This window comes from Devosia sp. (assembly GCF_965229025.1).
In the GTDB taxonomy this organism is placed as follows: Bacteria; Pseudomonadota; Alphaproteobacteria; order Rhizobiales; family Devosiaceae; genus Devosia_A.
Genome location: NZ_OZ245853.1, coordinates 3,907,401 through 3,959,480, shown reverse-complemented (window position 1 = coordinate 3,959,480; position 52,080 = coordinate 3,907,401). Strand labels below are relative to the sequence as shown.

Here is a 52,080-nt window from a genome sequence, read left to right as displayed (position 1 = left end):
CGAAGCCTTCTCCAGCTGGCGCAATGCCCCGGCCGATGCGGCGGCGATTGCCGACCGCAGCGCCACGCGGGCTGGGCTCGGCGTCGCCTATCAGGCGAACTCGGCCAACGGCGTCTACTGGGTGCTGCTGCTTGCCCCCTGACGTCGAAACACTTGACTGCCGCTGGCTGCGCTGCCCGCTGCCGGTGCTGAAGATGGAAAAGCGCCTCGCGGCCCTCGCCGCGGGCGCGCATCTCCTGGTGCTGGCCACCGACCCGATGGCGAAGATCGACATCCCACTTTATTGCACCCAGCATGGGCACACGTGCGTGGTGACGGTGGATGGCGATGTGATGCGGTTTGGGATCGTCAGGGGTTGAGGGCTGCCCTCAGCGCCTCCCGCAAAGGCCCCCTCACCCGGCCTTCGGCCGACCTCTCCCCCGGAGGGAGAGGTAACGAGGTGGCGCGATCGTGCCTCAGCTCACCTCTCCCTTTGGGGGAGAGGTCGGACCGAAGGGCCGGGTGAGGGGGCCTTCCCCTTTGCGCAAGAGAAGAAAGCTCTCAATCCGCCAGTGCAACTGCCGCAGGGGCGTAGGTCGGGCGGGGGCGGGGCATGTCGATGTCGTCGACGACCACGCCCAGATCGGTCGCCGTGTAGGTGACGCCTTCGATCTTGTCGTTGAGATAGCTCGGCTGGCCCTTGAGCCCCATCGGGAACGCCTTGATGCGTTCGGCGACATAGGCCTTGGCCTTCTTGCCGCAGATATTTGGCTTCATGTCGACCGGCTCGCTGTCGATATTGGACAATGTCACGACGCTCTTGCCGGTGCCGGCAAAGGCGCCCGAGAGCCCGCGCAGGAACATTTCGGCGGTGAGCTCATTGCGCTCGCGCGCCGAAGACCCGCCCAGCACCACTGCCAGCAGCGAGCGGCCGTCGCGCTCGACAGTGGCGACGATATTGAGCCCGGACGAGCAGATGTAACCGGTCTTCATGCCGGTGGTGCCAGCAAAATGTTCAAGGAGGCCATTGTTGGATTCAAGGCTCTTGCCGCCCAGGAGCACCGCTTCTGTGCCGAACATCGGCAGGTATTCGGGGAAATCGCGCCGGATATAGAGTGCCAGCATCGCGAGATCGCGCGCCGAGGTCACCTGCCCGGCTGCATGGAGACCGTTGGGATCGACATAGTGCGTGGCGGTGAGGCCCATGGCCTTCGCCATCTCGTTCATTTCGGCAACGAACTTGTCGTCCGAGCCCGAGACCGTTTCGGCGACCGCAATCGCGACGTCGTTGGCGGATTTGACCACCATGATGTAGAGCGCGTCGCGCATCGACACGGCCGCGCCGATTTCGAGACCTGACTTGGCCGGCGCCTGGTTCCAGGCATTGCGGCTGATCTTGACCGGGGTGTCGAGCGTAACGCGGCCCGCCTTGATCGCGGCAAAGGCGACATAGGCCGTCATCATCTTGGTGAGCGAGGCCGGATGCCACGGAACGCCCGCGTCCTCCGCATGCAGAACTTCGCCGCTCACCGCATCGACGAGGAGCTTGGGGATCGCGAGGGCCGGACTGGCCAAGGCGACCGAGACGGCAATGAGGGTGAGGACCGTGGCGATAAACCGCCGGGCGTACTGCGCGAGCAAGGCGCCTCCGGGATATGCTGCAGGATTGGGCCCGAGGCTTCTAGCAACCACAGGCCGAATGCTCAAGACATGCAACGCCGCAGTACCGGGCCCTTGACGCGCTTGTGACTTATCAGTCGGTATCGCTCCCAGCAGCAAGGCCCCCTCACCCGGCCTGCGGCCGACCTCTCCCCCGAAGGGAGAGGTGAGCTGTGGCAAGATCGCGCCGCCTCACCACCTCTCCCTCTGGGGGAGAGGTCGGCCCGAAGGGCCGGGTGAGGGGGCCTTCTTTTTGCGTCTCAGACCGGCAGCAGCAGGCGCGTCGTGCGGGTGATCTCGGCTGAAAGGCCGGGATCGGCGGCGTGGCGGGCGGCGCGGATGGTGAAGCTGCCCGGCTCAACCACCCAGTGCTTCGCCTTCTCGCCGAAGAACGCAAAGCAGCGGTCATCAAGGCTGAGGCTGACGCGGCGGCTTTCGCCGGGATTGAGCGCAACCTTGGCAAACCCCTTCAGTTCCTGCTTCGGGCGCGGCACCGAGGCCTCTGGGTCGGAGACGTAGATCTGCACCACATCCGAGCCCTTGCGGGCGCCGGTATTGGTGAGCGTCACCGCCACTTCGACCACCCCATCGCTCTCGAAGCGGCTGGCGTCCACCGCGAGATCGGAGAGCGCAAAGCTGGTGTAGCTGAGCCCGAAGCCGAACGGGAACAGCGGGGTGATACCGTGCCGATCGTAGTGGCGGTAGCCGATGAACACACCCTCTTCGTAACGCACTTTGCCGCTGAGACCAGGATAGACCTCGCGGTCCTGCGACTGGGTGGGGTTGTCGGCGAGCCGTGCCGGGAAAGTTTGTGGCAGTCGGCCGCCGGGTTCTGAGCGTCCGGTCAGCACATCGGCAATGGCATTGCCCGCCTCCTGGCCCGGATACCAGGCTTCGAGAACCGCCGCGACCTGGTCGAGCCAAGGCATTTCCACCGGCCCGCCGGTCTGGAGGATGACGATGGTACGCGGGTTGACGGCGGCAACGGCGGCGATCAGTTCGTCCTGCCGGCCGGGGAGCTTCATGTCGAGAAGATCACTGCCCTCGGTGTCCCACTCGCCATTACGGCCGACAAACAGCAATGCCGTCTCGGCACCGCGTGCCAGTTCGACCGCTTCGGCAATCGCGTCGTCGCCAAGCGGCAGCGCGATGCCGGCGGCAAAGGCAGCGAGACCCAGTGTCGCAAAGGCCTTGGTGGCGAACTCGATCACCACCTCATGGGGGCGGCCGGCTTCGAGCTGGATGGTGCCGACGACTTCGTCGCAGCCTTCTTCGAAGAAGGTGTGCCCCTTCTGCCAGTTGCTCCACGCATCGGCGACGAGGACGCCATCGACAAACACCCGGCCAAAGCCGGCGCTGTAAATGCCCACTTCGTGCAGCCCGCTCTTTTCGGGGGTAAACGTGCCGGTGAGGCGCGCGGAGAAATTGAGCGGATCGACAGTGCCATCGGCAATGCGCCCGATCCAGAAGGCCTGCGCCTCGCTCTGCGTGTCGGTGTGGGCGGCCGGGCCCGAGAGGTCGGTCGAGGCGAAATAGTCGACCGTGAACTTACCCTTCAGCAGCGCGCGGAAGCGGTTGTTGGTCACGCCCTCGGCGTAGCTCAGGCGTTCCGTGCCGAGCATCCACTTCAGCCCGTCCCACGGGGTAACCCGGTAGTGCGGATTGAGCTGCGCGCTACCGCCGCCCATGATCTGTGCCGTCTTGGCATTGGGGCCGATCACCGCGATGCGGCCCTGGCCGGTGAGCGGCAACACGCCGTCGTTCTTGAGGAGCACCGTGCCTTCGGCCCCGGCGCGACGGATCAGCGTGCGATGGCGCGGCTGGTCATCGGCACGTTCGGCGCGGATGAGGAGGTCGTCCAGTGCGTTGACCCGCTGCATCAGGCGCAGGATGTTGAGCGTGCGGGTGCGCACCATGTCACGCGACACCTCGCCGGCTTCGACGGCGGCAACGAGTTTGGCGCCGCGATCGCGCGTCGGGCCCGGCATTTCGAGGTCGAGCCCGGCGTTCACCGTGGGGGCGGTGGAGTGCGAGCCGAACCAGTCGGACATGACGATCCCGGTATAGTTCCACTCGCGCCGCAGCACCTGCGTGAGGAGCCACTCGTTCTCTGAGGTGAAGGTGCCGTTGAGCTTGTTGTACGAGCTCATGATGCCCCAGGTCTGGGCTTTCTTGACCGCCCATTCGAACGGCACAAGGTAGAGTTCGCGCAGCGCGCGCTCATCGATTTCGGAGCTGATCGTCGTCCGCTCGATCTCGGATTCATTGCCGACGAAGTGCTTGATGGTGGCTGAAATGCCGTGTGACTGGAGCCCAAGAATATACTGGGTGGCGAGCGTGGCGGTGAGGATCGGATCCTCGGAATAGCACTCGAAATTGCGGCCATTGCTGACCGAGCGATGGAGGTTCACCGTCGGCGCGAGGCTGACATGGGCGCCCTTGGACTTGACCTCTTCGGCCAGCGCCGCCCCGACTTCGCGGGTGAGCTCTGCATTCCATGTGGCGCCGAGCGCAATGCCCACCGGGAAGGCCGCGGACTTGACCCCGCCGATCAGCGAGCCGCCACCCCGCGCGCCATTGGGACCGTCGGTGACGCGGAGCTTGCCCACGCCGAGGCGCGGGATCATCGGCAGCGACCAGAAATCCTCGCCCGAGAGCAGGCTGACCTGCTCCTCGAGGGTCATCTGGTCGACCAGCGTTTCGATGCGATTGGTCACTTTGCACTCCTCCGGCAGCGGGCCAAGGCCTCCTCGTACAAACAACCGAAGCAAAAGAAAACGGCTCCTTCGCGATGAAGGAGCCGTTTCACCGCGATTTGGAGGTCATCAACCGCGCGGCGAAATCGGCGCCTTGCGCCAGCGGCCCCAGGCAACGAACAGGGCAAGGGCGAGGAGAACGATGTTGATCGGCAGGGTCTGTCCGGTTTCGCCCAGCGACGCATGGGTGCCGATGGCAAGGATCTGGATCACGGCAAAGCCGAGCGTCGCGAGCGGCGTCAGCCACGGCAGGATGCGGGTCAACGCCGGGAGGATCACGCCGATGGCGCCCAGCACTTCGACCGTACCGATAAAGGTGACCAGCAGCGGCGAGGTAACGGTGACCCAGTGCATCATATTGCCCAACTGGTCGAGCGGCGTCGTCAGCTTCATGAAGCCCGCCATGCCGAAAGCCAGCGCCAAGAGTGCCTGCGCGACCCAAAGGCCAATGCTCCACCAGTTTCGGCCGGTGGCGCCGTTGGTTACGTCAGTCATTTCGGGGCTCCATTTTTACCCTAGGCACAATCAGTAACTGAAACTATATTCGTGCCTTAGGAACCCTCGCAAGGAGGCACAAAAATGAAACCGATCCCCGGACGCAGCGAAACCTGCAATGCCATGGGCGACATCCTCAATCGCATCGGCGACAAGTGGAGCGTCATGATCGTGGGGTACTTGAAGGTGCGCACGATGCGCTTCAACGAGCTGCGCCACACCATTGGCGGCATCAGCCAGCGCATGCTGACGCTGACACTGCGCAACCTCGAGCGCGATGGGCTGGTGACCCGCACGGTCTACCCGGAAATTCCGCCGCGCGTCGAATATCAGCTGACCCAGTTGGGCCAGACACTGACCGAACCGCTGGACGCGTTGTGGAACTGGGCGGCGGCGCACCAGCACGAGGTGCGCGACGCGCGCTTCAATTATGATGCGGTGCACCAGGACACCCCGGACCCGATCCCGGCGGAACGCCGCTACGCCGGCGCTGAGCGCTGAAGATCGGCTTTATGTGCCGTTCCGGATCACTCCGGAACGGCAAGTTCGGTTGCGGCGGTTCTAGACCAGCGCCTCGATCTCTTTCTTGCGCCAGAAGCCGTAATAGTAGGCTCCCTGGAAGGTCATCAGCGCGGTGAAGCTGAGGCAATAACCGACCCAGACGCCCTGAAGCCCCCAGATCTGGCTGAGGATCAGCGCCGCCGGCACTTCGACCAGCGCGATGGCGGCGAGCGAGAGCCCCATCGGTATCCACACATCGCCCGAGGCGCGCATCACGGCCGAAAAGATCGAGCCGTAGCCAAATATGATGCAGCTCCAGAGCACGATGTGCAGAAGCGTTTCGGTGAGATCGACCACCGCCGGTTCGGTGATGAAAAAGCGCACAAGGTTCTGTGAAAAGAGGTACGCAATCAGCACCAGCGCGCCGGTGACGATGGTGTTGAGGATCAGCGCCGTCTGCGTGACCTTTTCGACGTCCGCCATGCGGCGCGCTCCGATGGCCTGCGCAGCAAAGATCGAGGCGGCAATACCCACCGACATGGCGGGGAACTGCACATAACTCATCACCTGGTTGACCGCCCCATAGGCGGCGGTCGCATCGGCGCCGAAGCGGTTGACGATGCCGACGATGACAATCGCCGAGATCGACGACACCACCATCGAGACACCGGCCGGAATGCCGAGCTTCACAACCAGTTTCAGCACCGGCCAGTTGATCCGGAGATTGCGCAGCAGCGCTCCGTCGATCGCCATCGCGCTCTTTCTGAGCTTCAGCACCACACCCAGAAAGCCGATGACGATGACAAAGCCGATGATGTTGGAAACTGGCCCCCCGATGATCCCAAGCGCCGGCAGGCCGAACCAGCCTTCGATGAGCGCCGGTGTGACCAAGAGGCTGACGACGATCGACAGCACGAGGCCGAGCAGCGGGGTGATCGTGTCACCCACGCCGCGCAGCATCGAGGTCATCAACAGGAAGATGAAAAACACCGGCATGCCGATCAGCGCCACGCGGCCATTGGCCGTGGCAAGCTCTATGATTTCAGCCGGCGCATTGAGCAGCATCATGATCTCGCGCGTGAAGAGGCCGCCGAAGACCGCAACAAAGAGGCCCATCAGGAGGCCAACGGTCAGCGAGGTGCCGGTTACCTCCTTGATCTTTTCGATATTCTTGGCGCCCCAGGCCTGCCCGATCAGGATCGCTGACCCCGAGGCGAGCCCGATGATGAACGAGATCAGAAAGATCAGGATGGGAAAGAACACCGCGGCCGCGGCAAGCGCCTTGGTGCCCAGCATCTGGCCGATATAGACGTTGTTGATGGTGCCCGAGAGCGACTGCAGGATGTTGCTGAGCATGAGCGGCAGCAAAAACAGGGAGAACCGCTGCCAGAGCGGCCGGCTGGAATTGAACATTTCAAAAGACTCCGAAACCCGATGACAAATGTGTCGTCGCGACAGCCCCAACGAGGCCAGTCTCCCGATAGGTCGGGAATTCTGGTCGGGCCACTTCACATCCGCGATGGGATGCCGGCGGGTCGGAGCACGGGGAGTTCAGAACGCACAGGTGCAGCGTCTAAACCTGAGGGCACTAAGCGTCAACAGGGGTGAGTGCAGCCGAGGGTTGCTGTCTTCCATCACAGGAAACGATGACCCGGATCAGCAAAACGCATCACGAAATCGCGCTGACTTGCGCTAGAAACCCATATGACCGAGCTGACCAATCCCTCCATTTCGAGTTCCCGCGCCCAGTTCCTGCTCGGCATGCGCATGTTCACGCCGGTAGCGATCTCGATTGCCGCCTATGGCCTCGTCTGGGGTGTGCTGGCGGGACAGGCCGGCATGAGCGTTCTGGAAGTGGCGCTGATGAGCGGGCTGGTGTTTGCGGGAGCGAGCCAGTTCGTAGCGCTCGACATGTGGCACCCCGGTAGCCTCCCCATCGTTTCGATTGTCATCGCCACTGCTATCGTCAACCTCCGCGTGCTGCTGATGTCGGCAACGCTGCGGCCGGTGGTGGGCCACCTTCACCTGCCAAGGGCACTGGCGGCGATGTTCTTTGTCTCTGACGAGCAATGGGCCATGACCATGGTCGAGGTCGGAAAGGGCAAGGGCAGTGTCGGGTTCCTGCTCGGCACCGGTGTGCTGTCCTGGATCAGCTGGGCGGGATCGACCCTCATTGGTCGCCTTGCCGGGGCCTTCATCAAAGATCCGACGCGCTACGGGCTTGATTTCGCCTTCACCGCCACCTTCCTCGTGCTGCTGCTCGGCATGTGGAAGGGCAAGGCCGATATCGTGCCGTGGGCGGTGGCCGCGGCGAGCGCGATTCTCACCGCCAAGCTGGTGCCCGGAAACTGGTACATCATCGTCGGCGGGTTGCTGGGCAGCCTTGCGGGCGCGCTCGTGGAAATGCGGAGGGCGCGCCATGTCGCTTGAGGCGCTGATCACTATCCTCGGCATGGCGGTCGTGACCTATGCCATCCGCGCCGGAGGCCTGCTGCTTGCCAACCGGTTGCCGACCACTGGGTTCGTCGCCGCCTGGTTGCGCCACCTGCCCGGTGCTGTGCTCGCGGCGCTGGTGGCGCCCGCAATTCTCAAAGGCGGACCGGCCGAGTGGCTGGCCGCTGCCGCGACGGCGCTGATCTATGCGCTGACCAAGAACCTCTTTGGAGCGATGGTGGGTGGCGTCGTCGCAGTGTTCCTGCTGCGCCAGCTGTTCTGAACATTTGTAAGAAAATCTGCATCAGCGGTTAGGGAGCCAGAAAAGCTTTGAGGTCATGATGTCCCGATGAGCATCAGTGCACTCTCTATCGGCATATCGGGTATGCAGGCAGCTGAAGCCCGGCTGAACGCGGCTTCGAGCAACATCGCCAATGTCCGGACGGCCGGCAGTCTGGACCCCAATGCTGGTCCCGCGCCGTACCAGCCCATCGACGCGGTCAGCGTCGATATCGGCAGCGGACTATCCGGCGTGATGACCTCGTATCAGCCGCGGAACAGCAAGCCGGTCGCCGTGTCCGACCCGGACTCCGGCTATGCCGATGCCAATGGCATGGTTGGCATGCCCGATATCGACATCGCCTCGGAAATGGTTTCGGCATTGATGGCACGGTACGAGTTCGCCGCTTCGGCCAAGATGGTCGGCATCGCCTCGGACATGCAAAAGACCGCTACCGATATCCTCGCCTGAGCGGCGCGTGCTCCGCTTACATTCAGCAATCTTCAGCTAGGCGTCAGTCCCACATCGTAGGCACAGGGCGCTCCGACCAGTGCGATCCCGCACCGGCGGGACTTTCGGCTGACACACGGAACGGCCGAGCTGAAGAGGAACTGAGACATGCTGCAATCGCGTATGAAAACGCTCGTGCTGGCCGTTACTCTGTCGTTTTTCGGGTTTGTAGCTCCGGTATTGGCCGCCGGTGCCACCATAAACGTCTCACTGGCCGATGCCGGCGCTGAAGCCGAACTCGGAACCGATATGGGCATGACCATGAAGGGCGACATGAAAATGGCCGTCATGCACGTCATCCCCGACAAGACTGAGGTGCCGGCTGGGGAAGTGACATTCAAGGTCACCAACAATTCCAAGGATATCGTGCACGAGATGCTGGTGGTGAAGGTGGCCGACGCGACCAAGCCGCTGCCCTATATCGATGGCGATAGCCGCGTCGATGAAGATGCGGCCGGCCACCTCGGCGAAGTCTCCGAGCTCGATCCCGGCGCCTCTGGGGCCCTCACGCTGACCCTCGACCCCGGCACCTACATGTTGTTCTGCAATATCCCCGGACACTACATGGCCGGGATGTGGACCCTTGTTACCGTGAAATGAGTTTTGGTGCCGCCATCCACTATGGACGGCGGCACCACATGGATATTCGCTCGCACAAGCCCTATCTTCGATCTGGTCCGGATCGCCGTTGATTGCCGGACAAGCTCGGAGCCGACATGCGCACGCTTACTGGACTGTTCGACACTTATCCGCGCGCTCTCGCCGCAGTGCAGGCCTTGCACCGGGCCGGCATCGACCAAACCCGCATCAGCCTTGTTGCAAACAGCACCGATGACGTCGTCGAACAAGTGGTGGAACACGAGGCGGCCACCGGCGCTGAAATCGGCGCTGGACTTGGCGCCGCGAGCGGCCTGCTTGCCGGGCTTGGCATTGTCGCCATCCCCGGGCTCGGACCGGTTGTCGCGGGCGGCTGGCTGATCGCCACCGCTTTTGGCTCAATCGCAGGTGCCGGCGTCGGTGCAGCGGCCGCATCACTGGTGGGCCGGCTCACCCACCATGGCATCGACGAAGACCATGCCAAGGCCATTACCGAGCATGTGAAAGCCGGCGGCGCGGTGGTCTCGGCCCGGGTCGATGCCAAGCACGAGATCGTAGCGCGCGCCATTCTCGATGGGGAAAGCGATGAAGAGATCGCCTCGGAGCGCGAAGCTGCGATCACCGAAGCACGCGAAGGCGAAGCCGCACCGGATGACCCGAGTTTACTACCGCCGGTGATCTGAGGAAAGCTCGCCGTCTGGTGCGGGTGGTCGGACTTGAACCGACACTCCTTTCGGAACCGGATTTTGAGTCCGGCGCGTCTACCATTTCACCACACCCGCAAAGACGTTGGCGCGGCCACGAGATACGGCAAATCGGCGCGTCGCGTCAACTTGAGAACTGAACAACGCAGAGCACCACCCGCGTCGGCCCTCTGGACGGGCACCACCGCCCGTCGCACACTACGCAACGAGTGCAGGAGGAACCGATGGCTGGCATGATACGACTGGGAACCGCCGGCTGGGTGTTTGAACCCTGGCGGCAGAGCTTTTACCCAAAGGGCCTGCCGCAAAAGCAGGAACTGAGTTACGCCGCAACGCGGCTGGGCAATATCGAGATCAACGCCACCTTCTATAGCCACCAGAAAGCTGCAAGCTTTGCCAACTGGGCGGGCCAGACGCCGGAAAACTTCGTGTTCACGGTCAAGGGCCACCAGCTGGTGACCCATCTCAAAAAGCTCAAGGACGTCGAAATCCCGCTCGCCAACTTCTTCGCCTCGGGCGTGATGGCTCTCGGGTCGCGGTTAGGCGCCTGCTGCTGGCAGCTGCCCAGCAACCTCGGCTATGACGAGGCGAGGCTCGAAGCGTTCCTTTCGCTGCTGCCCAAGACACCCGAAGCGCTGGTGGCGTTGGCCAGCAAGGCCGACGACCGGCTGAAGGAAACGCCTTTTCTCGATGCGACCGGCATCAGTCGGGTGCGCCACGCCATCGAGGTGCGAAACACCGCTTTTGCCACCCCCGGTTTCGTCGCCCAACTGCGCCGCCACAACGTGGCGCTGGTGGTGGCCGACACCGCCGACTGGCCCTATCTCGACCAGACCGCCGACTTTGCCTACCTGCGACTGCAGGGCGCACCGGGCAAGGAAAGCTATTCGGCCGAGGAGCGCGACGTGCGCGCCGGCTGGCTCAAGGCTTTGGCAGACGGCGTTGCGCCCGATGGCCCCTACCTTACGACCCCCGAGACCACGCCACCGCCGCGCGACGTGCATGGCTTCTTCGTTTCGACCGACAAGGAGCATGCGCCCGACAATGCCCGTGCGGTGATGGCGACCCTGCGGCTGGTCGGGCCTGGTGAGAGCTGACGATCTGTTGAGTGGGCGTGACATTGACTTGCGGTGACGGGACGCCAATAACCGCGCCAGATTGCCCACCGGACCAGCCTCTTGGAGTTATCAATGACCAGCACCGCCGCTGAAAGCCCGATCCGGGGCTTCACCGCCGATCGCAGCCGCGTGCTGGTGACCATCGCGTTCGTGCTCGGCCTCGCCACCATTGCAGGCGCCTGGGGTTCCCAACTGTTCGGTGGGCTGGTGCCGTGCGAGCTCTGCCTCGAACAGCGCCAGGCCTATTACTGGGGCCTGCCGGTTCTGGCGGCGATCCTGCTGCTGTGGCACCGCATCCCCCGGCTGGTGTGGCTGATGGCCATGGTCATCGGCGTCGCCATCTTCATCTGGAGCACCTATATGGCCGGCTACCACGCCGGCGTGGAACTGGGCCTCTGGAAGGGCCCGACCGCCTGCACCGGCACCGGCGTCGAGGTCAGCTTTTCCGACCTCCAGCACATCAACGAGGCCAAGGTCATCCCCTGCGACAAGGTGCAGTTCCGCCTCTTCGGCATCACGCTCGCCGGTTACAACACGCTGATCTCGGTGGGGATCGTCGCGCTGCTCGGCGCCGCGGTGGCGCTTCGCGGGCGGAAGGCGGCTTAGTCTCCAGGAAAGAGCAGCTTCTGGTAGTCGCGTGCCGAATGTAGGATGCGCGCTATGCTGACCACGCTTTCATCGACAGTATAGAAGATCAGGTACGCGCCGTAGATCGCTCGCCGGAGACCCTCTTCCGGGCGCCCAGGCACCAGCGGGTTGCGCTGGGCTGACTCGCCAAGCGACAGGCAGGCCGACCGTAACTCCCCAGCAAAGCTGATCGCCCGCCGCGGGTTGTCCACCTAGATGAAATGGGCGATTTCCCGCAGATCAGCAATTGCGCGCCTGGAAAACGCGACGCGCATTATTCTGCAGCGTCCACTGCAGAATGCAACTCCGCCTCAAGCTCGTCGAAGACCTCATCAAGCGGACGCACCCGCCCAGCCTTGATGTCGTCGAGGCCCTCGTCGAGCACGACCCAGAGTTTGGCCAAGGCCGCCTCGCGCTCCTGCACCAGGCGCACGCCTTCGCGCAGCACTTCGCTTTTGGAATTGTAGCGGCCGTTCTTGACGAGGTCGTTGACAACCGCTTCGAGGTTTTCGCCCAGATCTGCACTGATGGCCATTGGGGCCTCCGTCCGATGCACTGCATCCAATAATAGTTATTGGTAGCCGCTTCGTCCAGCGCTGACGCTTAGGGCTCGAGTTCGATGTCCCAGTAGAGATAATCGAGCCAGCTCTGGTGCAGGTGGTTGGGCGGGAAGGCCCGGCCATTGTTGTGCAGGTCATGGACGCTGGGCTGGAACGGCTCCTGCATCGGGAACATCTTGATTTCCCGCGGCAGCCGGTTGGCCTTCTTGAGATTGCACGGCGCACACGCCGCAACAACGTTTTCCCACGTCGTACGGCCGCCCTTAGAGCGCGGGATTACGTGATCGAAGGTCAGATCGTCGCGCGAGCCGCAATACTGGCACTGGAAGCGATCGCGCAGGAACACGTTGAAGCGGGTAAAGGCCGGATGCCGCGCCGGACGGACATAGTCCTTTAGCGAAACCACGCTGGGCGCCAGCATCTCGAAGTTCGGGCTCTTGATCACCCGGTCGTAGTTCGAGACAACGTTGACCCGATCCAGGCAGATCGCCTTGACGGCATCCTGCCAGGACCACAAAGACAGCGGATAGTAGCTGAGAGGCCTGAAATCGGCGTTCAGCACTAACGCGGGACAGTTCTCAAGCGACACATGTATTGTCACTTGGCGCCCCCCAAACAGGAATCGCAGACAGTCATGATGAGGGATACTCTATGCTGACTGTGACACCCCTGTGAAGCGGCTTCGCATTTCGCCTTTTGTCGCGGACTGACGTCCCTCAGACCTGCTGGGCCAGCATGAAGCTCGTGGCAAAATCGAGCCCGTCGGGCGCGATGCCGTGTGCCACGCCCTTCGAGATGTGGAGTCCCACATCGAACCCCTTGGCGGCCAGTACCTCCGCCGCATCGCGGCTCAGTTGCGGATCGACCACCTGGTCGAGATCGCCGTGAATGATGGCAACCGGCGGCCGCGCAAAATCCTCGGTCTCAAACCCATCGGCGGGAACGAAAGCGCCGGAAAAGCTCACGATACCGGCAAGGGCCTTGTCCATCGAGGTGCCGACATGGAGCGCCATCATCGCCCCTTGCGAAAAGCCGACGAGGAACGTGTCGGCGGCGCTGAGCCCGGTCTGCGTACAGAGGTCGGCGAGAAAATCCTTGATCACCGGTGCGGCAGTACGGGCGCCTTCGATGCGGCCGGCAATGCGATCGACCGAGAGCGGAAACCACTCGAAGCCATAGGGGTTCTGCCCGCATGGGCGCGGCCCGTTCGGCGCAACGAACAGCGCGTCCGGGAAGGTCGGACCCCAGTGTCGGCCGAGATCGATCAGGTCACTGCCATCGGCGCCATAGCCATGCAGCAGCACGATGATGGATTTGGGAACGCCGCCGCTGGCGGGGGCCAGCATCGGGCCGGAGAGTTTAGCCATCAGACGAGAAGTCCTTCCTTGTTCCGGACCGCGCGATAATAGCGCCAGAACAGCAGCGCTGCGGTCGACCGGTGCGGCGACCATTGGTGCGCCATGGCAATCAGGTTCTTGATCTGCGGCTTGTCGTCAAGCCCGAAGGCCCAGCCCACCGCCCGCTGCAGCGCAATATCGCCCGCCGGAAACACATCCGGGTGGGCGGCCGAGAACATCAGGTAAATCTCCGCCGTCCACGGCCCGACGCCCTTGAGCTTGCAGAGTTCAGCGATCGCTTCCTCGGCAGGCAGGCTGACAAGATGATCGAGATCGAGGCGGCGTTCGACCAGCGCCTCGGCAATGCCGCGCACGGTGTGGTACTTGCCGCCGGAAAAGCCGACGCTCCGCACCTGCGCCTCGCTGAGCCCGAGATAGGTTTCAGGCGACAGCGCCCCCTCCAGCCTTTCGAACCGCCCCCAGATCGCCGCCGCGCTTTCGACCGACAACTGCTGGCCGCAGATGATCTTCGCAAGCCCGGCAAAGCCCGGCTCGGAGCGGCGGGTTTCGAACGACCCTGCGCGTTCGGCGACAACCGCGAGACGAGGGTCGCGGACGATGAGCTGGCCGAGATGCCATTGCAGGGCCTCGGCGGAATCGAGCAGCCCTGTCATCGCCGGGGCGCTCTGGTGTAGGATATCGTCATGACTTCGCCTCAGCTTCGTTTCGCGCCGAGCCCCAATGGGCGGCTGCATCTGGGTCACGCCTATTCCGCGCTGTTCACCGCCGATGGCGCGGCGCGCTTGGGTGGCCGGTTTCTGCTGCGCATCGAAGACATTGACCTTGCCCGATGCAAGCCGGAATTCACCGAGGCGATCCTTGAGGACCTGAAATGGCTCGGGCTCAGCTGGCCCGAACCGGTGATGCGGCAATCAGAGCGGTTCGCGCTCTATGCAGGCTTCGGCGCGCGGTTGAAGGGCATGAATCTGCTCTATCCGTGCTTTTGTTCACGCTCGGAAATTGCAGCAGCGGCGCAGGGCACCGACCCTGATGGCGCGCCGCTCTATCCCGGCACCTGCAGTCACCTGACGGACGCCGCGGTGCGGGAGCGGCTGGATCAGGGCCAACTCCCGCAGTGGCGGTTGAACTCGGAGGCTGCCATTGCCTTTGCCGGCCTCCTCTCCTACCGGCAGGCGCAACCGACACCGGAGCAGCCCGATGTCGAAATTGCCGCCCGGCCCGAGCGCTGGGGCGATGTGGTGCTGCAGCGCAGGGACACGCCGACCTCGTATCACCTGAGCGTCGTGGTGGACGACGAGGCGCAGGGGATCACCCATGTGACCCGCGGCCGCGACATGGAAGCCGCCACCGATATCCATGTGCTGCTGCAAGCGCTGCTGGAGTTCAGCACTCCGGTCTACACGTTCCACGAGCTGCTGCTCGACGACGAGGGCAGAAAACTCGCTAAGTCGCGGGGGTCACAGTCGATTGCGGACCTCAGGGCTGAGGCGTGGACGGCGGAGGGGGTGCGGGGGCGGCTGGGATTCTAGCGCCGGATGCAAAGGCCCCCTCACCCGGCCCTGCGGGCCGACCTCTCCCCCAAGGGAGAGGTAAGCGGGGGCACGATCTTGCCACCTCATCACCTCTCCCTTTGGGGGAGAGGTCGCCGCGGAGCGGCGGGTGAGGGGGCCTTTGTCGGGTACTCTTTGACGCAAGTTACGCCGCGAGCTTCTTTTCCGCAAAGAACGGATCAACCGTTTCGGCAATCGCGGTGCTGAACGGCGTCGCGAAATCGGGGCCGAGGATGGTCTCGAGGCGGGCGTCCTTGAGTTCCATGGCGTTATCCCAGAGGTACCCCATCTTCGCGATCTCGCGCATCACCGGGTCGAACAGCCCGATGGCGCCGAGGAGAATGCGCGGGAACATCGAAACCTTAAGCTTGACCGGCGCTGCCGCCACCACCGCATTGGCGAGGACCTCCGGGGTGACGAACGTGCCGTGGAAATGGAAGGTGTCGAACGCGGCCAGTTCCTTCCGGTGCCAGGCGAGCTTTTCGAAGGCGCGAGCGAGGTCGGGGAGATAGGCCCAGGCGTGGGCGATGCCGCGCGTTCCCATCATCGCAAACTTGCCCTTGGCCGCTTCGCGCAGCATCACCAGGTCGAACCAGTCACCCTGGCTCTCGGGCCCAAAGAAGTCGCCGGCGCGGAGGATGATCGCCTGGATGTGACCCTTGCTTGCCGCGGCCCGGTACAGGGCCTCGGTGCGCTGACGGATTTCGCCACGCGGCGTTTCCGGACGCTGCTTCAGGTCCGGCGTGACGGCCCGGTCGGCGGCGGCATAGTTGTAGATATTGCCCGGAAACAGCAGCGTCTTGCCCGATGTGCCGAGCGCCTCGATGACGCGGGCGTTTTGCGCCTCCATGCGGCCGTTGTCCCACTTGTCGTAAGGCAGGTTCAGAGCATTGACGACAACATCGATACTGCCGATGGCCGCTCGCAGGTCGTCTAGGCTGTCGGCATCGCCCTTGACGAAGCGCACGCCCTCAACTGGATGCCGGTTCGACCGGCCCATGCCGGAGACCTCCCAGCCAGCGCTGACGAACGCTTTTCCGATGTGATGGCCGACATGGCCGTTGATGCCCAGAACGATGACCTGACCGCGTGACATTGCTGTGCTCCGTTGTTGATGCCCTCAATATCGGCCCTAACTTCGCGTTTAGGAATTGCGCAATCGCGGAGCTTTGCCATACAAAAATGAATAGGCAGGCGGAGGCTCAAGGATGTCCGAACCCGATTGGTCGCTGTGGCGGAGCTTTGGCGCGGTGGTGGAGCATGGCTCGCTCTCGGGCGCAGCACGGGCGCTTGGCCTGAGCCAGCCGACGCTCGGCCGCCACATCGAGGCACTTGAGCAGGCGCTGGGTGTGAGCCTGTTCGAGCGCACGCTGACCGGGCTCAAGGCGACCGACACTGCGCTTCGGCTTTACGAGCCGGTGCTCAGCGCCCAGCGCGCTCTGGCCGAGGCGGCGCTGATGGCCGAGGGAGCGCATTCGGCGCTGACGGGTTCAGTGCGGATCACCTCGAGCACGGTGATGTGCGCCTATGTATTGCCGCCGATCCTCTATGATGTGCGCCAGGCCTTCCCGCAGATCGCCATCGAACTGGTGCCCACCGACGCGGTGGAGAACCTGCTGCTGCGGGAGGCCGATATCGCGGTGCGCATGTTCCGCCCCACCCAGCTCGAACTGATCACCAGGCACCTCGGCGACCTGCCGGTCTGCGCCTGCGCCCACCAGCGCTATCTTGCGGCGCGCGGGACGCCGCAGCGTCCCGAAGAATTGGCGGGGCATGACCTCATCGGCTTTGATCGTTCCGATCTATTGATCGGCACCGCACGTAAGATGGGTTTCAGCCTCAACCGATCAGACTTCATGATCCGAACGGATAGTCAGGTGAACATGTGGGAACTGACAAAGGCCGGGCTCGGCATTGGTTTTGCCCAGCAGAAGCTCGTCGAAGCCACCCCGGGCATGGTGCGACTCCTCGCCGGTTTCGCGCCGCCTCCACTCGAAGTATGGCTCACCACGCATCGGGAGCTGTTCACCAGCCGGCGCATTCGTGCCATTTATGACCGCTTGGGCGAGGGACTCACGCGCTACCTCGCAGGAAACCAGAAATGAACATCACAGCCATCGTCACCATCATCGCGCTCGCGGTCGTCGCCATCATCCTGTTCATGGGGTTGTGGAACATGTTCAAGGGCGGCGACAGCAACCGCAGCCAGATGCTGATGCGCGCCCGGGTGATCGCTCAGGCCGTCGCCATCGTGGTGATCCTCGGCGCGATGTTCTTTTTCGGCCGCGGCAACGGCGGCTGACCTCTGGCGGCGCGCCGGTTCACCGGCTAGCTTCCGCCCCCTGGATTCGAGGTATCATGGTCAAGCTCAACAAAATTTACACCCGCACCGGCGACGACGGCACCACCGGGCTGGTGCGGGGTCCAAGGCGGAAGAAATTCGACCTCCGCGTCGAGTGCTTCGGCACCGTCGACGAGGCAAACTCCTGTATCGGGCTGGCACGCGTCCACACCACCTCTATGCCCAAGCTCGATCGCCTGCTCGCCCACATCCAGAACGACCTGTTTGACCTCGGCTCGGATCTCGCAACGCCCGGCCCCGATCCCGAAGGCGAGCCCCGTTCGCTGCGGATCACCGCCTCGCAGGCTGACTGGCTTGAACAGCAGATGGACATTTACAACGAAGGGCTGCAGCCGCTGACCAGCTTTGTTTTGCCCGGCGGCTCGCCGCTCGCTGCTGCGCTGCATCTGGCGCGCACAGTCACCCGCCGCGCCGAACGGCTGGTGGTCGAACTGATGGAAAACGAACCCGACGTCAGCAAGGCCGTGCTGGTCTACCTCAACCGCCTCTCCGACCTCTGCTTCATCATGGCGCGGGTTGCCAATGCCAATGGCGCCAATGACGTGTTGTGGTCACCGGGCATGTTTGCCGCCGACAGCCAGCGCTAACCCCGCATGTTCCTGCCGCTGCACGACAGCAATCCCGTCCGGCACATCAGGTTTCCCTATGTGACCTACGGGCTGATCGCGCTCAACATAGTCGTGTTCGTGATCCAGCTGGCCCATGGCAGCGGTCGGAGCTTTGACGAGTTCGCCATCACCTTTGCGGCGGTGCCGGTGTATTTCCTCAACCCGCTGGCGCCCGACCGCCTGCCGGGCCTGCCCGACGAGTTGACGCTGTTAACCTACGCGTTCTTCCACGCCGACTGGCTGCACGTCTTGTCCAACATGCTGTTCCTGTGGGTGTTTGGCGACAATATCGAGGACGCGCTGGGACACGTGAAGTTCATCGCATTCTACCTCGCCTGCGCCGCCCTTTCAGCGCTCGTGTTCTTTGCCTTCGCCGGCGCGCAGGGCGGCTGGCTGATTGGTGCGTCTGGCGCAGTGGCAGGCGTTATGGGCGCCTATATCGTGCTCTACCCGCATGCCCGGGTGTTCGTGCTGTTCCAGATCGTCATCCCCATCCCATTGCCGGTTCCGGCGCTGTGGATGCTGGGGGTCTGGGCGGCCATGCAGGTGTTCTATCTGGTGGTCGGCGATACCAGTCCCGTTGCCTGGTCGGCGCACCTCGGAGGGCTGGTGATCGGGGCCCTGCTCTGTATCCCGCTCAAGCGGCGGAGCGTCGTATTATTCGGCGGCCGGTAATCAACCGCTAAGGCTTTGCAGAAGTCGTCGCAGCCGCTTCTGGTATTACCCAGTCAAAGAGCAGATATTGAGGGCATGGAAAGTGACCTGATCTCCTCGCTCCAGACCGCGCGAACTGCCCCCGGGCAGCAATCATCCATGCTGGCTGTGCTCAAGAAGAACCAGGAACTGGATGCCGCAATCGCGCAGACTGTCGCCGAAGCGGCACGACCGGCCCCGCCACCCGATGGTCAGGGGCTCAAGGTCGATAAGCTCGCCTGAGCTTCACCCATGAGCTTTGATGCCGCGATCTACCGAATGGCCGCCCGCGAGACAGACTCGCTGATGGTGGCGCAGGTGCTTGTCGCCAAAAAGCGCAGCGAACTCGAAACCCGCCTTGTACTGAAAACCATCGAGGAAGGGGCGCCATCGACTGGTGCCGATCTCGAACGCAGCCTCGGCGACATGAACCGCGAGAGCGAAGAGCGCGCCAGGATCATCGGCCGTCACATCGACCGCACTGCCTGACCGCTACTGCCTCAAGAACGCTTCAACCTCAGCCCGATCCGGAGCGCCCAGCCGGCCGCCAAACCGCATGCATTTGATTGCTGCGGCCGCCGAAGCGAACCGCATGATCTCGGCCATCGGCCTGCCTTCGGCGAGCAGCAGCGCGAAGGCGGCGTGAAACACGTCGCCTGCGGCAAGTGTATCGATCGCTTCAACCAGCGGCGCCGGCGTGTGCCGGACCGCGCCTTTGTCAGACCACCAGCAGCCATTGGCCCCCGCAGTTACCGCGACAAAGCCAGAGTGGAGCGACATCAGTTCTTCGGCGGCGGCCTTCGGGTCAGTAGCGCCAGTGAGCACCCGGCCCGCTCCCTCTGATGCCACCACGTGACTGGCCAGCGGCACCAGCGATTGGAGGATATCGAGCGAGGCCATATCGGCATCGAGAATGCCGGGAATTCCAGCAGCACGCGCCGCCTCCAGCGCCAGCCGCGCCGCACCCGGCCAGCGCACATCGACCATCACCGCATCAAGGCCAGCAAGGTCCGGCGCCGCAGCCGGCGATTCCATCAGGCTCGGATCGTAGCGCGGCACGATAATGGTGCTGCCACCCCGATCCATCAGGATAGACGAAAACCCAGAGCGCCCGCCTGCAACCCGGCGCACAAGCGAGCAATCGACGCCCTCGGCCGAAATCTGTTTGACCAGCCTGTCGCCGATCGCGTCGTCACCAGCCGAGGCCCAGAGCGCCGACTCGCCACCCAGCCGGGCAATGGTCGCCGCCTGCGCCGCCGCCATGCCTTCGGCCACCTCGACGGCATCGAGCGGAATGACCTTTCCCGGCCCGGCCGGCAGGGCCTCGAGCCGGAAGATCGTATCCATGGTCAAGGCGCCGACGCAGAGGATCTTCGGCATGATCAGCTGCCGATCAGCGCGTCGATCACGGCATGGCCATCCGGTGACGCCCACTCGGCCGGCCCCTGCAGCACCGCGAGCTCGCAGCCTTTTTCATCGAGCAAAAGCGTTGCGGGCAAACCAATCGCCACCGCCTCGGTTTTCAGCCGCTCGAACGCCGAAAACGTCGAATCCGCATAGAGCGGCAGGTTCTTGAACTGGCCGTTGGCGAGGAACTTCTTCGCCTTTTCGAGCCCGCCCTCACCGATATCGAGATTGACCGGCAGGACCATGAACGTATCCGAGTTGTACGTCGCGGCCACCTGGTCGAGCGCCGGCATCTCGGCCCGGCACGGCACGCACCAGCTGGCCCAGAAGTTGACGAGGAGCTTCTTGCCCGCAAAGTCCGCTATGGTCTTTTTGACGCCCGCATCATCGTTGAACGCCATATCGGCATAACCCCGGCCGAGGCCGGTCCCGGTAAGCGCTGCGAGCGCGCCGACGGCAACCGCATCGAGCTTCTGGCCCTTGACCACCTGCGGATCGCATTGCGTCGCCTTGGCCGGCATGAAGTTGCCAAGCAAAAGGGTAAGCGCTAGTGCTAGCGCCGCGCAGACGACCGCGATGACGAGCACCCGCCGAGGCTGCAGTTTTGGCGCCGGTTTGGGACTGTTCGTTGGAATTGTGTCGGTCATCGGTCTACCGTTGGAGTTGAGATGAGCAATCGTATGTGGGGCGGCCGTTTTGCGTCCGGCCCGGACGCCATCATGGAAGAAATCAACGCCTCGATCGGCTTTGACCAGCGCCTCTACAAGCAGGATATCGCGGGCTCTATCGCACACGCCACCATGCTGGCGGAAGTGGGCATTCTGACGTCGGCCGATCGCGACGCGATCATTGCCGGTCTAGAGGCAGTGCGCACCGAGATCGAGACAAACAAATTCACGTTCTCGCGCGCGCTCGAAGACATCCATATGAATGTCGAAAGCCGCCTGAAGGAACTGATCGGCGATGCCGCCGGGCGCCTCCACACCGCGCGCTCGCGCAACGACCAGGTGGCGACCGATTTCCGCCTCTATGTGCGCGACGCCATCGATACGCTGCTCGTGCAGATCAAGACGCTGCAACTGAGCCTCGTTGTCCGTGCCGAGCGCGAGGCAGCGACCATCATGCCTGGGTTCACCCACCTCCAGAACGCCCAGCCGGTGACCTTTGGCCACCACCTCCTCGCCTATGTTGAAATGCTCGGGCGCGACACCGGGCGGTTCGAGGATGCGCGGAAGCGTTTGAATGAGAACCCGCTCGGCTCCGCCGCGCTCGCCGGCACCCCCTACCCGATCAACCGCGAAATGACCGCAGAAGCGCTCGGCTTCGACCGCCCCACCGCCAACTCGCTCGACGCCGTCTCCGACCGCGACTTTATCCTCGAAACCCTCTCGGCGGCAACACTCTGCGCCATGCACCTCTCCCGCTTCGCCGAAGAACTGGTAATCTGGTCGTCGGCGCAGTTCGGCTTTGTGCGGCTATCGGACAAGTTCACCACCGGCTCCTCGATCATGCCGCAAAAGCGCAACCCGGATGCGGCCGAACTGATCCGCGCCAAGGTGGGCCGCATCATGGGCGCGCTCACCAGCCTGATGATGGTGATGAAGGGCCTGCCGCTCGCCTATTCCAAGGATATGCAGGAAGACAAGGAAGTCGCCTTCGACGCGCTGGATTCCCTCAGCCTGTCGCTTGCTGCCATGACCGGCATGGTGGAAGACCTTGCGGTCAATACCGAACGCATGCGCGCCTCGGCCACCGCCGGGTTCTCGACCGCCACCGATATTGCCGACTGGCTGGTGCGCCAGCTCAATATTCCGTTCCGCGAGGCCCATCACATCACCGGGCAGATCGTGGCGCTGGCCGAGCAGAAGCAGATGACGCTCGAGGGCCTGACGATCGAGGACTTCAAGTTCATCGACCACCGCATCGATAGCCGCATCCACAAGGTGCTGACCGTCGAAGCCTCGGTCGCTGCCAGGAAGAGCTATGGCGGCACCGCGCCCGAAAACGTCGCCATGCAGGCGGCGCGCTGGAAGGAAATCCTCACCGGCGAGGCGGCTGAGCCCGTCAAGATTAGGGCCAGCCATGGACATGGGGACGGGGCGGAATAGGCCCGTGCTGGCTGGAACTGGATTTCGCGGCCATTTGCGCCTAGACTGACAACATGGTGGAAAATCCGACGCTTGACCTGTTTACCCGTCGATTTGATCAGCTCAACGACATGCATCGTGAGTTGCGAGAAGACATTCGCGCCATTTCGAACTCGATGTTGCAGTTGAGCCGGCAGATCTCCAATCTCGATCGGCGTGTGTCGGACGTTGATCGGCGGTTGACGGATGTGAAGGATGAGCTGGAGGGAACCATCAAGATGGAACTCGGCGGCGCCTTCGCACATCTTGAAACCAAACTGGAGCATCTGGTCGAGCGTCGCCTCGCGGAGCACCAGAGCCAGTTCAGCGAGGACTAGTTCGTTTGGCATCGCCTAGCCCCAAGAGACAACTTCGCCTCACCACAGATCACGTCGCGCGCCTGCCGGTGATCCCCGATCCCGGCAACCCGAACTATCCGGGCATCCGGCCCGCGACCGACGCCGACTACGACGCCGAAGTCGAGCGCATCATCTCGACTGCGCCCGAAGGCGAGTTCTGGATCTTCGCCTATGGTTCGCTGATCTGGAACCCCGCGACCGAGTTCGACGCGGAGCGGTTGGCCACGGCGCGGGGCTGGCACCGCAATTTCTGCCTCTATGACCTCCGCTACCGCGGCAGCCCGGCAGCACCGGGGTTGATGCTCTGCCTTGATCGCGGCGGCTCGTGCCGGGGGGTCGTCTATCGTCTGCCCCAGACGCGCCTGCGCGAAAATATGGACAAGCTCGTGCGGCGCGAAATGAGCATGACGCCCAATGCTTTCCCCGGCCGCTGGATTTCCGTGGCGACCGCCGAAGGGCAATTGACCGCCCTCGCCTTCGCCATCGAGCGCCACAACGCGCGTTATGTCGGCGGCCTGACGCTCGAGCAACGGGCCGACCAGTTGGCGCGCGCGGTGGGCTGGAAAGGCTCGATGGCAGAGTATGTGCACGCCACCGTCAGCAAGCTTGAAGAGCTCGGCATCCACGACCGGAACCTCTGGGTGCTGCAGGACCTGATCGCCCAGCGCATCGAAGCTGCTTATCCGGCGGATCGAGAAGTCTGACTTTCGTTTTTTCCTTTAGTGCACTAATGCTTCGGCGACCCACCACTGCCCTTCGCCCTCGCGGGAGAAGGTGGCGCCCGATAGCGCGCCTAAGGCCGGATGAGGGGCAGTTTTTGTGAGACTTCCCCTCACCCGCCCTTCGGGCACCCTCTCCCTCAAGGGGAGAGGTAAGAGGGGGCAGGGGGCGTAGCTTGGTTCACCATTTCCAGTATCGCGGCGACAAGCTGTTTGCCGAGGACGTTGATATCACGGCGCTCGCCGGAACGGTGGGGACGCCGTTCTATGTCTATTCCGCCGCAACGCTCCGCCGCCACGTGCGGGTGATGCGTGAGGCGTTTGCGGGCATCAACACGCTCGTCGCCTATGCGATGAAGGCCAACTCCAACCAGGCTGTGCTGAAGGTGGTGGCGCGCGAAGGCGCTGGCGCCGACGTAGTCTCGGGCGGCGAACTCGAACGCGCCATTGCAGCGGGTATCCCGGCCTCGAAGATCGTGTTCTCTGGTGTCGGCAAGACTTTTGCCGAGATGCGCCGGGCGCTGGAACTGGGCATCCACTGCTTCAACCTCGAAAGCGAGCCCGAGCTCGAACGGCTGAGCGATGTCGCCGTTTCGATGGGGATGACTGCGCCCGTCTCGGTGCGCATCAACCCCGATGTCGATGCGGGAACGCACAAGAAGATTTCGACCGGCAAGGCAGAGAACAAGTTCGGCATCCCCTATGGCCGCGCCCGCGACGTCTATGCCCGCATCGCCGCCCTCCCCGGCGTCCGTGCGGTCGGTGTCGACATGCATATCGGTAGCCAGATCACCAACATGGCGCCGTTCGACAACGCCTTTGCGCTGTTGGCCGACCTGGTGCGCGAGCTGAAGGCCGCCGGCCATGATATTCGCCATGTCGATGTCGGCGGCGGCCTCGGCATCCCCTACCATTTCGACGAAGACGCGCCGCCCGACCCGATGTCCTATGCGGCAATTGTCAAAAAGCACATCGCGCCGCTGGGCGTGTCGCTGGTGCTGGAGCCCGGCCGGCTGATCGTCGGCAATGCCGGAATCCTCGTCACCAAGGTTGAGTTCGTCAAGCAGGGCGCCAAGACCTTCGTCATCGTCGATGCGGCGATGAACGACCTGATCCGCCCTACGCTCTATGAAGCCCACCACGACCTGCAACCGGTGGTGCATTCCAACCTGCCGCGGATTACCGCCGATATCGTCGGCCCGGTCTGCGAAACCGGTGACTTCATCGCCCAGGACCGCGAAATCGAAGGCGTCAAGGAAGGCGACCTGATCGCCGTGATGTCCGCCGGCGCCTATGGCGCGGTAATGGCCTCAACCTACAATTCCCGTCCGCTGATCCCCGAAGTGCTGGTCGACGGCGCCAAGTGGCACGTCATCCGCCCCCGCAAGTCGATCGCCGAGCTGATCGCGCTGGACAGCGTGCCCGACTGGGTGTGATGTAATCATTTACATCAAAACCCGCTGCTAGTACACTTGCCCGGATGGATGCGATCGAGGTCGTGAACCGGCGTGAGTTCCTGCAGCCAGATCTGCTGCAGTAGCTTGTTGTCTGGCGTGTGCCGGTCCCACTTCGTGGCAGCGTTCACCACTTCAAATACCGGCTGGCGCTGGTCGCCAATGGTGAGTGCGTGTTGCGCTACGACAACGAAGCCGGCAAGGGCGATCACCGGCACATCGGCTCGTTGGAGGAGCCGTACGTGTTTTCGGGTGTGCGTGCGCTGTTCCATGATTTTGATGCAGACGTAGCGAGGTGGATCGATGACAACCGTGGTGATTGAGATCAAACCCGTCGAGCAATCGCACCGGGAAATCGTCGAGATGATCGAGCGCGGCGAGGTAGATCCGGTGCCGCGGATTGGCTTTGTCTCATACGAGCTGTTCTACAAGGTCCTGGCGCCCAATCGCATGGCCATCATCCGCGCCATGACGGGCACAGGTCCGCTGAGCATCCGCGATGTCGCCCGGCGGGTCGAACGTGACTTCAAGGGCGTCCATACCGACGTAACGGCTCTGCTCAAGAACGGTCTTTTGAAAAAGACTGAGGATGGGCAGATCGTCTTTCCCTACGACGACATCCACTTCGACTTCCGGCTGTCGTCGGCGGCTTGATCGCCGTAGATCAGCCCTGCATCGCCTGCCGGGCCAGCGAAATGATCTCCGGCGGGCGGCCGGCGAGGGCGTCGGCGACTTTGTCCATCAGCACCTGCAGGCTGAAGGGCTTGGGGATGACGTCGTAGATCAGCGAATCGAGGCCGTGGGCGCGCTCGCGCTGGTCGGCAAAGCCGGTCATCAGCATGATGGTGACCTCTGGCCAGGACGCGGCGACAGTGAGCGCCAGCGCGATCCCATCCATCACCGGCATCTTGATATCGGAGAGCAGCAGGTCGAACCGGCCCGCTTCTTCCAGCATCACTTCGGACGCGAGCCCGCCATCCTCGGCTTCCACCACCTCGTGACCTGCATGGGCCAAGGCGCGGGCAACGAAGGCGCGCACATTGTCGTCGTCTTCGGCAATCAGGATTCTAGCCATGGTGGGCCGCTGCCTCGGGGCTGGTGTGAGTATCAATTGGTGCTTCGGTAGGCGTCGCGGCCGGGCTGTCGCCATGCACGCTGTCGGCCGGTGCGGAGGACATACCGTCAGCCGCAGTGTCGGCTGCCGGAGAAATAGGGGCTTCGGGACGGCTGACGCCGCCTGCAAAACTGAGCTTAACCCGAGTCGCGGCAGGAGGCGGAGAGGCGAGTTCGGCTGAAAAATCGATAATTTCGCCCGGCTCGATATCCCGCACCTTGGGGGTGACGCTCCACTGATAGAGCGGCTTGCCGTGCTCATCGAGCAAGGTCACGATCACCGGCGGCACCGTCAGATGCCGCGTTTCGACGCCATAGATGCGGGCCGTCACCGTGATCAGGTCGGCCCCATCCTTGTGGCTCTTGACCGTGGTGACGTCTGAAAAATCGAGCCCGATGACGTTGACCCCGATCCCCAACGCCGAATAGACTCCGGCCATGGCGGGTACCGCGCGGACGATATCGGTGCGGAACAGGAAGCCGGAGCCAACCACCAGCGCCAGCGCCGAGAGTGCCGCAATCCGGGCGACACGGCGGAGCCGTGCGATCGGCAGGTCGCGCGACAGCTCGATCTGCCGCCTGTCGATGCGGCTCTTGGTGGGTTTGAGGTCCTTTTTGTCCTTGGCCGCCTTTGTCGCGTCCTTGGCAGCTGTCTTGACCTTGGGCTTGGGCAGCAGCGCTTTCTTGATCTCGGCAATAGAGCGCACCACTTCCGGCGGCGGCACTTTGCCCTCGGGCATCACCGCACGAAGCCCGGCCGGGATGCCCGCCATGGCCTTTTTCGCCTCGGCATCGAGTTCGCGATCGAGCTTTTCTTCCTCGGCAGGGTCAAATAGCCGGTCATCTTCAACCGGTGGCGGCGGCGGAGGCATTTCGGCTTGCCAGGACTCGCCGCAATGCGCGCACGCGACCTTGCGCCCCTTGCTTCCGATAGTCTCGGGGGGCACCTGGTAGCGCGTCCCGCAATGCGGGCACGCAATGACAATGGTTGCGGGCTGAACAGAACGCATGGCCCAAACCTAGCCATGGGGAGTTAAGTTTCCTCAAACCAGGCGGCATCTCTCGCCGCCAAATCAAGATTTGGCTGCATTTCGGCCCAACAAGCGCAGCAGGGCGGACATGGCTGTTATGATGCCGTCAATTGATTCGGAGCGGACTGCCCGGTGATCGAGTTTTCCAATGTCGGCCTCCGTTACGGACAGGGCCCCGAGATCCTGCGCGATCTCAACTTCCGTATCGAGCCGGGCAGCTTTCATTTCCTTACCGGCCCTTCGGGTTCAGGCAAGACTTCGCTGCTGAAACTGCTGCTGCTGTCGCTCCGCCCGACGCGTGGGCACGTGACGCTGTTCGGCAAGGACACCTCTTCGCTCGATCAGGATGCGCTGCTGCAGATGCGGCGTCACATCGGCATCGTGTTCCAGGAATTCCGCCTGCTCGACCACCTGACGACATTCGAAAACGTGGCGCTCCCGCTTCGGGTTCTGGGTGAGCCCGAAAGCAGCTACCGCGCCAATGTCACCGAACTGCTGCAATGGGTCGGCCTCGGCGAGCGGCTCGAGGCGCTGCCGGCGGTGCTTTCCGGCGGTGAAAAGCAGCGCGCCGCCATTGCCCGCGCCGTGATCGGCCGTCCCGATATTCTCCTCGCCGACGAGCCCACCGGCAACGTCGACCCGGAGCTCTCGCTGCGGCTGGTGCGGCTGTTTGCCGAGCTCAACAAGATGGGTACAACGATCATTCTCGCCACCCACGAGTTGCCGTTGCTCGACAGTTTTCCGTTCCCGCGCATGATCCTCAACAATGGCGAGGTGCTGTTCAGTGAGTGAACTGCGCCTGCCCAATCTGTTCGGCCTCAAGTTCCCCGGCCTCGCCCCGCATGACCGCGGCGCCCCGATTGTGCCTGAACGCTCGGTCTCCGGCCGCACACTGGTGCTCTTGATTGCCATCATGACGTTCCTCTCCGGCGTGACGCTGGGCGGCGTGGTGCTGGTGCAGAAATCGGCGATCGCCTGGTCCTCCGATGTCGGTCGCGAGGTGACCATCCAGCTCCGCCCGGTCGAGGGCGAGGTGATGGACAGCAACCTCCGCACCGCCGTGGCGCTGGCTGAAGCGACGCCGGGCGTCAGTTCGGCCCGCGCGCTGACGCTCGAAGAAAGCGAAAAGCTGTTGGAGCCCTGGCTTGGCAAGGGCCTCGACCTCAGCGCCATCGATATCCCGCGCCTTGTGGTCGTGGTGCTCGGCGATCCCGCCGAAGCTGATCTGCCGAAGCTCCAAAAGGACCTCACGGCGGTAAAGGGCGCGACGCTCGATACCCACGCCGCTTGGCGTCAGCAGCTCAATGTCATGGCCGGCACCATCGTCGCCTCGGGCCTCCTGGTGCTGGCGCTGATCGTCACCGCCACGGTGCTGGCAATCATCTTTGCCACCCGCGGCACCATGGCCTCGAACCGCGAGATCGTTGACGTACTGCACTTCATCGGCGCCTCGAACAATTTCATCGCCGGCGAATTCCAGGGCCGGTTTTTGACCATCGGCTTCCGCGGTGGGCTCATCGGCGGCATCGGCGCGATCGCATTCTTCATCCTCGTCGGCCTCGCCGCCGGCTCGATGGTCCCGCAGGAGGCCAACCAGCAACTGGGGATCCTCTTCGGCCGTTTCGCGCTGGGGATCGACGGCATGCTCGGCATCCTCGCCGTCATCCCTGTGATCGCGGCAATGACAGCCATCACCTCGCGGCTGACGGTGAGGCGGTTCCTGCGCAAGACCTCATAGGGGTCGCCATCGCGCGTTCGAGAAAAGGGAAGACCAATGCTCGGCCAGGCGATCCGCTCTCTGCTGTTTTACGCCGTGTTTTATGTGCAGACCGCCATCCTCGCCATTGTCATCGGCGTCACGGCGATGATCACCAACCGCCGCACCCGCTTTGGCTGGACGCTGGCGCTCTACTGGATCCACTCCCATATCCTGGCGCTACGCCTGCTTGCTGGGGTCAAGACCGATGTCGCAGGCGAGGAAAACATCCCGCCCGGCCCCTGCATCATCGCCAGCAAGCACATGAGCGACTGGGACATTTTCGCCATCCTCCCAGGCGCCCGCCGGCCCGCCTTCATCGCCAAGAAGGAGCTGATGGATATCCCGTTCTTCGGCCAGGCCGCGATGAGCTTTGACACCATCCGCATTGACCGCTCGCTCGGCGGCGAGGCGATCCCCGCCCTGATGGAGGATGCAAGGCGCGCCCTCGCCAACGGCGCCCGCATCATTATTTTCCCCGAAGGCACCCGGAAGCCACCGCTCGCCGAGCACGACTACAAATGGGGCATCGTGCGGATGTATGAGGAACTGGGCGTGCCGGTGGTACCGGTGGCGCTGAACTCGGGCCTGTTCTGGGGCCGCCACAGCCTCGTCATCTGGCCCGGAACTGCACGGGCCCGCTTCCTGCCGGCGATCCAGCCGGGTCTGCCTGCAGACGAGTTCCGCGAGCGGCTGGTCAGCGCTATCGAGACCGGCAGCAACCAGTTGATCCTAGCCGCCTATGACGAAGGATTGAGCCGTCCGATCTCGCCGGAACTACGCGAAAAGCTTGAGGCGCTGAAGCAAGGGATAGCGCCTGACGCCGCACAAACCCCTACATCTTGACGTTCTGACCCGACGCAGCCCATAGATATAGCTATCGGGCTGTGGCGGGCTTGACATCACCAACAATTTCGTTCTATTTTTGTTCTCATTGTTGGTAAACCTTGGGGAGCGTGGGATGGTGCCGGTACTCGATCGCGAACTGCTGCAGAGCGCTCCCAGCCGCCCCGTCAACTGGCGCGGCCGCTCCGGACGCTTTTATGCCTTGTCGTCCGAGAACATCGAACGTTTTGCCCTTGTAGGGGACGAGCTTTACCTGATTGCGCTCGGCCACAACGTGCTCTGGGCCGGCTCCTCGCGCGAGGTCGTCAACGATTCCGAAAGCCGGGCGCGCTTCCGGCTGGCACTGACCTGCGCCGACCGGGTATTCCATGTCGAAACCAGCGGCGATGAAGTCGCGCGCATGACCATCGTCTGGGATCTCGAAGGCGGGGAGCCGGTGCTCGGCCTCGCGCTCGCCTGATCAGGCGGTTGGCGCCATCGGCAGGTCCGCCTGCCCCAGCGCCGCGATCACCTCATCGAGATAGCGGTCGCGAATGCCGAGCGCCTTGAGTCCGTTTGCCGTCTCCAGCACATATTCCGGATTGGCCCCGGATTCCCCCACACCCAGCCGCACCAGCCGCACTTGCTCCATCACATCGAGCCGCCCGGCATATTGGGGATGGCTTTCATCAACGAGGAAGGCCAGCGCTTCGGCTCGGCCACCACCGGCGAGACGTATCGAGCGCATCGCTTCGCGATAGACGCCATTGTCCATCTCGCGCTCGCGCAGATAGACCTGCACCTCGGGCCAGCGCGCGTCATCGACCTCGAAGGCCATGCCGCGGCATGAGCCGCCATGCACCAGCCCGAACACCAGCCCCGGCTGCGCCGCCGTGCCGCGATGCCGAAGGGAGAACACGCAGAGCCGCCGATGCGCCCCGGCAAGCACGGCCGGTGTGCTGCGGATAAACGCGAACCCCGGCCGCCAGATCAGCGAGCCGTAGCCGAACACCCAATGCGTGGTTTTCTGCTGCATGAGCGCTGCACCGCCTTGCCGTGGTCACGTTCCTATCGGTACGGTCCGCCGCGCGCAACGCTTGCGCCGGAATGGGAGAACTGATCGTGCGGAAGATCATCGGCCTCGGGATTGCCGTGTTGATCGTGGTGGCGCTGTGGACGGCCGGCTGGTTCTGGGCCGCCGATCAGGCCCGCCAGCAGGTGGCACTCCTGGCCCAGAACGACGGCGAGACCGCCCCGCAGCTGACCTGCGGCACGTTCAACGTCTCCGGCTACCCCTTCCGTTTCGATTTCACCTGCGACAAGGCCCAACTCGTTTCCGGCGATGAGACCATCACCGTCGACGGCATCAAGGCCTCGGTGCTCACTTACAGCCCCAACCACGTGATCTTTTCGGCCCGCTCGCCCTACACCATGGCCAATGCCTTTACCGGCAGCCAGAGCCAGTTCGACTTCACCGGGTTTGAAGGCAGCGCCCGGCTGGAGGCGCGCGACCTGATCAAAGGGCTCTCGGGCGAAGGCTGGCGCATCGGCCGGATTTCCGTGCTGGCTGATGGCATTGTGTGGAACGACACCGTGGTGACCCCGGTGCTGCAGGCCAAGGCCGACCATATCGAGGCGCACCTGGTCGATATTCCGGAGCTCCATGACAAGACCAAGGGCCTTGCTGGCCTCGCCGCCTATCTTAACGTCAAGGGCCTCGTCGCCCCGGCCTTCCAGATCACCGCCGGCGAGGGCAGCCTCGACGCGCAGGTCTCAGGCCTCCCTGATGACCTCCAGGCCTTCACCGACCCCAACGCGGTCCGGAACTGGCAGGCGGCGGGCGGCACCCTGACGCTGGTCAAGCTGGCAGGCACCCAGCCGCAGCCCGACGAACGCTTCGAGATCAAGGGCAACGCCCACCTGACCGAGGCCGGGCTCGTCGCCGGCGAGATCACCTACGTCACCAAGGGCGTGCTCGACCGCTTCGCCGGCCTCATGCCGCCGCTGCAACTGATTGCGCTCAAGGGCAAGCCGGAAGCCGACGGCAGCTTCTCCAATGCCATGAGCTTCGTCGATGGTCAGCTCAAGCTGCTGGCCGTCCCGGTTCTGGAAATCCCGCCGCTGTTTTGACGCAGACGCTGGCCCTCACCTCTCCCTTTGGGGGAGAGGTGAGGGCCAGCGCCGGGTGAGTGGGCCTTCCTCGTTGACCTGGGCAAAGGCCCCCTCACCCGACCCAAGGGGTCGACCTCTCCCCCAAAGGGAGAGGTAAGGGGGATCAGTGCCTCACGCGTCTTCGCCGCCGCCATGTTCGCGGAACAGCACTTCGGCTACCGGCTCGGGCACCGCACTGGCATTGCCATGCGGACGTCCAAAGTCTGCCGCAGCGGTCTCCTGGCCAGCGGTGATGATCGAGCGGCGGATGGCGCGGGTGCGGGTGAACAGCGCCTCCATCCCCGGCCCGTCGCCGATACGCACGGCGCGCTGCAACTGGCTGAGATCTTCGAGGAACCGGCCCAGCATTTCGAGCACGGCGTCACGGTTGGTGAGGAACACGTCGCGCCACATCACCGGGTCGCTCGCGGCAATACGGGTGAAATCTCGGAAGCCCGAGGCTGAGAACTTGATCACTTCGGACTGCGTCGCCGCTTCGAGATCGGCCACCGTGCCCACGATATTGTAGGCGATGAGGTGTGGCACGTGGCTGGTGATCGCCAGCACCAGGTCATGGTGCGCCGCATCCATGCATTCGACATTGGAGCCAAGCGCGCCCCAGAACGACGTCAGCCGGTCGATCGCCACGGGGTCGGTACCTGGTGCCGGCGTCAGCACGCACCAGCGGCCGGTGAACAGCTCCGGAAAGCCCGAGGCCGGGCCGGAATGCTCGGTACCGGCGATCGGATGGCCGGGGATGAAATGCACCCCCTTGGGAACCAGCGGCCCGAGTGTTGCCATAACCTGGCCCTTCACCGAGCCGACATCGGAAAGGATCGCACCCGGCTCCAGCGCATCGCGGATTGCCTCCATCACCGGCAGGTAGGCACCAACCGGGATGCAGAGGATCACGAGATCGGCGCCACGCACCGCCTCGGCAGCATCGAGCGTATACGTATCGCCCAGCCCCAGCGCCCGCGCTTCCTCGAGGGTCTCCTCCTTGCGGGTGGAAATCGCGATGGTCTTGGCGAGCCCCTTGAGCCGCGTAGCCCGGGCAATGGACGAGCCGATAAGGCCAATGCCAATCAGTGCAAGTTTGTTGAACATCAGTCTGTCGCCCCCGGCGCACCGAATGGTTTGAGCACGTCGACCAGCCGGCGCATCGCCGCTTCCGGTCCGATGGAAATCCTGAGCCCGTTCTCGATGCCATAGACCCCGATCTCGCGCACGATCAAGCCCTCAGCGAAGAGGGCGTTGAACGCAGCACGGCTGGTCGCGGCATCTTCGAACAGCGCGAGGACGAAATTGGCCTCGCTGGGCACAACGCGGATGGCATTGCCCGCCAGTGCCCGCGTCAGCCAGCTGCGCCATTTCGCATTGTAGGCGCGGAGCCGGGCGGTGAACGCGACGTCACGTGCCGCAGCGGCGCCCGCAAACTGCGCCGGCCGGTTGACGTTGAACGGGCCGCGAATGCGGTTGACAACATCGACCACATGCTCGGGCGCATACATCCAGCCGATCCGCGACGCGGCGAGCCCCATCTTCGAGAAGGTCCGCACCATCACCACGTTCTCGGCGCGATCCACCAACTCGATGCCGACGGCATAATCCTCCGCCGTCACATACTCGGCATAGGCACTGTCGAGGACGAAGAGGATATCCGGACGCAGCCCGGCATGGAGCCGCGTCAATTCTGCGCCCGACAGGTACGTGCCGGTGGGGTTGTTCGGGTTGGCGAGAAACAGCACCTTGGTCTTTGCCGTCACCGCGCCGAGCAGCGCATCCACATCGGCACGATAGTCGGTCTCGGGCGCCATGATGATCTCGGCCGAGGCGCCCATGGTGACGATCGGGTAGACCGAAAAGCCGTGCCGGGCCATCACCGCCTCGTCACCATCGCCGAGATAGCACTGGGCGAGAAGGTGCAGAAGGTCGTCCGAGCCGTTACCGCAGACGATCCGCTCAGCATCGATACCATGCACCTCGCCCAGCGCCTCACGCAGAATGCGCGACGTGCCTTCGGGATAGATCTCGGGCTGTTCGTCAGCCTTGAGCAGCGCCTCGATCGCCTTGGGGCTCGCGCCGAGCGGGGATTCATTGGCGGAAAGCTTGATGGGCGTCACCCCCGCCGGCGCGGCAGACTTGCCGGGCACATAGGGCGCAATTTTCAGGATTCCGGGCTGCGGAACGGGGCGGGAAGCAGGTGTCGGCATCAGGTCTTCAAAACTGGATTAAAGCCGCGCGGACCATAGAGAAACGGGCTGGCGATGGCAAAGGAAACCCAAACGCCCCGACGCCCGATCTGCTAGAGTGGCGGTGTTACGACTGATCGCGCCCAAGGGAGGAACCTATGACGGCGATGAACATCGTGCATATGCGGGTCAAGCCGGGCCGGGAACAGGAATTCGTCGCCCTGCACCAGGCACTCGACCTCACCACCTGGTCCGGGGGCCTCAGCTTCTGGATCGTCAAGACCGGCGAACGGGACTTCTGCGTCGTCGGCGAATGGGAGAGCATGACCGCCATGGCCGGCGCCCGCCCCCAGATGATCGCCAGCCTCGACAAACTGCGACCGCTGCTCGAAGACCTCGGCGGTGGCCGCGGGGTCACCGAGCCCTGGTCCGGTAATGTGGCCATGAAAGTCAGCCCCAGCGCCGACGCCGGCAGCGCGATCTAGCGTTCCGGCATTTCCATCGCTGCCTGCGGCGCCATAGCCGGCACGCGCACGTAACGCTCCGCCTTGCGGCGCCTCGGCACCGCAGGGAACAGTTCCTTCCGCGCCTGGACGCAGAGGACGCCCGCAAAAGTGGGCCCGAACAGGCGCCCGGCGCGCTCGAAGAACCGCGTCGATTTGAGCAGCAACGGGTGCTGGTAGGGCGGCAGGTAAAGCGCATCGCGCCATTGCTCGGGCACGAAGCTGTGGGCGCGCAGCAACTGCTCCATCTGCCCGCGCGAGAACGGGTAACCATCGCCGAAGGGCGTGTTATCGGCCGCCGACCACATGCCGCGCCGTTTGGGCACCACGACGATGAGTCGCGCGCCGGGCGCCGTAACCCGCCACAACTCCCGCATCAGTTCCTCGGCATCGGCGACATGTTCAAAGGCATGGACGGCGATCACCAGGTCGACGGCAGAATCGGTGAGCGGCATTTCTAGCGGATCGCACAGCACAGTGTGCGACGGGCCCTCGCGCGGCCATGCCGATGATCCCTGCCGGGCCGGCATGAACGCCAGCACGCGCTCCGCCTTTTCGAGCGTGAAACGCAGATAGGGCGTCGCAAAGCCGAGCCCCAGCACCCTGAGCCCGCGCACATTGCCAGCGAGCCGCAGGATCTCCTCGCGCAACAAGGCACGGGAAATTTTACCCAAAGGGGACTTGTAGAAAGCAATCAGGCGCGCGACGTCGGGGGTCATGGCTTTGCCCTCAATCCTTATCTAGACTTTGTCATGCTTCGGTGTGCCCTGTCACGCCAGCACGACCCACGCGCCCGAACGGAGACCACCAATTGCCCCTGCTGATCGACATCTTTCCCGCACGCTCCGACAATTTTGGATATCTCGTGCACGATGTGGCGACCGGCAAGACCGCGGCTATCGATGCCCCCGACGGCAAGACGATCCGCGAGGCGGCGGCGCGTCGTGGCTGGACCATCAGCGATGTGTTCATCACGCATCACCACACCGACCACGTGGAGGGAATTCCGCTCCTCAAGCGCGAAACCGGCGCCACCATCACCGGCCCGCGCGCCGAAGCCAGCAAGATCCTCGGGCTCGAAGTGCTGGTCGCCGGTGGCGATGTGGTCAAACTCGGGGAGACCGAGTTCATCATCATCGAAACGCCGGGCCACACGCTGGGCCACATCGCCTATTACGACCCGGCCGGCCGGCACCTGTTTTCTGCCGATGCGCTGTTCTCGCTGGGCGTCGGCCGCATGTTCGAGGGCAAGCCCGGCCCGATGTGGGAAGGCTTGCTACAGTTGCGCGCCCTGCCCGATGACACGCTGGTCTATTGCGGGCACGAATATACCCTCGCCAATGCCCAGTTCGCGCTGAGCGTCGATCCGCGCAACGCCGCGCTCAACATCCGCGCCGCCGAGGTCAAGCGCCTGCGCGAATCCGGTCAGGCAACTATTCCGGTGGGGCTTGGCATCGAAAAGGCCGCCAACCCCTTCCTCCGCGCCGACCAGCCGGTTCTCGCCAAAGCCATGGGCCTCGCCCCCGATGCCGCGCCAGAGCTGGTGTTCGCCGCGCTCCGCAAGGCCAAGGACGACTTCAAGGCAACGTGACGCTCACCTTCCGCCCGGTCGATAGCAGCACGGTTGACGACTTCGTCGCCCTGTTCTCGGGATCGGGTGGGCCGAGCTATTGCTGGTGCATGGCCTGGCGCGTCACCCCCGAAGAGGCAAAGGTCAAGAAAGGGTCGGAACGCCGCCCTTTCATGCTGGACCGGATCGCGCGGGGTGTGCCCGTGGGCCTCCTCGCCTATGGCGAAAACGGACCGGTCGGCTGGGTCTCGGTCGCGCCACGTGAGACCTACCGCGAGCTCGGCGGACCTGCGACCAAGCCTGGCGAGACCATATGGTCGATCGCCTGCCTCTACCTGCGCCGGGACCGGCGTGGCGAAGGACTGTCGCAGCAATTGTTGACGGCAGCGATCGCCCACGCGGCAGATCGTGGCGCGTCGATCATCGAAGCCTACCCCGTTGATCCCGACTCCCCGAGCTATCGCTTCATGGGGTTCGTGCCGGTCTTTGAGAGCCTGGGGTTCACCGAAATCGGCTCCGCGGGCAGCCGTCGCCACGTCATGCGATTAACCATTTAGATACTATTGAGGCGAAATCACCCTCAAAACGTTGCACCTTTAGCCAGCAACGGAGTTGTCTGTTCGAAGCCCAGGCGGCCTTCAGACACCCAGTGGCGGAAGGAATGGCGACGATGGCCAGTGACGGAACAGAGACCAGCAAGCACTCCGATCGTCGCACCGGCGACCGCCGCACCTTCTCGCGCACCGCACCGAGCGCCGATTTTGTCAGCCAGATCATTGCAGAGCACCAGCACCTTGGCTGGCATGAAACGCCCGTGGGCTCGCCGGCCGATAGCGCCGTGACCGCCTACGAAAAAAGCGCTCGCATGGCCGTGCGCCGCATGCCCGCCGGCTACCGCACCACCGTCATCGTCTGACGCGGGCCGCCTCAGTCGACCGAGACGTCGCGCGTCGCGCCGCTGATCGAGACGGTAAAGCCCGCCACGACATCGAAGATCGCCATCATCATCAGGATGAAGAACACCGAACTGGCAGCGGCGCCGACCAGCAGGAACTCGACCAGAAAGATCACGAACACCACAGTCGAGAGCATGTGCTCGACCACCGAGGCACGGCCGATATTGGTGGATTTGAGCACTTCGAAGAACAGGCACACCAGCCCTCCGACCAGCATCAAATCGCCGGCCGTCAGCACCCATTGCAGCCCCGAAACCATCGGGATTTCGATCAGCTTTGCCGCCCAGCCCGAAGGGCTGCCCTGCATGAACAGGAAGGCAAAGAAATTATAGGCGATCAGCGGGATCAGCAGCAGCGGCGGAATGAACGCACCGCGGCTGCGACGGCTGCCGCGTGACACCAATACCGTGTTGTCTGACATCGTGAGCAGCTCCACTTCCCAAGGTGGGCGGACAATGCCAAAGCCCGGCGCGAGTGGCTAGACCTTTGGTAGCACTTTGCCCCGATCTTCGGGCTTGCGCCGCTCCGTTTCCGTCCTAGACCTTGAGCGGGCCCACCATCTGCTCTGGCTTCACTTCCGCGTCGAACTCGGGGCCGGTCAGGAGACCCAGCTCGATCGCGCTCTCGCGCAAGGTGGTGCCCTTCTTGTGGGCGTTCTTGGCGATCTTGGCCGCGTTGTCATAGCCGATCTTGCGGTTGAGCGCGGTCACCAGCATCAGCGAGTTATCGAGATGCTCCTTGATCCGCGCCCGGTCGGGCTCGATTCCTACGGCGCAATGGTCGTTGAAGCTCTTGGCCGCATCAGCCAGCAGCCGCACCGACTGCAGGAAGTTGTAGGCGATCACCGGCTTGAAGACGTTGAGCTCGAAATTGCCCTGGCTGGCGGCAATGCCGATCGCCGCGTCGTTCCCCATCACCTGCACGGCGACCATGGTGGTGGCCTCCGCCTGGGTCGGGTTGACCTTACCCGGCATGATCGACGAGCCCGGCTCGTTTTCGGGAATTGTGATCTCACCCAGCCCCGAGCGCGGACCGGAGGCAAGCCAGCGCACGTCGTTGGCGATCTTCATCAGCGCCACAGCCAACTGCTTCAGCGCCCCGGAGGTGCCGACAAACGCGTCATGGCCCGCCATCACGGCAAACTTGTTGGGCGCCGTGATGAACGGCCGGCCGGTCAGCGTCGCGATCTCGGCAGCAACAGTCTCGCCGTACTTGGGATGCGCATTGAGCCCCGTGCCGACGGCGGTGCCGCCCAGCGCCAGCTCATAAAGCTGCGGCAGGGTGACATGGATCGCCTTCAGCGCCAGGTCGAGCTGCGCCACCCAGCCGGAAATCTCCTGGCCCAGCGTCATCGGCGTCGCGTCCTGCAGATGCGTGCGGCCGATCTTGACCACATCCATGAACTGCTTCGACTTATCGTCGAGCGTATCGCGCAGCAGCATGACGCGGTGCACGAGATACCCCTCGATCGCCTCGACCGCCGCAATGTGCATGGCGGTCGGATACGTATCGTTCGACGACTGGCTCATGTTGACATGGTCGTTCGGGTGCACAGGCTTTTTCGAGCCCATGGTGCCACCGGCCATCTCGATGGCGCGGTTACTGATCACCTCGTTGACGTTCATGTTCGACTGCGTGCCCGAGCCGGTCTGCCAGACAACGAGCGGGAAATGGTCCTTGAGCTTGCCGTCGATCACCTCATCGGCCGCCGCAACGATCAGGTCGCGCAGCTCGGAGGGCAGCAGGCCCAGCTTGTGATTGGCGAGCGCCGCAGCCTTTTTCAGGATGCCGAAGGCGCGGATGATCTCGGTGGGCATCTTCTCGCCGCCGATATCGAAGTTGGCGAGGCTGCGGGCGGTCTGCGCCCCATAATACTTCTCGCTCGGCACATTGATGGTGCCCATGGAGTCCGATTCAACGCGCGTGCCCATGCACACTCTCCTGATCAGTCAAAAGGAAACGGCCAGCCCTTTGTGAGGGCCGGCCGGGAAATCTATCGGGTCGTTGTCAAGCCGAGCTGAGCCCGAAGGCGTCAGGCCTTCTTGGGCGCGAGGATCTGCCGGCCGCGATACATGCCGGTCTTCAGGTCGACGTGGTGCGGACGACGCAGCTCACCCGAATCCTTATCCTCGACATAAGCCGGGATCGCGAGCGCATCGGCGGAGCGGCGGAACCCACGCTTCATCGGCGAGGTCTTGCGCTTTGGCACTGCCATGGTCGTAACTCCTATTCAATCACGTGTCGCCGAAGGCGTTCCGGCGTCTAACAGACAGGGTCTGTCGGGAATTGCGGGGTCTATAGAGGAGAAATTCGCCCTTGGGAAGGGGCGAAATGGCCCCTGTTCACGCGCTCTTTCCTCTCTGGCCCGGAATCCGCTACAACCGCCTGCCCCAGCCCGGACCCCGCCGTGATCTACTCCTTTGAAGACGAACTGAAAAGCTGCGCCGCAGAGATCGAGCGTGCGCTCGATACGCTGCTTGTCGAGGCCCAGCTCTCCGGCCCCGGCGTCCCGCCCCGGCGCCTCCTCGCAGCCATGCGCCACGGCAGCCTCAACGGCGGCAAGCGCCTGCGCCCGCTCCTCGTACGTCAGGCCGCCGGCGTGTTTGGCGTTGCGCCCGAGGCCACGGTCCGCGCCGGCCTGGCAGTGGAAATGATCCACTGCTACTCGCTGGTCCACGACGACCTGCCGGCTATGGACGACGACGATCTCCGCCGCGGCCAGCCGACCGTCCACAAGGCCTATGACGACGCGACCGCCATCCTTGCCGGCGATGCGCTTCTCACCCACGCCTTTTCGGTGCTGGCCGATGCTGCCACGCACCCTGACGCCAACACCCGCATCCGGCTCGTCGCCGAACTCGCCGCCGGTGCCGGTGCAGGCGGCATGGTGGGCGGCCAGATGCGCGATATCGAGGGCGAGACCAGCTTTCTTGCCGAGCGCGCCATTGCCCAGATGAACGCCATGAAGACCGGCGCCCTGATCCGCGCTGCAGTGCGGATGGGCGCCATCCTCGGCGGCGCCAGCGACGAGGCCCTCGGCCACCTCACCGAATACGCCGAAGCCGCCGGCCGCGCGTTCCAGCTGGCCGACGACCTGCTCGACGTCACCGCCTCGGCGGCTGCGCTCGGCAAGGCGACCGGCAAGGATGCGGACAAGGGCAAGCAGACCATTGTCGCGCGCCTTGGCGTCGAGGCGGCGCAGCGACAGCTGGGCGAGATGATCCATGATGCGCTGAGCGCACTGACCCCGTTTGGCGACGAAGCCACGGGCCTGCGCGCCACGGCGCGGTTCTTTGCAGAACGGGAGAGCTGAATGAGCCTTGAGAGCGTAAAGGCGGACCTCGCGGCACGTGCCCCCGATCTCATGGTGATCGTCACCGACACCAGTACGGCGACCGTGCAGCTTGCTGCAGAAGTTCATGGCGTAGCACCCGGCCAGATCGCCAAGACCCTCGCCATCCGGGTGGGCGACGAGGAGTTCCTGCTGGTCACCCGCGGCGATGCCCGGCTCTCCAACGCCAAGGCCAAGCAGGCCTTTGGTGGCCGCCCGCGCATGCTGGGCGCCGAAGACGTGCTGCGGCTGACCTCACATCAGGTCGGCGGCGTCTGCCCCTTCGGCCTGCCCGCGCCAATCAAGATCTATTGCGATGTGTCGCTGAAAATCTACGACGAGGTCATCCCCGCCGGTGGCGACACTCACGCCTCAGTCCGCCTGCCCGTCTCTCGGCTCGTCGCGCTCTGCGGTAATACCTGGGCCGATGCCTGCGACGTGCCGGAGTAAGCTATAGCAGAGGCCAGAAAGGCCCCCTCACCCGGCCTGCGGCCGACCTCTCCCCCAAAGGGAGAGGTAACGAGGTGGCGCGTTCGTGCCCCAACTCACCTCTCCCTCTGGGGGAGAGGTCGGCGCGCAGCGCCGGATGAGGGGGCCTTCCTTCTGTCGCGAGGAGGCCGACGAAGTATCGAAGACGGCCGCTCAGCCCACAACCCGCGGATCAAGATCAGCGCTGTAGTCCACGCCGCTGAGGCCAAAACCGAAGAGCTTCAAGAACTCCGCCTGATACTTCGGCAGGTCGCCGAGGTCCGGCAGGGTCTCGGTGCTGAGCTTGGGCCAGCGCGCCTTCATCTCGTTCTGCACCGCGTCCGAGAGTTCCCAGTCATCGACGCGCAGCCGGTGGCCGTCATCGAGTGCCGGTGTGAAGAGCTTTTCGCGGAACAGCCGGTCGATCTGCTCGATGCAGCCTTCGCCGAGCCCGATATCAGCCATCACCTTGAGCAGCACCGTGCCGTAGAGCGGCACCACCGGAATGGCCGAACTCGCCTGCGTCACCACCGCCTTCAGTGCCACCACATAGGCTGAACTGTCGCCATGCACAGCGCGGATCGCGGTCGCGGCACGGTCGAGATCGGCCTTGGCCTTGCCCAACGTGCCCTTGTGGTAGATCGGCCAGGTCAGCTCGCTGCCGAGGTAAGTGTAGTTGAGCGAGGTAAAGCCCTCGGCCAGCACCCCGGCTTCGCTCAGCGCGGCAATCCAGAGTTCCCAGTCCTCGCCGCCCATCACCTTCACCGTCGCGGCCGCCTCGGCGTCAGACGCTGGCTCGACCTCGACTTCGGTCACTTCGCCGGTGCTGGTATTGAGCGTCTTCGAGCGCACCTTGGTGCCGAACGGCTTGATCGCCGAGCGATAGGTTTCGCCGGTCTTGGGGTCGGTGCGCACCGGGGAGGCAAGGCTATAAACCACCATGTCCACCTGCCCCAGCGTCGTCTTGATCGCGGCGATCGCCTCGGCCTTGATCGCATCGGAGAACGCATCGCCCTCGATGGTCACGGCCCTCCGGCCCGCAGCTTCCGCGCGCTTTTCAAAGGCGCGGTTATTGTACCAGCCGGCGCTCGCGGTCTTGGCCTCGCCCGGCTCGCGCTCGAACGACACACCGACCGTATCGGCGCCCGCGCCAAACGTTGTGACAATGCGAGAAGCCAGCCCGTAGCCGGTCGAGCAGCCCAGCACCAGCACCCGGCGCGGCCCCTGCCGCAGCGGGCCCTTGACCACGACATGGTCGATCTGGCGCTGCACATTGGTGGCGCAGCCCACCGGATGGGCCGTAGTACAGATGAAACCGCGGATCTTGGGTTCGATGATCATTTGGCAACCTCGATGAACGAGGCTGTTTCCTAACCGGCCCGCGCGCCAAAGGCCACCCCATGTGAAAGAGTCCCACAAGGGAGCAGCGGCGCAGTAGCGGCTCGGGTGTTGACCGCGACGCCCTCATGGCCCATGCCGACGCTTTGCCCGAAGGACGATTGCCGATGCTTTTTTCTATTCTTGCTCTCGATCATGTGCAGCTCGCCATGCCGGCGGGCGAGGAAGACCGCGCCCGCGCCTTCTATCGCGATCTGCTCGGTCTCAGCGAAGTCGTGAAGCCCGCAAATCTCGCCAGACGCGGCGGTGTCTGGTTCGAAGCGGGCAGCCTCAAGCTGCATCTGGGCGTGGAGGCTGAGTTCCGTCCGGCGCGGAAGGCACACCCAGCGCTTCTGGTCAGCAACCTGCCGGCGCTCCTTGCCGCCGCCTCCGCAGCCGGCTACCCGCCGGTCACAGATGAGCCGCTCCCAGGGTATGATCGCGCCTACCTCGCCGACCCCTTCGGCAATCGTATCGAACTGCTGGAGCCGGTGGTCGGCTAGCCCACCGCCGTTCCGCGATGTCCTCGTGCGATACTCCCGCCACCCAAGTAGAGCTTTGCAATGTCTGATGTGACGATCCGGCCGCTGGCCCCCTCAGATTCGATCACCGAGCTGACCGATCTGCTGCATCGGGCCTACGCGCCGCTCGCCGCCATGGGGCTCCGCTTCTGGGCAACGCACCAGTCCGAAGATGACACGCGCCACCGCATCTCGCAGGGCACCTGCCTTGTCGCAGTGATGGACGACACCATCTGCGGCACAATCCTCTTCAAGAACGCCGGCCAGACCCAGGGATGTCCCTGGTATGATCTGGCCGACATTGCCTCGATCGCACAGTTTGCGGTGGAACCCCGCTTGCAGTCGAAAGGCCTCGGCGCCCAATTGATGGCGCGCGCCGAGAACCTCGCTATCGCGGCAGGTGCCCGCGAACTGGCCCTCGATACGGCCGAGCCCGCGACCCATCTGGTCGCCTGGTACACTCGGCTCGGCTACCGCTTCATCGAACACGCCCAGTGGCTGCACACCAACTATCGCAACGTGGTGCTCAGCAAGCGGTTGGCACTTCCGTAGTGCCGGTCACCCGGCCGGGTGAGCCACTGCGACATCCAGCACCCAGGTGACGCCGAAGCGATCTTTCAGCATGCCATAGAGCGGCGACCAGCCGGACGGGGCGAGCGGCGCTATGATGGTCGCACCATCCGAGAGCTTGCCCCAGAAGTCCGAAATCTCCTCGGCGGCATTACCGTTTACGGAGACAAAAAACGGAATCTCGCCTCGGTCGTAACTGAGCCGCGAGGGCACGTCATAGGCCATCACCTGAAAGCCGTTGCTGGCGGCGACCTGCCCCCACATCACCTGCTCGGCCTCCTCTGGTGCCTGAACCGCATTGGCCTCCTTGTAGGTCATCACCATCAGCTCGCCGCCGAACACCGTTTGGTAGAACTCTAGGGCGGCCCGGGCTTGCCCGCGGAAATTGAGGTGCGTCACGGTCTTGATCGTCATGTCTGGCTCCTTGTTGTTGATCTGCCGGAACCGGATATAAATGAGGCCAACTGCCATTTTCCGTCAGTTGCGTGATGGCCCGACCCGACCGACTTTTCCGATTGCTGCAAGCGATGCGCGTCATGCCCGCGCCGATCACCGCCACGCGGCTGGCAGAGGAAACGGCAGTGTCGTTGCGCACGCTCTATCGCGACATCGACAGCCTCAGGGCCGCAGGAGCCCGGATTGATGGTGAGCGTGGCTACGGCTACCGGCTGGTCGAGGATTACGCGTTGCCACCGCAGACCTTCGACCGCACCGAAATCGAGGCGATCGCCCTTGGCCTGGCCGAAGTGCAGCACATGGGCGACCCGGCTCTGGCTCGCGCGGCTACCGCCGTTCTGGCAAAGGTTGCTGCCACCCTGCCCGACGACCGCGAGCAGCACCTGTTCCACGCCATCTCGCAGGTCTATCGCCCGGATGCGCGCTACCCCGTGGCGCTCGATATCGACACGATCCGACGGGCCTGCTGGGAGGAGCGGTCCCTCAAGATAAACTATGCCGACAAGAGCGGTGCGCTCACCAGGCGCACCATCCACCCCCTCGCCATCGTCTACTCCGATCGCACCCTGACGCTTCTGGCCTGGTGCTGCCTCCGTGAGGCATTCCGCATGTTCCGCCTCGAGCGGATCAGCGAAGTCGAACCCGCAGGCACCAGCTTCCGCCCCCGCCGCGCCGCCTTGCTCCGCAGCTACCTGGCGCAACTGGAAGAGGAGAAATCACAGGCAGGCTAGGTCACCTGTCCGGACCCGCAGGACTTATTCCGCCGCCACTTTGCCCGCGCCGTACTTCTTCTCGATATAGTCCGCCACCATGCCCTTGAACTGCTGGGCGACGTCAGCGCCCCGCAGCGTCGCGACTTTCTGGCCATCGACAAATACCGGCGCCGCCGGGGTCTCGCCGGTACCGGGGAGCGAGATGCCGATATTTGCGTGCTTGCTTTCGCCCGGCCCGTTGACGATGCAGCCCATCACCGCGACCGAGAGGTTTTCGACGCCGGGATAGCGCTCTTTCCACTCGGGCATCGAGCTTGAAAGGTGATCCTGGATCTCTTTGGCCAGCACCTGGAAGGTGCTCGACGTGGTGCGCCCACAGCCGGGGCACGCAGCAACCACCGGCAGGAACTGGCGGAACCCCATGGTCTGCAGCAGTTCCTGCGCCACGATGACTTCCTTGGTGCGGTCGCCATTGGGTTCGGGCGTCAGCGACACGCGGATGGTATCGCCGATCCCCTGCTGCAACAGGATCCCCATCGCCGCCGACGACGCGACGATGCCCTTTGAGCCCATGCCCGCCTCAGTCAGCCCCAGATGCAGCGCATAATCGCAGCGGGCGGCGAGATCCTGGTAGACTGAGATCAGGTTCTGGACGTCCGACACCTTGGTCGAAAGGATAATCCGGTCACGGCCGAGCCCGATCTCCTCGGCACGTTGGGCCGAGAGCAGCGCCGACTGGATGATCGCCTCGCGCTGCACCGCAGCGGCCGAGATCGGGTTGGCGGAGACGGAGTTTTCGTCCATCAGCCGGGTCAGCAGTTCTTCGTCGAGCGAGCCCCAGTTGACCCCGATGCGCACCGGCTTGCCATAGCGGATGGCCAGTTCGATCAGCGTCGAAAACTGCGTGTCGCGCTTGGCCTTGAAGCCGACATTGCCCGGGTTGATCCGGTACTTGTCGAGCGCCTCGGCGCAGGCCGGGTGATCGGTCAGGAGCTTGTGGCCGATATAGTGGAAATCGCCGATCAGCGGCACGGTGACGCCGCGGGCGCGGAGCTTGTCGCGGATATGGGGCACGGCCGCAGCAGCCTCGTCGCGGTCCACCGTGATCCGCACCAGCTCCGAGCCGGCACGCCACAACTGGCCGACCTGTTTGACCGTCGCGTCGATATCGGCGGTGTCGGTATTGGTCATCGACTGGACGACGATCGGGGCGCCGCCGCCGACCTTTATGCCACCAACATCGACGCCCACGGCTTGCCGGCGTGCTGCTGTCATGGGATCACCTCGTATTGCGGCAAAGACATAAGCTTGCCTGATGACAAGCGCAATGCGGCCAACGGCACGCCGCCGCTGCTGAGGAGACTGAGATGCTGCGGATGATACTGGCGCTGGCGATCATGATGTGGAGCGGCGCAAGCTTCGCTGCCGACCCGATGCCGCACCTTACCGGCATCACTGCCATCCACGATCCCTCTGTGATCGTCACCGACACCGGCTGGGCCTCGTTCGCCACTGGCGTCGAGGGCGCTTCCGATGGCGGCATGCCGCGCACCAAGACCTCGCCCGATGGTATCGACTGGCAGGAAACCGGCGCCATCCCCGGCGGCCTGCCAGCGTGGATTGCAACGGAGCTCGGTTACAAACCCAAGAACATCTGGGCCCCCTCGATTTCCACCGAAGGTGGCGTCGCCTATCTCTACTACTCCGCCTCAAGCTTCGGCCGCAACGACAGCGCCATCGGCTTGATGACCAACCCGACCTTCGATACCAGCAAGCCCTCCGAGGGCTGGACCGACCAGGGCCTCGTCCTGCGCTCCCACGCGGGCGACAATTTCAACGCCATTGACCCGTTCCGCATCAACTCAGCTGGCAAGGCCTATCTCGCGTTCGGCTCGTTCTGGGATGGTATCCGGCTGGTGGCCCTCGATCCCAAGACCGGCAAGCGCAGCAACGACAGCCCACCCGTCCGCATCGCCTCGCGCGGCGGCGGCGCCATCGAGGCGCCCGCACTGCTCGAGCATGAGGGCAAGTTCTATCTCTTTGTCTCCTTCGATGCCTGCTGCCGCGGCACCTCCAGCACCTATAATATCCGCGTCGGGCGCTCCGACCAGGTCGAGGGCCCCTATCTCGATCGCGACGGCAAGGCGCTCACCGATGGCGGCGGCACGCTGCTGCTCGCCGGCCAAAGCCCCTATCGCGGCCCGGGCGGTCAGGAAGTGTTCATGGTCGCGGCCAAACCATGGCTCGCCTTCCACTATTACGACGATCGCCAGGGCGGCGCCCCAAGGCTGCAAGTCGCGCCGCTTGGCTGGTCTGCCGATGGCTGGCCAGAACTCGGCCCCCTCCCCGCCCCCTGAGCCTTGCCAAGACCCACTGATGCGCTAGCTTTGCCGACAAGGAGTGCGCAAATGAGTTTTCAGGCCTATCTAGACAACATCGAAAAGCAGACCGGCGTCAGCCCCGAGGGCTTCATCAAGCTCGCCACCGAAAAGGGCCTGACCAAGCCGGGCACCAAGGCCACCGTCATCACCGACTGGCTGAAGGCCGACTACCAGCTCGGCCACGGCCATGCGATGGCTATCGTGAAGCTGCTCAAGGAACGCGCAGGGCTGAAGTGATGTACTACACCGTCGTCCTCGGTTTCATGCTGGTGCTGCCTTTGGTCTCAACCATCGGTGAGGCCATGATGGGCAGTAGCCTCGACATCTGGACGCTGGCGCTGAAATGGTTCGTCTTCTGGGGTGTCGGCGCGCGGCTCGCGATTGCCGGCATCCGCCAGATCGCGAAGCCGGAGTTTACCGCCAAGGACATCTTCGAGATCGACGACCCCAAGGCCGGCAAGATCGTTCAGGAACTCGGCTTCTGGAACCTCTCGGGCGGGCTCATCGCGCTACTCTCGCTGGTCTACCCAGGTTGGGCGATGCCTGCGGCCGTCGCAGGCGGACTGTTCTACGGTCTTGCCGGGTGGCAGCATTGGCGGAACGCGCATCGCAACACAAACGAGACCATCGCGATGGTGTCGGACCTCTTCATCTTCGTGGTGTTGGCCGTGCTGGTGCTGCGGCACTTTGTGCCAGGCTTGTGATCGGCTTTCGCCCTTGAAGCCGCGCCGATCGGAGACCATCTGATGGTCATGCGTAACACATCACTCCTCACCCGGCTCCTGACCTTCCGTACCGAACTGGTGACCCTGTGGCGTGCCTTTCTGGCGCCCGAGACACCGCTCTATCTGAAGGCGCTGATGCTGATCGTGCCGCTCTATTTCGTGAGCCCTATCGACCTCATTCCTGACGCCATACCGTTCCTCGGCTGGGTCGACGACTTCATCGTCGTGCCGTTGCTGGTCAGCATGATCGTCAAGATGCTGCCCAAGCGTGCCCCGGTCTATGCCCGCGCCCCTGATGGCGGCAAGATGATCGACGGCGACTACCGCCGCCGCTGACCACTGCCGGTTTCTGACAGTCGCGCGATCTATGGTCTCCGCACCAACGGAGACCTTTTCTATGAGTAAATACTGGATTGCCGTCGCCTCGGCTGAACATGCGCGCCGCGGCAAGGCGGGGTTCATGCAGGTGAACCACGGCAAGAAGGCGCCACTGCAGCGCATTAGCGCCGGTGACGGCGTAGCCTATTACTCCCCAGCGGAAACCATAGGCGGCAAGGATCGCCTGCAAAGCTTCACCACGATTGGCCGGGTGCGGGACGAGGAGCTGTACCAGGGCGTAATGGGCGGCGACTTCGTGCCGTGGCGGCGCAATGTCGACTATGTCGAGGCTGCCGAGGCGCCGATTGCACCACTGCTCGATAAACTGGAGTTCACCCAGGGCAACCGCAACTGGGGCTACCAGATGCGGTTCGGTCTGTTCGAGATCAGCGAGCCCGATTTCCGCGCCTTCGCAGAGGCGATGGGCGCGAACCTCTAGCGCACAACGACGTACCCGTCGGCGAGGCACTCAAAGGTCTGGTCGTGGAACGTGATCAAAAAGTGACGTCTGCCGGCCCAGGCCTCGTCGCTATGTCGCGGATGCTGCCGATTGTTGGCTAGCGCTTCCGCCAACCACGACGAGTTCACAACCTCAAACACTGCGTAGGATGTGAGACCTCGCTCGTAGAGCGGATGTGTGTGAAGCAACTCGTCGTTAGGTGGACCCAGATAGTGGGCAACAGGCTGTGTGAAGCTCAGCTCGGTTCGTCCCGAGCTGGTTGCGTAGCTAACCCTAAGGTGCCCACCGTCAGCTGCGATGTGCGGATCTGGATTTCCCGTGTCCATTTGCGGCAAGTCGGTCAGCTCGATCGCGCGATCCTGCCCACTTGCCGCATAGAACATCATTCGAACCGGATCAGCAGATCCTTGGCGTCGATCTGGTCGCCCGGCTTCACTGTCAGCTCAGCGATGACGCCATCGGTCTCGGCATGGATGGCGGTTTCCATCTTCATGGCCTCGATCGAGAGCAGCACGTCGCCTGCAGCGACCTTGTCGCCAACCTTGACGATCAGCGATGAGATGACGCCCGGCATCGGCGCGCCGACCTGCTTGGCGTCACCCAGCGCCGCCTTGGCGCGGACCTGGATGTCACCAACCTTCAGACGATCCGGCACGGTGATGGTGCGCGGCTGACCGTTGAGGTCGAAGAACACCCGCACCTGGCCCTTGTCGTTGGTTTCGGCGCGGCCCAGATAGTTGATCACCATGGTCTTGCCGCGCTCGATCTCGGCAAAGATCTCTTCGCCCTGCGCCAGTCCGTAGAAATAGACCGGCGTCGGCAGCACCGCCGTCGGACCGTACCGGTCCTGGCTCTTGGTGAAATCGGCGAACACCTTGGGATACATCAGGTAGGACGCGAGACGGAAATCGTCGACCGGCTCGCCGGTTTCCTTTTCCACCTTGGCGCGCTCGGCCTCGAGGTCGACATCCTTGAGATAGGAGCCAGGGCGCTCGGTGAGCGGCGACTTGCCCTTCAGCACCTTCTTCTGCAGCTCTGCCGGGAACCCGCCCGGCGGCTGGCCGAGGTCGCCCATGAAGAAGCCGACCACGGAATCGGGGAAGGCCACGTCGCGCTTGGGGTCTTCGACGTCCGCGCGGGTCAGGCCCGAGGACACCATGGCGAGCGCCATGTCGCCTACCACCTTGGAAGACGGCGTCACTTTGACGATGTCGCCGAACATCTGGTTGACGTCGGCATAGGTGCGCGCCACCTCGTGCCAGCGCGATTCAAGCCCGAGCGAGCGCGCCTGTTCCTTGAGATTGGTGAACTGGCCACCGGGCATTTCGTGGAGGTAGACCTCGGACGCCCCGCCCTTGAGATCGCTCTCGAAAGCCCGGTACTGGGTGCGCACGGCCTCCCAATAGAACGAGATTTCCCGGATCACCTTGGCATCAAGCCCCGGATCGCGATCGGTATCGGCGAGCGCCGCCGCGAGCGAACCAAAGGTCGGCTGGCTGGTGGTGCCCGAGAACGCGTCCATTGCCGCATCGACCGCGTCCACCCCGGCCTCGACCGCCGCCATGATGGTGGCAGACGCCGCGCCGGAAGTGTCGTGAGTGTGAAGGTGGATCGGCAGCCCGACCTCGTCCTTCAGCGCCTTGACCAGCGCCTTGGCGGCAGCCGGCTTCAAGAGCCCCGCCATGTCCTTGAGGCCGAGCACATGCGCACCCGCCGCCTCAAGCTCCTTGGCCATCGCGATATAGTATTTGAGATTGTACTTGGCCCGGTCAGGGTCGAGCATGTCGCCGGTGTAGCAGATCGCGCCTTCGGCAACCTTGCCGGCTTCCGCCACCGCGTCGATCGAGACGCGCATGTTCTCGACCCAGTTGAGGCAATCGAAAATGCGGAACACATCGACGCCGCCCTTCGCCGCCTGGCGGACGAAGAACTTGACCACATTGTCAGGGTAGTTGGTGTAGCCCACGCCATTGCTGCCGCGTAGCAGCATCTGCGTCAAAATGTTCGGCGCACCCTCGCGCACCGCCGCCAGCCGCTCCCACGGATCCTCGTTGAGGAAGCGCATCGAGACGTCAAATGTCGCCCCGCCCCAGCATTCGAGCGAGAAGAGGTTTGGCAGCCCGCGCGAATAGGCTTCGGCAATGCGCGTGATGTCGTAGCTGCGCATGCGGGTGGCGAGCAGCGACTGGTGCGCATCGCGCATCGTCGTGTCGGTGAACAGCACGCCCTTCTGCGCCTTCATCCAGCTCGCGAGACCCTTCGGCCCCTGCCGGTCCAGAACCTGCCGGCTACCCTCGACAATCACCAGCGGCTCGTAATGCGGCACCATCGGCTCTATCGCGCCGGCCGGCGGCCGCGGCCGATCGCGCACTTCCGGGTGCCCGTTGACCGTAACGTCGGCGATATAGCTCAGGAGCTTGGTCGCGCGGTCCTTGCGGCGCTTGAAATCGAACAGCTCCGGCGTCGTGTCGATGAACCGCGTGGTGTAGCGGTTGTTGACGAAATCGGGGTGCGTGATGATGTTTTCGAGGAACGCCAAGTTGGTCTGGACGCCGCGGATACGGAACTCACGCAGCGAACGGTGCATGCGAGCAATGGCCTCGGCGGCCGATGGCGCCCAGCAAGTCACCTTTTCGAGCAGCGGATCATAAAACCGCGTGATGATCGCACCCGCGTAGGCCGTGCCGCCATCAAGGCGCACACCAAAACCGGTGGCCTCGCGATAGGCGGTGATCCGGCCGTAGTCCGGGATGAAGTTTTCTTCCGGATCTTCAGTGGTAATGCGGCACTGGATGGCATTGCCGTTGAGCCGGATCTCGGACTGCGGCGGCACGCCGGACTCGGGCGTGCCGATGACGGCGCCTTCGAGCAGTCGGATCTGCGCCTTGACGATGTCGATGCCGGTGACGACTTCGGTCACCGTATGCTCGACCTGGATACGCGGGTTCACTTCGATGAAGTAGAACTTGTCGGTGTCGGCATCCATCAGGAATTCGACGGTCCCCGCGCCGCGATAGTTCGCGGCATTGCCGAGGCGAACGGCGGCATCGGTCAGCTCCGTACGCACGGCTTCGCTCAGATACGGCGCCGGCGCCCGCTCCACCACCTTCTGGTTGCGCCGCTGCACCGAGCAGTCGCGCTCGAACAGATGGACGAGGTTGCCGTGGTCGTCGCCGATCAGCTGCACCTCGACATGGCGGGCCCGCTCAACCAGCTTTTCGAGATACATCTCGTCCTTGCCGAAGGCCGCTTTGGCTTCGCGCTTGCCTTCCGAAACTTCGGCAATCAGCGTCGTTTCGTCCATGATGCGGCGCATGCCGCGCCCGCCGCCGCCCCAGCTGGCTTTCAGCATAAGCGGATAGCCGATTTCCGCAGCCATCTTGCGGATCAACGCCGGATCGTCCGGAAGCGCTTCGGTCGCCGGTACCACCGGCACGTTCGAGGCGACCGCCATATTGCGCGCCGCGACCTTGTTACCCAGGTCGCGCATAGTCTGCGCCCGCGGCCCGATGAAGATGATCCCTGCCTCTTCGCAGGCATCGACGAATTCCGGCGATTCCGACAGCAGCCCATAGCCCGGATGGATCGCATCGGCGCCCGAAGCGCGGGCGACGCGGATATATTCGTCGATCTGGAGGTACGCCTCGACCGGGCCTTTGCCCTTGCCGATCAGGTAGGCCTCGTCAGCCTTGAAGCGATGCAGTGCCAGCTTGTCCTCTTCGGCATAGCAGGCGACGGTCTTGATGTT

66 protein-coding genes, 1 tRNA gene and 2 pseudogenes (2 of these 69 running past the window's edge) are annotated in these 52,080 nt (G+C 63.9%); 42 read left to right on the top strand and 27 right to left on the bottom strand.

What is annotated here, in order from left to right; all coding sequences use genetic code 11:
- Both ACO06J_RS19295 and ACO06J_RS19290 read left to right on the top strand, forming a co-directional pair.
- Positions 1-142, top strand: partial view of a CAP domain-containing protein gene (locus tag ACO06J_RS19295; protein WP_421762334.1) — the 3' end only. It extends 344 nt beyond the left edge of the window; only the last 142 of its 486 coding nucleotides appear in the window; its start codon lies beyond the left edge, outside the window; its stop codon occupies positions 140-142.
- A complete protein-coding gene (locus tag ACO06J_RS19290; RefSeq protein WP_421762333.1) occupies positions 132-359 on the top strand; it encodes a sulfurtransferase TusA family protein in 228 nt (75 codons plus the stop codon). The genes ACO06J_RS19295 and ACO06J_RS19290 overlap by 11 nt, the downstream gene beginning before the upstream one ends.
- A 181-nt stretch (positions 360-540) precedes the next feature.
- On the opposite strand, the gene ACO06J_RS19285 is transcribed toward ACO06J_RS19290, so the two are convergent.
- The 3 genes from ACO06J_RS19285 to ACO06J_RS19275 form a co-directional block, all read right to left on the bottom strand.
- The gene (locus tag ACO06J_RS19285; protein ID WP_421762332.1) at positions 541-1,620 is read right to left on the bottom strand and encodes a D-alanyl-D-alanine carboxypeptidase family protein; all 1,080 of its coding nucleotides are present in this window, start codon (positions 1,618-1,620) and stop codon (positions 541-543) included.
- A 278-nt stretch (positions 1,621-1,898) separates the two neighbouring features.
- Positions 1,899-4,322, bottom strand: a complete 2,424-nt coding sequence (locus tag ACO06J_RS19280; protein WP_421762549.1) for a beta-glucosidase H — start codon at positions 4,320-4,322, stop codon at positions 1,899-1,901.
- Between the two features lie 141 nt (positions 4,323-4,463).
- Complete coding sequence (locus tag ACO06J_RS19275; protein WP_421762331.1) at positions 4,464-4,889, bottom strand: DoxX family protein; 426 nt, start codon at positions 4,887-4,889, stop codon at positions 4,464-4,466.
- A gap of 84 nt (positions 4,890-4,973) precedes the next feature.
- Here ACO06J_RS19275 and ACO06J_RS19270 point away from each other — a divergent pair, with 84 nt between their 5' ends.
- Complete coding sequence (locus ACO06J_RS19270) at positions 4,974-5,390, top strand: winged helix-turn-helix transcriptional regulator (RefSeq protein WP_421762330.1); 417 nt, start codon at positions 4,974-4,976, stop codon at positions 5,388-5,390.
- Positions 5,391-5,450: 60 nt separating this feature from the next.
- Here the strand turns inward: ACO06J_RS19270 and ACO06J_RS19265 are convergent, their stop codons facing one another.
- Positions 5,451-6,803 carry an MATE family efflux transporter gene (locus ACO06J_RS19265; RefSeq protein WP_421762329.1) on the bottom strand — a complete coding sequence of 451 codons (1,353 nt, stop codon included), beginning with the start codon at positions 6,801-6,803 and terminating at the stop codon, positions 5,451-5,453.
- Positions 6,804-7,094: 291 nt separating this feature from the next.
- On the opposite strand from ACO06J_RS19265, the gene ACO06J_RS19260 reads away from it, so the two are divergent.
- The 5 genes from ACO06J_RS19260 to ACO06J_RS19240 all read left to right on the top strand — a co-directional run bounded on the left by ACO06J_RS19260 (position 7,095) and on the right by ACO06J_RS19240 (position 9,893).
- The gene (locus ACO06J_RS19260) at positions 7,095-7,820 is read left to right on the top strand and encodes an AzlC family ABC transporter permease (RefSeq protein WP_421762328.1); all 726 of its coding nucleotides are present in this window, start codon (positions 7,095-7,097) and stop codon (positions 7,818-7,820) included.
- Positions 7,810-8,106 carry an AzlD family protein gene (locus ACO06J_RS19255; RefSeq protein ID WP_421762327.1) on the top strand — a complete coding sequence of 99 codons (297 nt, stop codon included), beginning with the start codon at positions 7,810-7,812 and terminating at the stop codon, positions 8,104-8,106. The genes ACO06J_RS19260 and ACO06J_RS19255 overlap by 11 nt, the downstream gene beginning before the upstream one ends.
- Before the next feature lie 66 nt (positions 8,107-8,172).
- Entirely contained in the window at positions 8,173-8,574 is a 402-nt protein-coding gene (locus tag ACO06J_RS19250) for a flagellar basal body rod protein FlgC (protein WP_421762326.1), read from the top strand.
- A gap of 147 nt (positions 8,575-8,721) precedes the next feature.
- A complete protein-coding gene (locus ACO06J_RS19245) occupies positions 8,722-9,213 on the top strand; it encodes a cupredoxin domain-containing protein (protein WP_421762325.1) in 492 nt (163 codons plus the stop codon).
- Between the two features lie 116 nt (positions 9,214-9,329).
- Complete coding sequence (locus ACO06J_RS19240; RefSeq protein WP_421762324.1) at positions 9,330-9,893, top strand: DUF1269 domain-containing protein; 564 nt, start codon at positions 9,330-9,332, stop codon at positions 9,891-9,893.
- Between the two features lie 15 nt (positions 9,894-9,908).
- Here the strand turns inward: ACO06J_RS19240 and ACO06J_RS19235 are convergent.
- A tRNA-Leu gene (locus ACO06J_RS19235) sits at positions 9,909-9,992 on the bottom strand.
- 146 nt (positions 9,993-10,138) lie between these two features.
- Between ACO06J_RS19235 and ACO06J_RS19230 the strand changes: the two genes are divergently transcribed.
- Positions 10,139-11,011: a DUF72 domain-containing protein gene (locus ACO06J_RS19230; protein WP_421762323.1), complete on the top strand. Its 873-nt coding sequence runs from the start codon at positions 10,139-10,141 to the stop codon at positions 11,009-11,011.
- Positions 11,012-11,104: 93 nt separating this feature from the next.
- The gene (locus tag ACO06J_RS19225; RefSeq protein ID WP_421762322.1) at positions 11,105-11,638 is read left to right on the top strand and encodes a disulfide bond formation protein B; all 534 of its coding nucleotides are present in this window, start codon (positions 11,105-11,107) and stop codon (positions 11,636-11,638) included.
- Here the strand turns inward: ACO06J_RS19225 and ACO06J_RS19220 are convergent.
- From ACO06J_RS19220 to ACO06J_RS19200, 5 genes are all read right to left on the bottom strand, one after another.
- Entirely contained in the window at positions 11,635-11,871 is a 237-nt protein-coding gene (locus ACO06J_RS19220) for a type II toxin-antitoxin system RelE/ParE family toxin (protein WP_421762321.1), read from the bottom strand. The two genes, ACO06J_RS19225 and ACO06J_RS19220, sit on opposite strands and share 4 nt — an antisense overlap.
- Positions 11,872-11,933: 62 nt before the next feature.
- On the bottom strand, positions 11,934-12,194 hold the full coding sequence (locus ACO06J_RS19215; protein ID WP_421762320.1) for a type II toxin-antitoxin system ParD family antitoxin: 261 nt from the start codon (positions 12,192-12,194) through the stop codon (positions 11,934-11,936).
- A gap of 68 nt (positions 12,195-12,262) precedes the next feature.
- A complete protein-coding gene (locus tag ACO06J_RS19210) occupies positions 12,263-12,820 on the bottom strand; it encodes an HNH endonuclease (protein WP_421762319.1) in 558 nt (185 codons plus the stop codon).
- A gap of 115 nt (positions 12,821-12,935) precedes the next feature.
- On the bottom strand, positions 12,936-13,586 hold the full coding sequence (locus tag ACO06J_RS19205) for an alpha/beta hydrolase (RefSeq protein ID WP_421762318.1): 651 nt from the start codon (positions 13,584-13,586) through the stop codon (positions 12,936-12,938).
- The gene (locus ACO06J_RS19200; RefSeq protein WP_421762317.1) at positions 13,586-14,230 is read right to left on the bottom strand and encodes a DNA-3-methyladenine glycosylase family protein; all 645 of its coding nucleotides are present in this window, start codon (positions 14,228-14,230) and stop codon (positions 13,586-13,588) included. The genes ACO06J_RS19205 and ACO06J_RS19200 overlap by 1 nt, the downstream gene beginning before the upstream one ends.
- A 30-nt stretch (positions 14,231-14,260) precedes the next feature.
- On the opposite strand from ACO06J_RS19200, the gene gluQRS reads away from it, so the two are divergent.
- Positions 14,261-15,106 carry a tRNA glutamyl-Q(34) synthetase GluQRS gene (gluQRS, locus tag ACO06J_RS19195; RefSeq protein ID WP_421762316.1) on the top strand — a complete coding sequence of 282 codons (846 nt, stop codon included), beginning with the start codon at positions 14,261-14,263 and terminating at the stop codon, positions 15,104-15,106.
- A gap of 166 nt (positions 15,107-15,272) precedes the next feature.
- On the opposite strand, the gene ACO06J_RS19190 is transcribed toward gluQRS, so the two are convergent.
- Complete coding sequence (locus ACO06J_RS19190) at positions 15,273-16,223, bottom strand: NAD-dependent epimerase/dehydratase family protein (RefSeq protein WP_421762315.1); 951 nt, start codon at positions 16,221-16,223, stop codon at positions 15,273-15,275.
- A 112-nt stretch (positions 16,224-16,335) separates the two neighbouring features.
- On the opposite strand from ACO06J_RS19190, the gene ACO06J_RS19185 reads away from it, so the two are divergent.
- From ACO06J_RS19185 to ACO06J_RS19160, 6 genes are all read left to right on the top strand, one after another.
- Positions 16,336-17,232 (top strand): LysR family transcriptional regulator, encoded by an 897-nt coding sequence (locus ACO06J_RS19185; RefSeq protein ID WP_421762314.1) that lies wholly within the window; start codon positions 16,336-16,338, stop codon positions 17,230-17,232.
- Entirely contained in the window at positions 17,229-17,429 is a 201-nt protein-coding gene (locus ACO06J_RS19180; RefSeq protein ID WP_421762313.1) for a twin transmembrane helix small protein, read from the top strand. Before ACO06J_RS19185 ends, ACO06J_RS19180 begins: the two co-directional genes overlap by 4 nt.
- A 56-nt stretch (positions 17,430-17,485) precedes the next feature.
- Positions 17,486-18,076 (top strand): cob(I)yrinic acid a,c-diamide adenosyltransferase, encoded by a 591-nt coding sequence (locus ACO06J_RS19175; protein WP_421762312.1) that lies wholly within the window; start codon positions 17,486-17,488, stop codon positions 18,074-18,076.
- A 6-nt stretch (positions 18,077-18,082) separates the two neighbouring features.
- A complete protein-coding gene (locus ACO06J_RS19170) occupies positions 18,083-18,772 on the top strand; it encodes a rhomboid family intramembrane serine protease (RefSeq protein ID WP_421762311.1) in 690 nt (229 codons plus the stop codon).
- Positions 18,773-18,847: 75 nt separating this feature from the next.
- Entirely contained in the window at positions 18,848-19,033 is a 186-nt protein-coding gene (locus ACO06J_RS19165; RefSeq protein ID WP_421762310.1) for a hypothetical protein, read from the top strand.
- 9 nt (positions 19,034-19,042) lie between these two features.
- Entirely contained in the window at positions 19,043-19,279 is a 237-nt protein-coding gene (locus ACO06J_RS19160; RefSeq protein WP_421762309.1) for a hypothetical protein, read from the top strand.
- A 3-nt stretch (positions 19,280-19,282) separates the two neighbouring features.
- Here ACO06J_RS19160 and ACO06J_RS19155 read toward each other — a convergent pair whose 3' ends face one another.
- Together ACO06J_RS19155 and ACO06J_RS19150 are read right to left on the bottom strand one after the other, a co-directional pair.
- Positions 19,283-20,170, bottom strand: coding sequence for a PfkB family carbohydrate kinase (locus tag ACO06J_RS19155; RefSeq protein ID WP_421762308.1), 888 nt, complete (start codon positions 20,168-20,170; stop codon positions 19,283-19,285).
- Positions 20,171-20,172: 2 nt separating this feature from the next.
- Positions 20,173-20,844, bottom strand: a complete 672-nt coding sequence (locus ACO06J_RS19150; protein ID WP_421762307.1) for a TlpA family protein disulfide reductase — start codon at positions 20,842-20,844, stop codon at positions 20,173-20,175.
- A 21-nt stretch (positions 20,845-20,865) separates the two neighbouring features.
- Here ACO06J_RS19150 and argH point away from each other — a divergent pair, with 21 nt between their 5' ends.
- From argH to ACO06J_RS19120, 6 genes and pseudogenes are all read left to right on the top strand, one after another.
- Positions 20,866-22,305, top strand: a complete 1,440-nt coding sequence (gene argH / locus ACO06J_RS19145) for an argininosuccinate lyase (RefSeq protein WP_421762306.1) — start codon at positions 20,866-20,868, stop codon at positions 22,303-22,305.
- 53 nt (positions 22,306-22,358) lie between these two features.
- The gene (locus ACO06J_RS19140) at positions 22,359-22,661 is read left to right on the top strand and encodes a hypothetical protein (RefSeq protein ID WP_421762305.1); all 303 of its coding nucleotides are present in this window, start codon (positions 22,359-22,361) and stop codon (positions 22,659-22,661) included.
- A gap of 5 nt (positions 22,662-22,666) precedes the next feature.
- Entirely contained in the window at positions 22,667-23,386 is a 720-nt protein-coding gene (locus ACO06J_RS19135) for a gamma-glutamylcyclotransferase (protein ID WP_421762304.1), read from the top strand.
- 191 nt (positions 23,387-23,577) lie between these two features.
- Positions 23,578-24,837 (top strand): diaminopimelate decarboxylase, encoded by a 1,260-nt coding sequence (gene lysA / locus ACO06J_RS19130; protein ID WP_421762303.1) that lies wholly within the window; start codon positions 23,578-23,580, stop codon positions 24,835-24,837.
- Positions 24,838-24,941: 104 nt separating this feature from the next.
- Positions 24,942-25,178 (top strand): annotated as a pseudogene (locus tag ACO06J_RS19125) (toxin-antitoxin system TumE family protein); the annotation flags it as partial.
- Positions 25,159-25,509, top strand: a complete 351-nt coding sequence (locus ACO06J_RS19120) for a transcriptional regulator (RefSeq protein WP_421762302.1) — start codon at positions 25,159-25,161, stop codon at positions 25,507-25,509. The pseudogene ACO06J_RS19125 and the gene ACO06J_RS19120, both read left to right, overlap by 20 nt.
- A gap of 10 nt (positions 25,510-25,519) precedes the next feature.
- On the opposite strand, the gene ACO06J_RS19115 is transcribed toward ACO06J_RS19120, so the two are convergent.
- The 3 genes and pseudogenes from ACO06J_RS19115 to ACO06J_RS19105 all read right to left on the bottom strand — a co-directional run.
- Entirely contained in the window at positions 25,520-25,930 is a 411-nt protein-coding gene (locus tag ACO06J_RS19115; protein WP_421762301.1) for a response regulator, read from the bottom strand.
- Complete coding sequence (locus ACO06J_RS19110; RefSeq protein WP_421762552.1) at positions 25,923-26,840, bottom strand: hypothetical protein; 918 nt, start codon at positions 26,838-26,840, stop codon at positions 25,923-25,925. The genes ACO06J_RS19115 and ACO06J_RS19110 overlap by 8 nt, the downstream gene beginning before the upstream one ends.
- A gap of 15 nt (positions 26,841-26,855) precedes the next feature.
- A pseudogene (locus ACO06J_RS19105) lies at positions 26,856-26,978 on the bottom strand (zinc-ribbon domain-containing protein); the annotation flags it as partial.
- 153 nt (positions 26,979-27,131) lie between these two features.
- Here ACO06J_RS19105 and ftsE point away from each other — a divergent pair.
- The 4 genes from ftsE to ACO06J_RS19085 all read left to right on the top strand — a co-directional run bounded on the left by ftsE (position 27,132) and on the right by ACO06J_RS19085 (position 30,061).
- Entirely contained in the window at positions 27,132-27,791 is a 660-nt protein-coding gene (gene ftsE, locus ACO06J_RS19100; RefSeq protein ID WP_421762300.1) for a cell division ATP-binding protein FtsE, read from the top strand.
- The gene (locus ACO06J_RS19095) at positions 27,784-28,737 is read left to right on the top strand and encodes a cell division protein FtsX (protein ID WP_421762299.1); all 954 of its coding nucleotides are present in this window, start codon (positions 27,784-27,786) and stop codon (positions 28,735-28,737) included. The genes ftsE and ACO06J_RS19095 overlap by 8 nt, the downstream gene beginning before the upstream one ends.
- 36 nt (positions 28,738-28,773) lie before the next feature.
- The gene (locus ACO06J_RS19090; RefSeq protein WP_421762298.1) at positions 28,774-29,601 is read left to right on the top strand and encodes a lysophospholipid acyltransferase family protein; all 828 of its coding nucleotides are present in this window, start codon (positions 28,774-28,776) and stop codon (positions 29,599-29,601) included.
- A 115-nt stretch (positions 29,602-29,716) separates the two neighbouring features.
- The gene (locus ACO06J_RS19085; protein WP_421762297.1) at positions 29,717-30,061 is read left to right on the top strand and encodes a hypothetical protein; all 345 of its coding nucleotides are present in this window, start codon (positions 29,717-29,719) and stop codon (positions 30,059-30,061) included.
- Here the strand turns inward: ACO06J_RS19085 and ACO06J_RS19080 are convergent, their stop codons facing one another.
- The gene (locus ACO06J_RS19080) at positions 30,062-30,616 is read right to left on the bottom strand and encodes a gamma-glutamylcyclotransferase (protein WP_421762296.1); all 555 of its coding nucleotides are present in this window, start codon (positions 30,614-30,616) and stop codon (positions 30,062-30,064) included.
- A gap of 86 nt (positions 30,617-30,702) precedes the next feature.
- Here ACO06J_RS19080 and ACO06J_RS19075 point away from each other — a divergent pair, with 86 nt between their 5' ends.
- A complete protein-coding gene (locus tag ACO06J_RS19075) occupies positions 30,703-31,710 on the top strand; it encodes a DUF2125 domain-containing protein (protein ID WP_421762295.1) in 1,008 nt (335 codons plus the stop codon).
- A 153-nt stretch (positions 31,711-31,863) separates the two neighbouring features.
- Here the strand turns inward: ACO06J_RS19075 and ACO06J_RS19070 are convergent, their stop codons facing one another.
- Positions 31,864-32,838 carry a prephenate/arogenate dehydrogenase family protein gene (locus ACO06J_RS19070; protein WP_421762294.1) on the bottom strand — a complete coding sequence of 325 codons (975 nt, stop codon included), beginning with the start codon at positions 32,836-32,838 and terminating at the stop codon, positions 31,864-31,866.
- Complete coding sequence (locus tag ACO06J_RS19065; RefSeq protein WP_421762293.1) at positions 32,838-33,944, bottom strand: pyridoxal phosphate-dependent aminotransferase; 1,107 nt, start codon at positions 33,942-33,944, stop codon at positions 32,838-32,840. The genes ACO06J_RS19070 and ACO06J_RS19065 overlap by 1 nt, the downstream gene beginning before the upstream one ends.
- Positions 33,945-34,081: 137 nt before the next feature.
- Here ACO06J_RS19065 and ACO06J_RS19060 point away from each other — a divergent pair, with 137 nt between their 5' ends.
- Entirely contained in the window at positions 34,082-34,408 is a 327-nt protein-coding gene (locus ACO06J_RS19060; protein ID WP_421762292.1) for an antibiotic biosynthesis monooxygenase, read from the top strand.
- On the opposite strand, the gene ACO06J_RS19055 is transcribed toward ACO06J_RS19060, so the two are convergent.
- A complete protein-coding gene (locus ACO06J_RS19055; RefSeq protein ID WP_421762291.1) occupies positions 34,405-35,145 on the bottom strand; it encodes a class I SAM-dependent methyltransferase in 741 nt (246 codons plus the stop codon). The genes ACO06J_RS19060 and ACO06J_RS19055 overlap by 4 nt on opposite strands.
- Positions 35,146-35,237: 92 nt before the next feature.
- Between ACO06J_RS19055 and gloB the strand changes: the two genes are divergently transcribed.
- The 3 genes from gloB to ACO06J_RS19040 all read left to right on the top strand — a co-directional run bounded on the left by gloB (position 35,238) and on the right by ACO06J_RS19040 (position 36,912).
- Complete coding sequence (gene gloB / locus ACO06J_RS19050) at positions 35,238-36,017, top strand: hydroxyacylglutathione hydrolase (RefSeq protein ID WP_421762290.1); 780 nt, start codon at positions 35,238-35,240, stop codon at positions 36,015-36,017.
- A complete protein-coding gene (locus ACO06J_RS19045; protein ID WP_421762289.1) occupies positions 36,014-36,553 on the top strand; it encodes a GNAT family N-acetyltransferase in 540 nt (179 codons plus the stop codon). Before gloB ends, ACO06J_RS19045 begins: the two co-directional genes overlap by 4 nt.
- Positions 36,554-36,666: 113 nt before the next feature.
- Entirely contained in the window at positions 36,667-36,912 is a 246-nt protein-coding gene (locus ACO06J_RS19040) for a hypothetical protein (protein ID WP_421762288.1), read from the top strand.
- Positions 36,913-36,923: 11 nt separating this feature from the next.
- On the opposite strand, the gene ACO06J_RS19035 is transcribed toward ACO06J_RS19040, so the two are convergent.
- From ACO06J_RS19035 to rpmF, 3 genes are all read right to left on the bottom strand, one after another.
- Entirely contained in the window at positions 36,924-37,373 is a 450-nt protein-coding gene (locus ACO06J_RS19035) for a hypothetical protein (protein ID WP_421762287.1), read from the bottom strand.
- 115 nt (positions 37,374-37,488) lie between these two features.
- On the bottom strand, positions 37,489-38,883 hold the full coding sequence (fumC, locus tag ACO06J_RS19030; RefSeq protein ID WP_421762286.1) for a class II fumarate hydratase: 1,395 nt from the start codon (positions 38,881-38,883) through the stop codon (positions 37,489-37,491).
- Between the two features lie 101 nt (positions 38,884-38,984).
- Positions 38,985-39,167, bottom strand: a complete 183-nt coding sequence (gene rpmF, locus ACO06J_RS19025; protein ID WP_421762285.1) for a 50S ribosomal protein L32 — start codon at positions 39,165-39,167, stop codon at positions 38,985-38,987.
- A gap of 192 nt (positions 39,168-39,359) precedes the next feature.
- Between rpmF and ACO06J_RS19020 the strand changes: the two genes are divergently transcribed.
- Both ACO06J_RS19020 and ACO06J_RS19015 read left to right on the top strand, forming a co-directional pair.
- Positions 39,360-40,265 (top strand): polyprenyl synthetase family protein, encoded by a 906-nt coding sequence (locus tag ACO06J_RS19020; RefSeq protein WP_421762284.1) that lies wholly within the window; start codon positions 39,360-39,362, stop codon positions 40,263-40,265.
- Positions 40,266-40,733 carry a YbaK/EbsC family protein gene (locus ACO06J_RS19015; RefSeq protein WP_421762283.1) on the top strand — a complete coding sequence of 156 codons (468 nt, stop codon included), beginning with the start codon at positions 40,266-40,268 and terminating at the stop codon, positions 40,731-40,733.
- 192 nt (positions 40,734-40,925) lie between these two features.
- Here the strand turns inward: ACO06J_RS19015 and fabV are convergent, their stop codons facing one another.
- Positions 40,926-42,092 (bottom strand): enoyl-ACP reductase FabV, encoded by a 1,167-nt coding sequence (gene fabV / locus ACO06J_RS19010; RefSeq protein ID WP_421762282.1) that lies wholly within the window; start codon positions 42,090-42,092, stop codon positions 40,926-40,928.
- A 164-nt stretch (positions 42,093-42,256) separates the two neighbouring features.
- On the opposite strand from fabV, the gene ACO06J_RS19005 reads away from it, so the two are divergent.
- Both ACO06J_RS19005 and ACO06J_RS19000 read left to right on the top strand, forming a co-directional pair.
- A complete protein-coding gene (locus ACO06J_RS19005; protein WP_421762281.1) occupies positions 42,257-42,631 on the top strand; it encodes a VOC family protein in 375 nt (124 codons plus the stop codon).
- Positions 42,632-42,691: 60 nt separating this feature from the next.
- Complete coding sequence (locus tag ACO06J_RS19000) at positions 42,692-43,201, top strand: GNAT family N-acetyltransferase (RefSeq protein WP_421762280.1); 510 nt, start codon at positions 42,692-42,694, stop codon at positions 43,199-43,201.
- A 6-nt stretch (positions 43,202-43,207) separates the two neighbouring features.
- Here the strand turns inward: ACO06J_RS19000 and ACO06J_RS18995 are convergent, their stop codons facing one another.
- Positions 43,208-43,633, bottom strand: coding sequence for a VOC family protein (locus tag ACO06J_RS18995; protein ID WP_421762279.1), 426 nt, complete (start codon positions 43,631-43,633; stop codon positions 43,208-43,210).
- Positions 43,634-43,707: 74 nt separating this feature from the next.
- Between ACO06J_RS18995 and ACO06J_RS18990 the strand changes: the two genes are divergently transcribed.
- Positions 43,708-44,406, top strand: coding sequence for a helix-turn-helix transcriptional regulator (locus ACO06J_RS18990; RefSeq protein ID WP_421762278.1), 699 nt, complete (start codon positions 43,708-43,710; stop codon positions 44,404-44,406).
- A gap of 24 nt (positions 44,407-44,430) precedes the next feature.
- Here the strand turns inward: ACO06J_RS18990 and ispG are convergent, their stop codons facing one another.
- On the bottom strand, positions 44,431-45,663 hold the full coding sequence (gene ispG / locus ACO06J_RS18985) for a flavodoxin-dependent (E)-4-hydroxy-3-methylbut-2-enyl-diphosphate synthase (protein WP_421762277.1): 1,233 nt from the start codon (positions 45,661-45,663) through the stop codon (positions 44,431-44,433).
- A gap of 92 nt (positions 45,664-45,755) precedes the next feature.
- Here ispG and ACO06J_RS18980 point away from each other — a divergent pair, with 92 nt between their 5' ends.
- From ACO06J_RS18980 to ACO06J_RS18960, 5 genes are all read left to right on the top strand, one after another.
- Positions 45,756-46,745 carry an arabinan endo-1,5-alpha-L-arabinosidase gene (locus ACO06J_RS18980; protein WP_421762276.1) on the top strand — a complete coding sequence of 330 codons (990 nt, stop codon included), beginning with the start codon at positions 45,756-45,758 and terminating at the stop codon, positions 46,743-46,745.
- Positions 46,746-46,796: 51 nt separating this feature from the next.
- Complete coding sequence (locus tag ACO06J_RS18975) at positions 46,797-47,006, top strand: DUF4287 domain-containing protein (RefSeq protein WP_421762275.1); 210 nt, start codon at positions 46,797-46,799, stop codon at positions 47,004-47,006.
- Positions 47,006-47,473: a DUF6790 family protein gene (locus tag ACO06J_RS18970; protein ID WP_421762274.1), complete on the top strand. Its 468-nt coding sequence runs from the start codon at positions 47,006-47,008 to the stop codon at positions 47,471-47,473. Before ACO06J_RS18975 ends, ACO06J_RS18970 begins: the two co-directional genes overlap by 1 nt.
- Positions 47,474-47,521: 48 nt before the next feature.
- Positions 47,522-47,830 carry a YkvA family protein gene (locus ACO06J_RS18965; protein ID WP_421762273.1) on the top strand — a complete coding sequence of 103 codons (309 nt, stop codon included), beginning with the start codon at positions 47,522-47,524 and terminating at the stop codon, positions 47,828-47,830.
- Between the two features lie 61 nt (positions 47,831-47,891).
- Positions 47,892-48,311 (top strand): EVE domain-containing protein, encoded by a 420-nt coding sequence (locus tag ACO06J_RS18960; RefSeq protein WP_421762272.1) that lies wholly within the window; start codon positions 47,892-47,894, stop codon positions 48,309-48,311.
- Positions 48,312-48,714: 403 nt separating this feature from the next.
- Here ACO06J_RS18960 and pyc read toward each other — a convergent pair whose 3' ends face one another.
- On the bottom strand, positions 48,715-52,080 hold the 3' portion of the coding sequence (pyc, locus tag ACO06J_RS18955) for a pyruvate carboxylase (protein WP_421762271.1). The gene runs 75 nt beyond the window's last position; the window shows 3,366 of its 3,441 coding nt (coding positions 76-3,441); the start codon falls outside the window, past its right edge; its stop codon occupies positions 48,715-48,717.

Excerpts from the sequence above, each read along its gene's own strand:
- ACO06J_RS19280 (WP_421762549.1), bottom strand. The coding sequence starts at position 4,322 with ATGACCCTCGAGGAGCAGGTCAGCCTGCTCTCGGGCGAGGATTTCTGG.
- ACO06J_RS19275 (WP_421762331.1), bottom strand. The coding sequence starts at position 4,889 with ATGACTGACGTAACCAACGGCGCCACCGGCCGAAACTGGTGGAGCATT.
- ACO06J_RS19270 (WP_421762330.1), top strand. The coding sequence starts at position 4,974 with ATGAAACCGATCCCCGGACGCAGCGAAACCTGCAATGCCATGGGCGAC.
- ACO06J_RS19265 (WP_421762329.1), bottom strand. The coding sequence starts at position 6,803 with ATGTTCAATTCCAGCCGGCCGCTCTGGCAGCGGTTCTCCCTGTTTTTG.
- ACO06J_RS19260 (WP_421762328.1), top strand. The coding sequence starts at position 7,095 with ATGACCGAGCTGACCAATCCCTCCATTTCGAGTTCCCGCGCCCAGTTC.
- ACO06J_RS19255 (WP_421762327.1), top strand. The coding sequence starts at position 7,810 with ATGTCGCTTGAGGCGCTGATCACTATCCTCGGCATGGCGGTCGTGACC.
- ACO06J_RS19250 (WP_421762326.1), top strand. The coding sequence starts at position 8,173 with ATGAGCATCAGTGCACTCTCTATCGGCATATCGGGTATGCAGGCAGCT.
- ACO06J_RS19245 (WP_421762325.1), top strand. The coding sequence starts at position 8,722 with ATGCTGCAATCGCGTATGAAAACGCTCGTGCTGGCCGTTACTCTGTCG.
- ACO06J_RS19240 (WP_421762324.1), top strand. The coding sequence starts at position 9,330 with ATGCGCACGCTTACTGGACTGTTCGACACTTATCCGCGCGCTCTCGCC.
- ACO06J_RS19230 (WP_421762323.1), top strand. The coding sequence starts at position 10,139 with ATGGCTGGCATGATACGACTGGGAACCGCCGGCTGGGTGTTTGAACCC.
- ACO06J_RS19225 (WP_421762322.1), top strand. The coding sequence starts at position 11,105 with ATGACCAGCACCGCCGCTGAAAGCCCGATCCGGGGCTTCACCGCCGAT.
- ACO06J_RS19215 (WP_421762320.1), bottom strand. The coding sequence starts at position 12,194 with ATGGCCATCAGTGCAGATCTGGGCGAAAACCTCGAAGCGGTTGTCAAC.
- ACO06J_RS19205 (WP_421762318.1), bottom strand. The coding sequence starts at position 13,586 with ATGGCTAAACTCTCCGGCCCGATGCTGGCCCCCGCCAGCGGCGGCGTT.
- ACO06J_RS19200 (WP_421762317.1), bottom strand. The coding sequence starts at position 14,230 with ATGACAGGGCTGCTCGATTCCGCCGAGGCCCTGCAATGGCATCTCGGC.
- gluQRS (WP_421762316.1), top strand. The coding sequence starts at position 14,261 with ATGACTTCGCCTCAGCTTCGTTTCGCGCCGAGCCCCAATGGGCGGCTG.
- ACO06J_RS19190 (WP_421762315.1), bottom strand. The coding sequence starts at position 16,223 with ATGTCACGCGGTCAGGTCATCGTTCTGGGCATCAACGGCCATGTCGGC.
- ACO06J_RS19185 (WP_421762314.1), top strand. The coding sequence starts at position 16,336 with ATGTCCGAACCCGATTGGTCGCTGTGGCGGAGCTTTGGCGCGGTGGTG.
- ACO06J_RS19180 (WP_421762313.1), top strand. The coding sequence starts at position 17,229 with ATGAACATCACAGCCATCGTCACCATCATCGCGCTCGCGGTCGTCGCC.
- ACO06J_RS19175 (WP_421762312.1), top strand. The coding sequence starts at position 17,486 with ATGGTCAAGCTCAACAAAATTTACACCCGCACCGGCGACGACGGCACC.
- ACO06J_RS19170 (WP_421762311.1), top strand. The coding sequence starts at position 18,083 with ATGTTCCTGCCGCTGCACGACAGCAATCCCGTCCGGCACATCAGGTTT.
- ACO06J_RS19165 (WP_421762310.1), top strand. The coding sequence starts at position 18,848 with ATGGAAAGTGACCTGATCTCCTCGCTCCAGACCGCGCGAACTGCCCCC.
- ACO06J_RS19160 (WP_421762309.1), top strand. The coding sequence starts at position 19,043 with ATGAGCTTTGATGCCGCGATCTACCGAATGGCCGCCCGCGAGACAGAC.
- ACO06J_RS19155 (WP_421762308.1), bottom strand. The coding sequence starts at position 20,170 with ATGCCGAAGATCCTCTGCGTCGGCGCCTTGACCATGGATACGATCTTC.
- ACO06J_RS19150 (WP_421762307.1), bottom strand. The coding sequence starts at position 20,844 with ATGACCGACACAATTCCAACGAACAGTCCCAAACCGGCGCCAAAACTG.
- argH (WP_421762306.1), top strand. The coding sequence starts at position 20,866 with ATGAGCAATCGTATGTGGGGCGGCCGTTTTGCGTCCGGCCCGGACGCC.
- ACO06J_RS19140 (WP_421762305.1), top strand. The coding sequence starts at position 22,359 with ATGGTGGAAAATCCGACGCTTGACCTGTTTACCCGTCGATTTGATCAG.
- ACO06J_RS19120 (WP_421762302.1), top strand. The coding sequence starts at position 25,159 with ATGACAACCGTGGTGATTGAGATCAAACCCGTCGAGCAATCGCACCGG.
- ACO06J_RS19115 (WP_421762301.1), bottom strand. The coding sequence starts at position 25,930 with ATGGCTAGAATCCTGATTGCCGAAGACGACGACAATGTGCGCGCCTTC.
- ACO06J_RS19110 (WP_421762552.1), bottom strand. The coding sequence starts at position 26,840 with ATGCCTCCGCCGCCGCCACCGGTTGAAGATGACCGGCTATTTGACCCT.
- ACO06J_RS19090 (WP_421762298.1), top strand. The coding sequence starts at position 28,774 with ATGCTCGGCCAGGCGATCCGCTCTCTGCTGTTTTACGCCGTGTTTTAT.
- ACO06J_RS19085 (WP_421762297.1), top strand. The coding sequence starts at position 29,717 with ATGGTGCCGGTACTCGATCGCGAACTGCTGCAGAGCGCTCCCAGCCGC.
- ACO06J_RS19080 (WP_421762296.1), bottom strand. The coding sequence starts at position 30,616 with ATGCAGCAGAAAACCACGCATTGGGTGTTCGGCTACGGCTCGCTGATC.
- ACO06J_RS19070 (WP_421762294.1), bottom strand. The coding sequence starts at position 32,838 with ATGTTCAACAAACTTGCACTGATTGGCATTGGCCTTATCGGCTCGTCC.
- ACO06J_RS19065 (WP_421762293.1), bottom strand. The coding sequence starts at position 33,944 with ATGCCGACACCTGCTTCCCGCCCCGTTCCGCAGCCCGGAATCCTGAAA.
- ACO06J_RS19060 (WP_421762292.1), top strand. The coding sequence starts at position 34,082 with ATGACGGCGATGAACATCGTGCATATGCGGGTCAAGCCGGGCCGGGAA.
- ACO06J_RS19055 (WP_421762291.1), bottom strand. The coding sequence starts at position 35,145 with ATGACCCCCGACGTCGCGCGCCTGATTGCTTTCTACAAGTCCCCTTTG.
- ACO06J_RS19040 (WP_421762288.1), top strand. The coding sequence starts at position 36,667 with ATGGCCAGTGACGGAACAGAGACCAGCAAGCACTCCGATCGTCGCACC.
- ACO06J_RS19035 (WP_421762287.1), bottom strand. The coding sequence starts at position 37,373 with ATGTCAGACAACACGGTATTGGTGTCACGCGGCAGCCGTCGCAGCCGC.
- fumC (WP_421762286.1), bottom strand. The coding sequence starts at position 38,883 with ATGGGCACGCGCGTTGAATCGGACTCCATGGGCACCATCAATGTGCCG.
- rpmF (WP_421762285.1), bottom strand. The coding sequence starts at position 39,167 with ATGGCAGTGCCAAAGCGCAAGACCTCGCCGATGAAGCGTGGGTTCCGC.
- ACO06J_RS19015 (WP_421762283.1), top strand. The coding sequence starts at position 40,266 with ATGAGCCTTGAGAGCGTAAAGGCGGACCTCGCGGCACGTGCCCCCGAT.
- fabV (WP_421762282.1), bottom strand. The coding sequence starts at position 42,092 with ATGATCATCGAACCCAAGATCCGCGGTTTCATCTGTACTACGGCCCAT.
- ACO06J_RS19005 (WP_421762281.1), top strand. The coding sequence starts at position 42,257 with ATGCTTTTTTCTATTCTTGCTCTCGATCATGTGCAGCTCGCCATGCCG.
- ACO06J_RS19000 (WP_421762280.1), top strand. The coding sequence starts at position 42,692 with ATGTCTGATGTGACGATCCGGCCGCTGGCCCCCTCAGATTCGATCACC.
- ACO06J_RS18995 (WP_421762279.1), bottom strand. The coding sequence starts at position 43,633 with ATGACGATCAAGACCGTGACGCACCTCAATTTCCGCGGGCAAGCCCGG.
- ACO06J_RS18990 (WP_421762278.1), top strand. The coding sequence starts at position 43,708 with ATGGCCCGACCCGACCGACTTTTCCGATTGCTGCAAGCGATGCGCGTC.
- ispG (WP_421762277.1), bottom strand. The coding sequence starts at position 45,663 with ATGACAGCAGCACGCCGGCAAGCCGTGGGCGTCGATGTTGGTGGCATA.
- ACO06J_RS18980 (WP_421762276.1), top strand. The coding sequence starts at position 45,756 with ATGCTGCGGATGATACTGGCGCTGGCGATCATGATGTGGAGCGGCGCA.
- ACO06J_RS18975 (WP_421762275.1), top strand. The coding sequence starts at position 46,797 with ATGAGTTTTCAGGCCTATCTAGACAACATCGAAAAGCAGACCGGCGTC.
- ACO06J_RS18970 (WP_421762274.1), top strand. The coding sequence starts at position 47,006 with ATGTACTACACCGTCGTCCTCGGTTTCATGCTGGTGCTGCCTTTGGTC.
- ACO06J_RS18965 (WP_421762273.1), top strand. The coding sequence starts at position 47,522 with ATGCGTAACACATCACTCCTCACCCGGCTCCTGACCTTCCGTACCGAA.
- ACO06J_RS18960 (WP_421762272.1), top strand. The coding sequence starts at position 47,892 with ATGAGTAAATACTGGATTGCCGTCGCCTCGGCTGAACATGCGCGCCGC.